Annotated in this window: 51 protein-coding genes and 2 tRNA genes (2 of these 53 running past the window's edge); 24 read left to right on the forward strand and 29 right to left on the reverse strand. The window is 35.9% G+C overall.

Annotated features, from left to right (window positions below; genetic code table 11):
* The 3 genes in view from coaD to VL047_RS05715 are tightly spaced (at most 3 nt apart) and all read right to left on the reverse strand, a layout consistent with a single transcriptional unit that may run on beyond the window.
* Window positions 1-134 carry the 5' portion of a pantetheine-phosphate adenylyltransferase gene (gene coaD, locus VL047_RS05705; protein WP_325359134.1) on the reverse strand. Its footprint begins 340 nt before the window's first position, so only the first 134 of its 474 coding nucleotides appear in the window; it begins with the start codon at window positions 132-134; its stop codon lies off the left edge, out of view.
* A gap of 3 nt (window positions 135-137) precedes the next feature.
* Window positions 138-674 (reverse strand): RsmD family RNA methyltransferase, encoded by a 537-nt coding sequence (locus VL047_RS05710; protein WP_325359135.1) that lies wholly within the window; start codon window positions 672-674, stop codon window positions 138-140.
* On the reverse strand, window positions 665-1,483 hold the full coding sequence (locus tag VL047_RS05715) for a DUF3822 family protein (protein ID WP_325359136.1): 819 nt from the start codon (window positions 1,481-1,483) through the stop codon (window positions 665-667). The genes VL047_RS05710 and VL047_RS05715 overlap by 10 nt, the downstream gene beginning before the upstream one ends.
* A 29-nt stretch (window positions 1,484-1,512) precedes the next feature.
* Here VL047_RS05715 and VL047_RS05720 point away from each other — a divergent pair, with 29 nt between their 5' ends.
* The 3 genes from VL047_RS05720 (at window position 1,513) to VL047_RS05730 (ending at window position 5,563) form a co-directional block, all read left to right on the forward strand.
* Window positions 1,513-2,961, forward strand: coding sequence for an ATP-dependent DNA helicase (locus VL047_RS05720; RefSeq protein ID WP_325359137.1), 1,449 nt, complete (start codon window positions 1,513-1,515; stop codon window positions 2,959-2,961).
* A gap of 87 nt (window positions 2,962-3,048) precedes the next feature.
* Complete coding sequence (locus VL047_RS05725; RefSeq protein WP_325359138.1) at window positions 3,049-4,293, forward strand: pitrilysin family protein; 1,245 nt, start codon at window positions 3,049-3,051, stop codon at window positions 4,291-4,293.
* Window positions 4,286-5,563 (forward strand): pitrilysin family protein, encoded by a 1,278-nt coding sequence (locus tag VL047_RS05730; protein WP_325359139.1) that lies wholly within the window; start codon window positions 4,286-4,288, stop codon window positions 5,561-5,563. Before VL047_RS05725 ends, VL047_RS05730 begins: the two co-directional genes overlap by 8 nt.
* 434 nt (window positions 5,564-5,997) lie before the next feature.
* Here the strand turns inward: VL047_RS05730 and VL047_RS05735 are convergent.
* From VL047_RS05735 to VL047_RS05745, 3 genes are all read right to left on the reverse strand, one after another.
* Window positions 5,998-6,080, reverse strand: a tRNA-Leu gene (locus tag VL047_RS05735).
* A gap of 74 nt (window positions 6,081-6,154) precedes the next feature.
* Window positions 6,155-7,498, reverse strand: a complete 1,344-nt coding sequence (gene purB / locus VL047_RS05740) for an adenylosuccinate lyase (RefSeq protein ID WP_325359140.1) — start codon at window positions 7,496-7,498, stop codon at window positions 6,155-6,157.
* A gap of 152 nt (window positions 7,499-7,650) precedes the next feature.
* The gene (locus VL047_RS05745; RefSeq protein WP_325359141.1) at window positions 7,651-7,842 is read right to left on the reverse strand and encodes a hypothetical protein; all 192 of its coding nucleotides are present in this window, start codon (window positions 7,840-7,842) and stop codon (window positions 7,651-7,653) included.
* Window positions 7,843-8,028: 186 nt separating this feature from the next.
* Here VL047_RS05745 and VL047_RS05750 point away from each other — a divergent pair, with 186 nt between their 5' ends.
* From VL047_RS05750 to VL047_RS05765, 4 genes are all read left to right on the forward strand, one after another.
* Window positions 8,029-8,592, forward strand: coding sequence for a sigma-70 family RNA polymerase sigma factor (locus tag VL047_RS05750; RefSeq protein WP_325359142.1), 564 nt, complete (start codon window positions 8,029-8,031; stop codon window positions 8,590-8,592).
* A 13-nt stretch (window positions 8,593-8,605) separates the two neighbouring features.
* Window positions 8,606-9,703 (forward strand): S1C family serine protease, encoded by a 1,098-nt coding sequence (locus VL047_RS05755; RefSeq protein ID WP_325359143.1) that lies wholly within the window; start codon window positions 8,606-8,608, stop codon window positions 9,701-9,703.
* A 100-nt stretch (window positions 9,704-9,803) separates the two neighbouring features.
* Window positions 9,804-10,352 carry a cob(I)yrinic acid a,c-diamide adenosyltransferase gene (locus VL047_RS05760; RefSeq protein WP_325359144.1) on the forward strand — a complete coding sequence of 183 codons (549 nt, stop codon included), beginning with the start codon at window positions 9,804-9,806 and terminating at the stop codon, window positions 10,350-10,352.
* Between the two features lie 80 nt (window positions 10,353-10,432).
* The gene (locus VL047_RS05765; RefSeq protein ID WP_132221110.1) at window positions 10,433-10,654 is read left to right on the forward strand and encodes a DUF2795 domain-containing protein; all 222 of its coding nucleotides are present in this window, start codon (window positions 10,433-10,435) and stop codon (window positions 10,652-10,654) included.
* Between the two features lie 74 nt (window positions 10,655-10,728).
* On the opposite strand, the gene yidC is transcribed toward VL047_RS05765, so the two are convergent.
* Window positions 10,729-12,573: a membrane protein insertase YidC gene (gene yidC, locus VL047_RS05770; protein WP_325359145.1), complete on the reverse strand. Its 1,845-nt coding sequence runs from the start codon at window positions 12,571-12,573 to the stop codon at window positions 10,729-10,731.
* Between the two features lie 23 nt (window positions 12,574-12,596).
* Window positions 12,597-14,234, reverse strand: coding sequence for a CTP synthase (locus tag VL047_RS05775; RefSeq protein ID WP_325359146.1), 1,638 nt, complete (start codon window positions 14,232-14,234; stop codon window positions 12,597-12,599).
* 204 nt (window positions 14,235-14,438) lie between these two features.
* Here VL047_RS05775 and VL047_RS05780 point away from each other — a divergent pair, with 204 nt between their 5' ends.
* Together VL047_RS05780 and VL047_RS05785 are read left to right on the forward strand one after the other, a co-directional pair.
* Window positions 14,439-15,689: a DEAD/DEAH box helicase gene (locus VL047_RS05780; RefSeq protein WP_325359147.1), complete on the forward strand. Its 1,251-nt coding sequence runs from the start codon at window positions 14,439-14,441 to the stop codon at window positions 15,687-15,689.
* A 99-nt stretch (window positions 15,690-15,788) separates the two neighbouring features.
* Window positions 15,789-15,862 (forward strand) — tRNA-Arg (locus VL047_RS05785).
* 2 nt (window positions 15,863-15,864) lie between these two features.
* Here the strand turns inward: VL047_RS05785 and VL047_RS05790 are convergent.
* From VL047_RS05790 to VL047_RS05810, 5 genes are all read right to left on the reverse strand, one after another.
* Window positions 15,865-17,217, reverse strand: coding sequence for a HAMP domain-containing sensor histidine kinase (locus VL047_RS05790; protein WP_325359148.1), 1,353 nt, complete (start codon window positions 17,215-17,217; stop codon window positions 15,865-15,867).
* A 25-nt stretch (window positions 17,218-17,242) separates the two neighbouring features.
* Complete coding sequence (locus VL047_RS05795) at window positions 17,243-17,557, reverse strand: pyrimidine/purine nucleoside phosphorylase (RefSeq protein WP_325359149.1); 315 nt, start codon at window positions 17,555-17,557, stop codon at window positions 17,243-17,245.
* A gap of 160 nt (window positions 17,558-17,717) precedes the next feature.
* Window positions 17,718-18,557, reverse strand: coding sequence for a VOC family protein (locus VL047_RS05800; protein ID WP_325359150.1), 840 nt, complete (start codon window positions 18,555-18,557; stop codon window positions 17,718-17,720).
* A gap of 126 nt (window positions 18,558-18,683) precedes the next feature.
* Entirely contained in the window at window positions 18,684-19,265 is a 582-nt protein-coding gene (locus VL047_RS05805; RefSeq protein WP_325359151.1) for a hypothetical protein, read from the reverse strand.
* Window positions 19,266-19,274: 9 nt separating this feature from the next.
* Window positions 19,275-19,418: a hypothetical protein gene (locus tag VL047_RS05810; protein WP_325359152.1), complete on the reverse strand. Its 144-nt coding sequence runs from the start codon at window positions 19,416-19,418 to the stop codon at window positions 19,275-19,277.
* Window positions 19,419-19,593: 175 nt separating this feature from the next.
* On the opposite strand from VL047_RS05810, the gene VL047_RS05815 reads away from it, so the two are divergent.
* Window positions 19,594-20,310, forward strand: coding sequence for an SDR family oxidoreductase (locus VL047_RS05815; RefSeq protein WP_325359153.1), 717 nt, complete (start codon window positions 19,594-19,596; stop codon window positions 20,308-20,310).
* A 1-nt stretch (window position 20,311) separates the two neighbouring features.
* Here VL047_RS05815 and VL047_RS05820 read toward each other — a convergent pair whose 3' ends face one another.
* Genes VL047_RS05820 through VL047_RS05835 form a run of 4 tightly spaced genes read right to left on the reverse strand, consistent with a single transcriptional unit; the run spans window position 20,312 to window position 24,439 of the window.
* A complete protein-coding gene (locus VL047_RS05820) occupies window positions 20,312-21,643 on the reverse strand; it encodes a TolC family protein (protein ID WP_325359154.1) in 1,332 nt (443 codons plus the stop codon).
* 14 nt (window positions 21,644-21,657) lie between these two features.
* Entirely contained in the window at window positions 21,658-22,791 is a 1,134-nt protein-coding gene (locus VL047_RS05825) for an ABC transporter permease (RefSeq protein ID WP_325359155.1), read from the reverse strand.
* Window positions 22,792-22,800: 9 nt separating this feature from the next.
* Window positions 22,801-23,751, reverse strand: a complete 951-nt coding sequence (locus VL047_RS05830) for an HlyD family secretion protein (protein ID WP_325359156.1) — start codon at window positions 23,749-23,751, stop codon at window positions 22,801-22,803.
* Window positions 23,732-24,439, reverse strand: a complete 708-nt coding sequence (locus VL047_RS05835) for an ABC transporter ATP-binding protein (RefSeq protein WP_325359157.1) — start codon at window positions 24,437-24,439, stop codon at window positions 23,732-23,734. The genes VL047_RS05830 and VL047_RS05835 overlap by 20 nt, the downstream gene beginning before the upstream one ends.
* Before the next feature lie 243 nt (window positions 24,440-24,682).
* Between VL047_RS05835 and VL047_RS05840 the strand changes: the two genes are divergently transcribed.
* Window positions 24,683-26,590, forward strand: a complete 1,908-nt coding sequence (locus tag VL047_RS05840; RefSeq protein WP_325359158.1) for a nucleoside-diphosphate sugar epimerase/dehydratase — start codon at window positions 24,683-24,685, stop codon at window positions 26,588-26,590.
* Window positions 26,591-26,675: 85 nt separating this feature from the next.
* Window positions 26,676-27,161 carry a YMGG-like glycine zipper-containing protein gene (locus tag VL047_RS05845; RefSeq protein ID WP_325359159.1) on the forward strand — a complete coding sequence of 162 codons (486 nt, stop codon included), beginning with the start codon at window positions 26,676-26,678 and terminating at the stop codon, window positions 27,159-27,161.
* 25 nt (window positions 27,162-27,186) lie between these two features.
* On the opposite strand, the gene VL047_RS05850 is transcribed toward VL047_RS05845, so the two are convergent.
* Window positions 27,187-28,224 carry an MBL fold metallo-hydrolase gene (locus VL047_RS05850; RefSeq protein ID WP_325359160.1) on the reverse strand — a complete coding sequence of 346 codons (1,038 nt, stop codon included), beginning with the start codon at window positions 28,222-28,224 and terminating at the stop codon, window positions 27,187-27,189.
* Window positions 28,225-28,557: 333 nt separating this feature from the next.
* Between VL047_RS05850 and VL047_RS05855 the strand changes: the two genes are divergently transcribed.
* From VL047_RS05855 to VL047_RS05870, 4 genes are all read left to right on the forward strand, one after another.
* Window positions 28,558-29,982, forward strand: a complete 1,425-nt coding sequence (locus VL047_RS05855; protein ID WP_325359161.1) for a DUF1080 domain-containing protein — start codon at window positions 28,558-28,560, stop codon at window positions 29,980-29,982.
* Between the two features lie 221 nt (window positions 29,983-30,203).
* Complete coding sequence (proB, locus tag VL047_RS05860) at window positions 30,204-31,253, forward strand: glutamate 5-kinase (RefSeq protein WP_325359162.1); 1,050 nt, start codon at window positions 30,204-30,206, stop codon at window positions 31,251-31,253.
* 20 nt (window positions 31,254-31,273) lie between these two features.
* Window positions 31,274-32,521: a glutamate-5-semialdehyde dehydrogenase gene (locus VL047_RS05865; protein WP_325359163.1), complete on the forward strand. Its 1,248-nt coding sequence runs from the start codon at window positions 31,274-31,276 to the stop codon at window positions 32,519-32,521.
* Window positions 32,522-32,625: 104 nt separating this feature from the next.
* A complete protein-coding gene (locus VL047_RS05870; RefSeq protein ID WP_325359164.1) occupies window positions 32,626-34,011 on the forward strand; it encodes a DASS family sodium-coupled anion symporter in 1,386 nt (461 codons plus the stop codon).
* 1 nt (window position 34,012) lies between these two features.
* Here VL047_RS05870 and VL047_RS05875 read toward each other — a convergent pair whose 3' ends face one another.
* The 10 genes from VL047_RS05875 to VL047_RS05920 form a co-directional block, all read right to left on the reverse strand.
* Window positions 34,013-34,984 carry a hypothetical protein gene (locus VL047_RS05875; RefSeq protein ID WP_325359165.1) on the reverse strand — a complete coding sequence of 324 codons (972 nt, stop codon included), beginning with the start codon at window positions 34,982-34,984 and terminating at the stop codon, window positions 34,013-34,015.
* Between the two features lie 50 nt (window positions 34,985-35,034).
* Entirely contained in the window at window positions 35,035-35,823 is a 789-nt protein-coding gene (locus tag VL047_RS05880) for a hypothetical protein (RefSeq protein ID WP_325359166.1), read from the reverse strand.
* 2 nt (window positions 35,824-35,825) lie between these two features.
* Window positions 35,826-38,582, reverse strand: a complete 2,757-nt coding sequence (locus VL047_RS05885) for a hypothetical protein (protein ID WP_325359167.1) — start codon at window positions 38,580-38,582, stop codon at window positions 35,826-35,828.
* Window positions 38,583-38,636: 54 nt separating this feature from the next.
* The gene (locus VL047_RS05890) at window positions 38,637-39,470 is read right to left on the reverse strand and encodes a hypothetical protein (protein ID WP_325359168.1); all 834 of its coding nucleotides are present in this window, start codon (window positions 39,468-39,470) and stop codon (window positions 38,637-38,639) included.
* 76 nt (window positions 39,471-39,546) lie between these two features.
* The gene (locus tag VL047_RS05895) at window positions 39,547-40,098 is read right to left on the reverse strand and encodes a hypothetical protein (protein ID WP_325359169.1); all 552 of its coding nucleotides are present in this window, start codon (window positions 40,096-40,098) and stop codon (window positions 39,547-39,549) included.
* 50 nt (window positions 40,099-40,148) lie between these two features.
* Window positions 40,149-40,751 carry a hypothetical protein gene (locus VL047_RS05900; RefSeq protein WP_325359170.1) on the reverse strand — a complete coding sequence of 201 codons (603 nt, stop codon included), beginning with the start codon at window positions 40,749-40,751 and terminating at the stop codon, window positions 40,149-40,151.
* A gap of 121 nt (window positions 40,752-40,872) precedes the next feature.
* On the reverse strand, window positions 40,873-41,421 hold the full coding sequence (locus tag VL047_RS05905) for a hypothetical protein (protein WP_325359171.1): 549 nt from the start codon (window positions 41,419-41,421) through the stop codon (window positions 40,873-40,875).
* A gap of 112 nt (window positions 41,422-41,533) precedes the next feature.
* On the reverse strand, window positions 41,534-42,178 hold the full coding sequence (locus VL047_RS05910; RefSeq protein WP_325359172.1) for a response regulator transcription factor: 645 nt from the start codon (window positions 42,176-42,178) through the stop codon (window positions 41,534-41,536).
* Between the two features lie 15 nt (window positions 42,179-42,193).
* Window positions 42,194-42,943 (reverse strand): HAMP domain-containing sensor histidine kinase, encoded by a 750-nt coding sequence (locus tag VL047_RS05915; protein ID WP_325359173.1) that lies wholly within the window; start codon window positions 42,941-42,943, stop codon window positions 42,194-42,196.
* Between the two features lie 2 nt (window positions 42,944-42,945).
* Window positions 42,946-46,086 carry a PAS domain-containing hybrid sensor histidine kinase/response regulator gene (locus VL047_RS05920; RefSeq protein ID WP_325359174.1) on the reverse strand — a complete coding sequence of 1,047 codons (3,141 nt, stop codon included), beginning with the start codon at window positions 46,084-46,086 and terminating at the stop codon, window positions 42,946-42,948.
* Window positions 46,087-46,336: 250 nt separating this feature from the next.
* Between VL047_RS05920 and VL047_RS05925 the strand changes: the two genes are divergently transcribed.
* Window positions 46,337-47,830, forward strand: coding sequence for a gliding motility protein RemB (locus VL047_RS05925; RefSeq protein WP_325359175.1), 1,494 nt, complete (start codon window positions 46,337-46,339; stop codon window positions 47,828-47,830).
* A 3-nt stretch (window positions 47,831-47,833) separates the two neighbouring features.
* Here VL047_RS05925 and VL047_RS05930 read toward each other — a convergent pair whose 3' ends face one another.
* Complete coding sequence (locus VL047_RS05930) at window positions 47,834-49,456, reverse strand: gliding motility protein RemB (protein WP_325359176.1); 1,623 nt, start codon at window positions 49,454-49,456, stop codon at window positions 47,834-47,836.
* A gap of 160 nt (window positions 49,457-49,616) precedes the next feature.
* On the opposite strand from VL047_RS05930, the gene VL047_RS05935 reads away from it, so the two are divergent.
* The 7 genes from VL047_RS05935 to recC all read left to right on the forward strand — a co-directional run.
* Window positions 49,617-50,570, forward strand: coding sequence for a lipid A deacylase LpxR family protein (locus tag VL047_RS05935; protein WP_325359547.1), 954 nt, complete (start codon window positions 49,617-49,619; stop codon window positions 50,568-50,570).
* Between the two features lie 94 nt (window positions 50,571-50,664).
* Window positions 50,665-52,410: a GMC family oxidoreductase gene (locus VL047_RS05940; protein WP_325359177.1), complete on the forward strand. Its 1,746-nt coding sequence runs from the start codon at window positions 50,665-50,667 to the stop codon at window positions 52,408-52,410.
* A complete protein-coding gene (locus tag VL047_RS05945) occupies window positions 52,410-53,021 on the forward strand; it encodes a gluconate 2-dehydrogenase subunit 3 family protein (protein WP_325359178.1) in 612 nt (203 codons plus the stop codon). The genes VL047_RS05940 and VL047_RS05945 overlap by 1 nt, the downstream gene beginning before the upstream one ends.
* A 114-nt stretch (window positions 53,022-53,135) precedes the next feature.
* Entirely contained in the window at window positions 53,136-54,485 is a 1,350-nt protein-coding gene (locus VL047_RS05950; protein WP_325359179.1) for a M23 family metallopeptidase, read from the forward strand.
* A gap of 48 nt (window positions 54,486-54,533) precedes the next feature.
* Window positions 54,534-55,004, forward strand: a complete 471-nt coding sequence (locus tag VL047_RS05955) for an OsmC family protein (RefSeq protein WP_325359180.1) — start codon at window positions 54,534-54,536, stop codon at window positions 55,002-55,004.
* Between the two features lie 57 nt (window positions 55,005-55,061).
* Window positions 55,062-56,834, forward strand: a complete 1,773-nt coding sequence (gene recD / locus VL047_RS05960) for an exodeoxyribonuclease V subunit alpha (protein ID WP_325359181.1) — start codon at window positions 55,062-55,064, stop codon at window positions 56,832-56,834.
* Window positions 56,831-57,671: the 5' end (the start) of an exodeoxyribonuclease V subunit gamma gene (gene recC / locus VL047_RS05965; RefSeq protein ID WP_325359182.1), read on the forward strand. 2,348 nt of this gene lie beyond the right edge of the window; the window shows 841 of its 3,189 coding nt (coding positions 1-841); it begins with the start codon at window positions 56,831-56,833; the stop codon falls past the right edge of the window. The genes recD and recC overlap by 4 nt, the downstream gene beginning before the upstream one ends.

Below are 57,671 nucleotides of genomic sequence, written 5' to 3' on the forward strand. Positions count from 1 at the left end.
ATAAAGGGTTGCTTTGCACTGTTCACTCCAATAGCAATGTGAATTTTGTCAAATAAAGGCATTGCCCGCTGAATAATGTCAATATGAGCATTTGTTATCGGGTCAAATGATCCTGGAAAGACAGCTGTTTTCATATCTTAGGTTTGAGTGAAAAAACTAAAAGAGGTTTGTCCGTATTTTCGTTTCTCAGTAAAGTTTGCATGATTAGAGAAGTTTTGATAGCTAGGATGTTCAAGTATCAATGATCCATTGGCTTTCAAAAGCTTAGTATTAAAGATTCTATTAGGTATTTCAGATAGTTCAGCTAAGTCATACGGTGGGTCTGCAAAAATCAAATCAAAAGGTTCATGTGTTCTCTCAATAAATTTAAATACTCTATCCCTTACAACTTTCACTCCCGGTAATTTAAATTCATCTACCATAGAACTTAGAAAAGCACAGCATTTAAAGTTCTGATCTACTGAGACTAAATCTGTAACACCTCTCGAGGCAAACTCTAATGTTATGTTTCCTGTTCCGCTAAACAAATCTAAGACCCTGATGTCCTCAAAATTCAGTCTATTACTTAGTACATTAAATAATGCCTCTTTAGACATATCAGTTGTTGGCCTGACCGGCAATCCTTTTGGAGGATCAATTTTTCTACCTCTTAAATCTCCAGAAATTATACGCATCCGATGCCTCCAATTAGAAAGTTGAGGTTAGAATACTCCTTTTGACCAATTAAATTCAAATTTCCATGACTAGGGAACGAAAGATTGTGACTGTATTTCGATAAACGTTGATAGTAATCATCTCCTTCAACAATGTTTCCCCATAAGTAGAACTGTGTTAATGCTGGAGTTAACTCTAATTTCTCAAACAGTGTTAATAAAAAGAAATTGAATTCATCTGCAGTAGAACAATTAAACTGGCTATAGAATTTAAGTTTATTGTCTTCTATCAAAACTACTTCATAAAAATCAGCAAAGAAATTTAACCCTAAAACGGTTTTATATTGCACTTTCATATCGGTTAAATAATTAACCATTATTTTAGTGGTGGGGATTAATTCTACACCTCTTAGAATAGATAGCCAAAACCTTTGATCTTTACGAGGTGAATAGCTTATGATACATTCCTGTTTACCAATTAGTGACTTGAACTGGTGCAGTATGGCTTCTTCTTCCAATAATTGGTAAGGAAGAGTCAATAACTGTAAAGGAACATTAGCATCGTCATCATAAAGATCCAGAGGTATTAATGATACCGATTCTGGAGCAACTATTAAATAAGTTTTAAGAAAGCGTAGATTTAGAATTCCTGCTTTACCTTTAAAAAAGTCTTCCGTGGGTTTTTCCTGTATTAACCGTATGTTGTTATGTTCATCTATAATAGCAATCTGTGAAAGGTCTGCTTTTGGATGAATAAACAATTTGCAATTCAAGCTATTTTCCTGAATAAACTTTTCTTCTGCTTTTAATAATTCTGATTGAGTTTCCATTCTTAACAAAAATAGCTTTTACAATCGATTTGGCAAACCTTTTCATAACTTTGGATGTGATTAAAGCAGAACTTTTTAAACAATACTTTCCAAATAAACCCACTAAGCACCAACAAGATGCATTTGAACTCCTTGCAGTCTTTTTAAATTCGCCTGAAAACCTATCTTGTTTTGTATTAAAAGGTTATGCCGGAACAGGGAAAACTAGCATTATAAGCGCGCTCGTAAAAGCATTGCCTCAAATAAAGATGCGCTTTGTTCTTTTAGCACCAACTGGGCGTGCTGCTAAGGTAATCACCTCTTATTCCAATAAAAACGCATTAACAATTCATAAAAAGATCTATCGGAAAAAAGTAGCAGGTACGCCTGATATGGATTTTGCCTTATCAGAAAATAAACATACAGATACCATGTTTATTGTAGATGAGGCTTCCATGATTTCTAATGAGCGGACTGGCTTTTCTCGACAAAGCTTATTGGAGGACTTAATAGAGTACGTTTATAATGGAGAGAACTGTAGACTAATATTGGTAGGTGATACAGCCCAGCTTCCTCCTGTAGGCTTATTAGAGAGCCCTGCATTGTCGTCAAAAACTTTAAAGGCATTATTTAGCCTAAATGTGTTTGAAATTGAATTAACAGAGGTTGTAAGGCAAGAGAAAGCTTCCGGCATTCTCTATAATGCGACGATGATCCGTAACCTGATACTTAATAATTCGAATGAGCAAAAAACATATCCATATCCTCAGTTCTATGTAAAGCCATTTAAAGACATCTATAGGATGACCGGAGAGCGATTAATTGAAGGTCTGGAATATGCCTACAATAAATATGGTCTGGAAAATACACTGGTTATCTGCCGGTCGAACAAGAATGCTAACCTGTATAATCTTAATATTCGAAATAGGATACTTTATCGCGAGGAGGAATTAACCGGTGGAGATTATATTATGGTTGTTCGGAATAACTATTTCTGGGTTGATGATAATCAAAGCCAAAGCTTTATTGCTAATGGCGATATGGCCAAAGTAACAAGAGTAAGTAATATTCATACCCAATTTGGATTTCATTTTGCAGATGTAAGTCTAGAATTTGTAGATTCAGATAGTGAGGCATTAAGCTGCCGCGTTCTGCTGGAAACACTCTATGCAGATAGTCCAAATCTTCCTGCAGCAGATCAACAGAGATTGTTTGAAGCAATCATGGAGGATTATATGCACCTGCCGACAAAAAGAGATAGGATTCAGGCATTAAAGCAGGATCCGTACTATAATGCACTGCAAATAAAATTTGCAATGGCAGTTACTTGCCATAAAGCGCAAGGGGGGCAGTGGGAAGCTGTATTTATAGACCAGGGCTTTCTTACAGAAGAAATGCTGAATACTGAATTCATGCGTTGGTTATATACAGCCTGCACACGTGCAACTAAAGAGTTATTTCTTTTAAATTTCGGAGATGCCTTTTTTGTTGAAATGTAATAAATTGTCTTAATCAACCATATTGTCCTTAATCTTTCCTTATTTAAGTAAATTTGCTGGATTCAATGTTAAATAGAAATACAAATCATGGTAAAATATAATCGATTCATATTAAAAAACGGCCTCAGAGTTTTGGTTCATGAAGATCCCTCAACTCCGATGGCCGTTATGAATATTCTTTATGATGTCGGAGCACGCGACGAAGATGAAGATCAGACAGGCTTCGCACATTTATTTGAACATCTTATGTTTGGTGGATCGGTGAATATTCCACAATATGATAAACCATTACAATTGGTTGGTGGTGAGAATAACGCGTTTACAAGTAACGATATAACTAACTATTACATTACATTGCCAGTCGTAAACCTAGAAACTGCGTTTTGGTTGGAAAGCGATAGGATGTTAAGTTTAGCTTTTAGTGAAAGAAGTTTAGAAGTTCAACGAAATGTAGTCTGCGAAGAGTTTAAACAACGTTACCTGAATCAGCCCTATGGTGATGTTTGGTTGAAATTACGGCCATTAGCCTATAAGAAGCATCCTTACAGATGGGCTACCATTGGAAAAGAACTTTCTCATATAGAAAATGCAAAAATTGAAGATGTGAAAGCTTTTTTTAAGAAGCATTATAATCCACAGAATGCTATTTTGGTAGTAGCCGGGAATGTTAAAACCGATGAAATAAAAAAATTAGCTGAACACTGGTTTGAAACCATTCCTCAAGGAATAAAATATGAAAGAGATCTACCTGCAGAGCCTAAACAATCGGAGGAGAGAAGGGAAGTTATACATTCTGATGTTCCTGCAAATAGCATCTATATTGCTTTTCATATGGCATCAAGAACGCAAAGAGAATATTATATTGCTGATTTAATTTCGGATCTTTTATCACAAGGGCAGTCTTCCCGCTTATATCGTCGTCTATTGAAAGAGCAAGAGATTTTTAGTGATATTCATGCTTATATTACCGGGAGCATAGATGCTGGGTTATTTATTATAGAAGGAAAGCCTTTGCCTGGTGTATCTATAGAAACTGCAGAAGCTGCCATTTGGGATGAACTAGAAAAGATGAAATCCGAATTCGTTTTGGACTATGAACTCGAGAAAGTGAAGAATAAGATGGAATCCACAATGGTTTTTTCAGAAATGTCAATTCTAAACAAAGCCATGAATCTTTCTTATTTTGAATTATTGGGTGATGCAGAAGGAATTAATAAAGAGACAGAGAAATATTTAGCTGTTTCTGTTGAAGATATTCGAAACACAAGTAATGAAATCTTTAAGAAAGATAATTCGTCAACTTTAATTTACTTAGCTCCAGACCATGCTTAATAGAATCAATCCACCCACTTTTCATCCAATTGAAAGTGTCAATATAATTTCTCCGGAATCATTGAAACTATCCAATGGTTCTAATCTTTTTATGTTTAATGCCGGCGATCAGGAACTTGTTCGCATTCAATGGGTATTCGAAAATGCCGATTTTCAGGCCAATACACCCAATATAAATTCTGCACTTAGTGCGATGTTGTTGGAGGGAACCTCTAAATATTCCAGTGCACAGATTGCTGAAAAGGTTGACTTTTATGGAGCCTATCTTTTTCCTGAATACAACTATGATCAAACAACCTTAAATCTGGTTACTTTAACGAAGTATTTAGATAATCTATTACCTATTGCTCTTGAAATATTAAATGATGCAATATTTCCTCAGCAGGAATTAGATACCTATAAACGCAACTCAAAGCAGTCTTTGAAAATAGCTTTAGAGAAAAACGACTATTTAGCCAGACGCCAGTTTAATAACACTCTTTTTGGAAATAGTAATTACGGTTATATTCAAAAAGAGAGCGATTTTGATCAATTAAATCGTGCTGATTTGATAACGCTTTTTAAACGACAAATAATTCCTGCTAACTGTACAATATTTGTTTCAGGAAAGATCTCAAATGAAACAATAAATTACATTAGCAATACCATTGATAATAATTGGAGAAAAACCGCAGAAGTACCATCCTTGTCTATGCCAGTATTTAATGCAGTACCCGCGCAGAAGGTTGTGATGGAAAGGGAGAGGGGCGTACAATCTGCTATTCGTATCGGACAATTAAGTATTCAGCGATCTCATCCAGACTTCCCAGCTTTACAAGTATTAAACACAACTTTGGGAGGCTATTTTGGTTCACGTTTGATGATGAATATCCGCGAAGATAAAGGTTATACGTATGGGATCGGATCGGGCTTAGGTTCTTTGAAGCATACAGCATTCTTTACAATATCGTCTGAAGTTGGAACTGAAGTTTGTGCCAACACGTTGAAAGAAATCGAATTTGAGATTAACCGGTTAAGAACTGAGGAAATTTCTGAGGAAGAGTTAACCCTGGTTAAGAATTATCTGTTAGGATCCATGTTAGGAAGCCTGGAGGATGTTTTTTCACATACGGATAAGTTTAAACAAGCTTACTTCTCAGGTCTTACACTCGATTATTTTGATTACTATACTCAGCAAGTAACGGATATTACACCAGAAGCTTTATTGAATCTCGCTACTGAATATTTAGACTTTAATAAAATGATTCAAGTAGTTGTAGGAAAGATTTAAGAAAATAGCAATAATAGTTTAATATAAATGCGGATTACATACCTAAATGTAAGTATATCTATATATTTTGTCGTTTAAATTCTCTTTTTATAAATTAATTATATACTTTCGGATGTTTTTGTTAGAAATTTTAGCCCTGATGTACAATTGAGTGCATTTGGGGCTAAATATTTCTTTTCTCATCTCTTCCTCTTGTCTTTCTTGCAATTCTTCTCATATAAAAGTTCAAACCAGTATTCTTATGATCTCGTTTTCCAGATAACAGATAATTTTCCTTTAAAATTGAATCCTTAACAGAATAAGACACTGAATATAATTTTATTCGATCTCAAAAAGTGATAATGGGACTGTTCAAACCTTATTCATGCTGAAGGATAGTTTGAATAGTATTAGAATGAAAAGTGAATTGTAAATAATGGATAGAAGGAGTAATGTACCCGGGAGCAGATTCGAACTGCCACGCCCTTTGGGCGCCACCCCCTCAAGATGGTGCGTCTACCAATTTCGCCACCCGGGCATTAAACATTTAACTGCAAATATATCATTATAATATATTGATATATTATAGTTGCGGAAAAAATTTATATGAAATTATATGCCTGTATAGTTCCAGGGTGTAATCGATTTAATTTCTTTCTTTATAGAATCAGAAACATTCAGATTCTCAACGAAGTCAGCAATAACCTGCTCATTGACCTTTGTATTTGTACGAGTTAAATCCTTTAAAGCTTCATATGGTTTTGGATAACCTTCTCTCCGAAGAATAGTTTGTATCCCTTCTGCTACAACGGCCCAATTGTTTTCTAAATCAGCACGTATTGCCGTTTCATTAATGATCAACTTATTTAACCCGCGCATTAATGATTTTAGAGCAATCATTGTATGTGCTACCGGAACACCAATATTCCGTAAAACGGTTGAGTCGGTTAAATCACGTTGAAGTCTTGAAATAGGTAGTTTAGCTGCTAAGTGTTCAAAAAGAGCATTAGCGATACCTAAGTTTCCTTCAGCATTTTCAAAATCTATTGGATTAACTTTATGAGGCATAGCTGAAGATCCAATCTGTCCGGCTACGATTTCTTGCTTGAAATAATCCATGGATACATAAGTCCATATATCTCGGCTTAAATCGATAAATATATTATTAATACGTTTCATCGCATCGCAATGTGCGGCGAAGTTATCATAGTGTTCAATCTGAGTTGTATATTGCGAACGTGATAATCCAAGTTGTTCATTAACGAAATTATTCCCGAATTCAGCCCAGTCAATAGCAGGATATGCAAGATGGTGTGCATTGAAATTACCAGTTGCTCCTCCAAATTTTGCAGAAAATGGGATTTGATGTATTTGCTTGATCTGATTTTCTAAACGTTCACAAAAAACTAGGATCTCTTTTCCCAAACGGGTTGGTGAGGCAGGCTGACCATGCGTCCTGGCAAGTAGAGCAATGTCTTTCCAATTTGAAGCCAGCTTGTGAAGCTTGTTAGTTATTAAGCTTAACTCTGGTAAATAAACTTCTGTAAGTGCTTTTTTCCAAGAGTAAGGAATGGCTGTATTATTAATATCTTGTGATGTTAGGCCAAAATGGATAAATTCCTTGTATTCTTGTAGTCCTAGTAAATCGAATCTATCCTTAATAAAATATTCAACTGCTTTAACATCGTGATTGGTTGTTTTCTCAATTTCCTTTATTTCTTCTGCATCCTTTTCTGTGAATTCATTAGCCAACTTCAATAGTTGTGCCCTTACTTCAGTACTGAGTTTCGGTAGTTGCGGGATTTCGCAATCACATAAAGCGATGAAATACTCAATTTCGATATAAACGCGAAAATGGATAAGCGCAAACTCAGAGAAATAGTTAGATAGATTACTTGTTGATTTATGATAACGCCCGTCTATGGGAGAAATAGTGGTAAGGGGAGAGAAATTCATTTATATATTCTTTAAGGTCGGTAAATGTACAAAAAAGGAAAGAAGCTAAAAAATTCCGAAGAGCTGGAATTATATATAAATAACTCAATAAAAAAAAGAATAAAAAAAACCTGTACGTTTTCGTACAGGTTTTTTTATCGAAATAACTAAAATTAGTTTACAACGTTAGTATCGATAGCAGCAGTGTCAATAACAGTTGTATCGATGTCGTTGATTACAGTTGTATCTTCGTTAACAATTACGTCAACATCATCTGCTTCAGTTGCAGCTGGTTGAGTGTTACAAGCTGATACAGCAAGAGTTAAAGCTAATCCTAAGAAACCAAATTTGAATAAATTTTTCATTTTTTAATTGTTTTGTTGTTTTTTAAATAACATGTTATTTTACACTTAATACACTTAGATGAAAAAGGTAACCCAACTATTTAAAAATTTAAGAATAATATTAATTGTGTATTGAATCAGTTGAATGTAAATTTGTTTCCTTTATAGTGAGAAAATTGGGTTACTTTTATTCGTTTTAAGTATTAAATGGTGAGCAACATAAAAAGTCAGGAACTGAGTGATCAAGAAGTTATTGAAGGTATAGCAAAGGGCTCTACGATTGAATTGGAATATTTATATACTTCTTACTTTCCAATGGTTTTTCAGCTAATAACTAAAAACAATGGAAGTGAGGACGATGCAAAAGATATCTTTCAAGAAGCTGTGATTGTTTTATATGATCGAGTAAATAGTGGAGATTTTGTTTTAAGCAGTAAATTAAAAACATTCTTATATTCCGTATGCAGACGATTATGGCTTAAAAGATTGAGCAAAAATGATAGGATGAGCTTCAACGTGCAGGAACATGAAGAAATAGTTGCAGTAGAAAGTGATTTGCTCGAATATCAATTAAAGGAAGATCAGTTTTTACTAATGGAGCAATCGCTTCATTTACTTGGAGAACCGTGTCAGACTATAATAAGTGATTTTTATTTGCGGAATCTGTCCATGCAAGAGATTTGCGAGAAATTTGGTTATACAAATGCAGATAACGCTAAAACACAGAAGTACAAATGTTTACAACGCCTGAAAAAGTTATTTTTCGGCTAAATATAAGGATGAAATGAAAAAGGGTATTGATTTTATTGAACAGGCAGATAGCTATGTTCGTGGAAGCATGAATGACGAGGAGAGAAGATTGTTTGAGGATTATTGTAAAGAAAATCCAACTGAAGCATCAAAATACCGTGAACACGTTCTGTTATTAGAAAAGTTAAACGAATATCAAAATAGAATTGATTTCAGATCGAAATTAGAAAGTATTCAATCGAAGCTTGAAATTCCGAAAGTCTATAAGAAATCCAACTCGAGTGGTATTATTAAACTTTGGAAGAATTATGGTTATAGTGCTTTAATTGCTGCGTCTGTAGCTTTATTAATTGTCTTCTCTACTTTATGGATGTCTGGTTTTTACAGTGATGTAAAGGACAACTCGAGTAAATACAGTGCCTTAAAGCGCGATATGAATCGCATCGTTAATAATGTCAACGCTCAGAATAAGGTTATTAGCAATATAAGTTCTAATAGTGAAAAAGCAGTTGCTCCAAGTACCTTTGGTGGTACCGGTTTTGCATTAACCTCCAATGGTTATATTGCTACAAATTACCATGTTATTAATGGTGCAGACTCTATTTATGTTCAGAATACCAAGGGTGCTTCTTTTAAAACTGAAGTTGTTTATATCGATCCTACTTATGATATTGCCATTCTGGAAATTGTAGACCCGACCTTTAAAGAACCTGCACCTTTGCCTTATACATTTAAAAAGACAGAATCTGACTTAGGACAAGATGTATATACCATCGGGTTTCCTCGAGAAGAAGCTGTATATGGTCGTGGATACTTAAGCTCTAATACAGGTTTCGGTGGAGATACGATTGCCTATCAGGTATCAATCCCTGTTAACCCGGGAAATAGTGGTGGACCCGTTTTAGATGATAGCGGTAATGTGATTGGAGTAATTAACGGTAAACAAAAAGAAGCAGACGGCGCAGCCTTTGCTATAAAAACAAGCTATCTGCTTAAGTCCATAGAGGCGATATCCAAAGATGACTTAAATCGTAAAATGCAGATTAATAAAACTAATTTGTTAAAAGGTCTTTCAAGGACTGCACAGATCAAGAAAATTCAAGACTTCGTATACATAGTTAAAGTATACTAAATAAGAATTTTTGTTTTAAAAGGCACTTTATCCTGAAATAGGTAAAGTGCCTTTTTTATTGCTATTAATTATTTATATTGAACGTATTAAAAATATAAATATGAAAATCTACACCAAAAGAGGAGATAAAGGAGAGACCTCATTAATTGGAGGAACAAGGGTTTCCAAGCATCATTTGAGAATCGAAAGCTACGGTACGATAGATGAACTCAATTCATATATTGGATTGATCAGAAGTCATGAGATAGATGAAGCACAAAAATTAGTTTTAAAGGAAATTCAAGATCGCTTATTTACCATTGGCTCTTCCTTAGCTTCTGACCCGGAAAGATCTAAAATGAAAATACCTGATCTTTATGAATCAGATATTACCCTTTTGGAGGAAGAGATTGATAAGATGAATGAGGTCTTACCTCCTTTAAAGCATTTTATTTTACCAGGCGGTGACTTACCAGTTGCCAGCTGTCACTTAGCGAGATGTGTATGCCGCCGGGCAGAGCGCATAACGGTACATTTATCAGGTGAAAGCTTTGTAGATGAGAAGGTTTTGAGTTACTTAAACCGACTAAGTGATTACCTTTTTGTGCTCGGTAGAAAGATATCTTATGATGATAAAATTGAAGAGAATATTTGGGTTCCGCGTTTATAAACGATTGTTTTTAAATAAATTTGATTATATCAATAATTATTATATTTTTGCGGAAAATTGAACGCTAAATACAACGAATTATGTACTGGACATTAGAGCTTGCATCACACTTAGAAGATGCGCCTTGGCCGGCAACTAAAGATGAATTAATAGATTATGGAATCCGTTCGGGTGCTCCTGTTGAAGTTATAGAAAACTTACAAGCCCTGGAGGATGACGGAGAGCCCTATGAAAATATCGAAGAGATTTGGCCGGACTACCCTACGAAAGAAGATTTCTTTTTTAACGAAGATGAGTACTAGAAAGTAGGAAAATTAAGACAATAAAAAAGGCGTTCAATTTTTGAACGCCTTTTTTATTGTCTTAATATATTGTCTTATTTCTTTTTAGGAGTAGTTTGAGCTGCAGGAGCTTGTTGACGCATGTAATCTTCCATACGTTTCTGGAAGCCTGATTTCTTTTTCTTAGATTCAGGTTTCTTTTTGTGCTCTTGAAGTTTTGCATGGATTTTCTCGTCATTAATCATCTGACGAATGGCAAACTGCTGTCCGAATGTAAATAAGGTTGAAAGGAAATAGTAATAAGTTAATCCGGATGGATAGCTATTCAAAACGAATAAGAATATTAACGGCATAAAGTAACCGATATATTTCATTTGGCCCGTTACGCCTGATACTGAATTGTTATACCAGGTTGAAAGCAATGTTGCCAAAGTCATCAATATTACCATTAAACTAATGTGTCCAACGCCGAAGATCGGTTTAAAGGTTACAATAGCATCATAGGTCGATAAATCATTCATCCATAGGAAGCTTTCTCCTCTCAATTCAAAGAGGTTAGGGAAGAAGAAGAAGAAGGCAATGGTGAAAGGCATTTGTAATATCATTGGAATACAACCACCCATTGGGTTTACACCAGCTTGTTTATAGAGCTTGAGGTATTCCTGCTGTAAAAGAGTAGGGTTATCCTCACCAACCTTTTTCTTAATTTCATCCATTTCAGGTTTTAATACCCGCATTTTGGCCATAGAAACGTATGACTTGTAGCTCAATGGTGATAAAACTAATTTAAGGAGAATCGTAAGAATAAGGATGATTATACCATATCCCAGGTTAAATCCTTCAAGAACATTAAAAACTGGTAATGTAATGAATCTGTTGATCCATGTCATTGGTCCCCATCCTAAATCAATTTGTTTTTCGAAGTCATATCCTTGATCCTTCAGTATAGAATACTTATTAGGACCAAAGAAGAATTTCATCGGGTAGGTATTAATATCTTGTCTCGAGAAATCGAGGTTTAAATCTGCTTCAAAAGATTTAACAACATTTGCTGCTGTGGTAGTATTAACGGCTAAAGTTCCACCAGCGAAATCCTGATCCGCTATTAAAGAGTTTGAGAAGAAATGCTGTTTAAATGTTACCCAATTGGTTTTGCCAATATCCTCTTGATCATCTTTTCCTGTGCTCAAGCTTTCAACATCTCCTTCAGCTGTTCTAAAGTATGCAGTAGAATAGCGTTGCTCATTGGCAATGTCTTTTTCCTTTTGAGAAAGGGATGAATTCCAGTTTAAGATTAATTGCTTTTGGCTAGGAGCAACCACATTCTGCATGCCTTTTGTAACTACTGTGAAACCAACCTGGTAGCTGTTGCCTGTTAAAGAGTAGATATAATCTATATACTTGCCCTCAGCATAATTTAAACGTAAAGTTAAAGCAGATGAATCACTATCACTTACTGAAAATCCTTGATCCGGACCGGCAAAATACAAGTTGTTAGTATTGATGTTTTCTCCAGCAGTTGAAAATTGTAAGCCGAAAGTATTATCATCACCATCAAACATGATTAAAGGGTTTCCCTGATAATCCACTTCGTTCTTCAACTCAACAGACTTAATTCTACCTCCTCTATTTGAAATATTTACTTTTAGAAGCTCATTTTCTAATGTGATAAGTTTTTCAGTTCCTTTTTTAGAGCTACCAAAAGGACCGGTAGCAATTATTGAGTCTGGTTCTGAAGTAGCAATTAGACTACTATCAACGGCACTAATAGCTGTTGTATCGTTCGTAACCGCATTTGCACCTTTGGTCTTTGCAAGTGCAATAGAGTCTTGTAAAAGCTGCTCTCTTTTAATCTCTTCCTCAGATGGTCTCATCAGGAATACCGAACCAACGATAATAATTAACATTAAAAAGAGGCCGGTAAACGTATTTCTATCCATACTTATATATTATTCTTTGATTTTTATTTAGCAGTTACTTTTCGTTCTTCATTAATTTTCCTAGCATGCTGTAAAGAAGCGGCTACAAAGTTAACAAAAAGTGGATGCGGATGAACAACTGTCGATTTTAATTCAGGATGAAACTGAGAACCTATAAAAAATGGATGGTTTTTAAGCTCTACAATCTCTACCAATCCATTATCAGGATTTATTCCAGAAGCAATCATTCCCTCTTTTTCGAATTGATCAAGGTATTTATTGTTAAACTCATAGCGATGACGATGACGCTCAGTTATTTTCGTTTTACTATATATAGTAGAAGCTTTTGATCCTTTTTTAAGATCGCAAGGATAGGAGCCAAGTCGCATCGTTCCACCTTTATTTTTTATTTTCTTTTGCTCTTCCATCAAGTTTATTACCGGATGTTTCGTTTTAGAGTTCATCTCGAAGCTATTTGCATCCTTTATGCCTAAAACGTTTCTTGCAAATTCAATAACGGCACATTGCATCCCTAAACATATTCCGAAAAAAGGTATCTGATTTTCGCGAACGTATTGAATCGAAGCTATTTTGCCTTCCAATCCTCTTTCTCCAAAACCGGGTGCTACTAAAATACCGCTTAAGCCTTTTAACTTTTCAGCAACATTAGCTTCTGTAATACTTTCAGATGAAAGATATTTTACAATTACTTTGCATTCATTTACCGCACCTGCATGGATAAATGCCTCGTTGATAGATTTATATGCATCGGGTAATTCAACATATTTTCCTACCAATCCTATCTTAATCTCTGAAGTTGGGTTTTTAACTTTACCAAGAAAGTCTTTCCATAAAGAAAGTTCAGGTTCAGAACGAGTTGGAAGCTTTAATTTTGCTAAAACAGTTTTATCAAGTTGTTCTCTTAGCATCAATAAAGGAACATCATAGATTGATGGTGCATCAATTGATTCAACAACTGCATTCAGATTAACATTACAGAACAGGGCTATCTTTTTTCGGAGTTCTGAATTTAAATGATGCTCGGTACGGCAAACCAAAATATCAGGCTGTATACCGTATTCTAAAAGCATTTTAACCGAGTGTTGCGTTGGTTTAGTTTTTAGTTCACCTGCGGCTGCTAAAAATGGCACCAAGGTTAAATGTATAACAAGGGAGTCGTTGCTTCCTAGTTCCCAACGAAGTTGACGAACTGCTTCAATGAAAGGAAGAGATTCAATATCACCGACCGTACCACCAAGTTCAGTGATAACAATATCATAATCGCCGCTCTCACCCAACAAACGCATATTCCGTTTAATCTCATCTGTAATATGTGGAACAACCTGAACTGTCTTTCCTAAATAATCACCAGCCCGTTCTTTTTGAATTACATTTTGATAAATTCTTCCGGTGGTGATATTATTTGCTTGTGAGGTAGGGGTATCCAAAAATCGTTCGTAGTGACCTAAGTCCAAATCAGTTTCTGCGCCATCTTCTGTTACATAGCACTCTCCATGCTCATAAGGGTTTAAAGTTCCCGGATCTATATTAATATATGGATCGAATTTTTGAATGGTAACTTTATAGCCACGCGCCTGAAGAAGTTTAGCTAGAGATGCTGAAATAATGCCTTTACCTAACGAGGAGGTAACACCGCCCGTAACGAAAATGTATTTTGTCATAGTAATCTGTTGGATATTCTTATAGAAAATGATCGTTTCTAACCTTTTTCTAATCTTTTTGTACGGGATACAAAATTAGAAATTATTTTTGGGTATTTTGACCTATTAAATATTTAGTACATTTTTGTTTGTTTAAAACCTTCGATAAAAGGTTGACTTTCACTTATTTTTAATACTTTTACACTTTCTAATAATTATACAATATTGATATTTACTGATTTTAATTTTGATGAACGTCTTTTAGACGGTCTTAATAGTATGGGTTATAAAAGCCCTACTCCAATACAAGCCCAAGCAATTCCTCTTATTCAATCCAATCACGACTTAATTGCGTGTGCCCAGACAGGTACGGGGAAAACAGCTTCTTATTTACTTCCTGTAATGGATGGTATTTGTAAATTGGAAAAGAAACCTGCCATAAGTGCCTTAGTATTAGCTCCTACACGTGAGCTGGCATTGCAAATCGACCAACAGATTGAAGGGCTTGCTTATTTTACAGGAATTAGTTCCATTGCTATTTATGGGGGAGGAAACGGTGCAGATTATGAACAGCAGCGTAAATCTTTAAGGGAAGGTGTAGATATTGTTATAGCTACACCGGGTAGATTAATTGCTCATTTGAATTCTGGAGGAGTCCTTTTTAATGATATCAAATTTCTGGTTCTAGATGAGGCAGACAGGATGTTGGATATGGGTTTCCAAGAGGATCTATTGCATATTATCCGGAAACTACCCAGTCAACGTCAAACATTGCTTTTTTCTGCAACCATGCCTTCAAAGATCAGGCAATTTGCTCAGAAACTACTTAAAAATCCGCAGCACATAAATATTGCAACATCAAGTCCGGCAGAAGGTATTCTTCAGCAATGCTATCGTGTTTATGATGAGAATAAAAATGCTCTGCTGGTAGATATTTTGAAAAACGGAGCATATAAGAGTGTAATAGTCTTTGCTTCGACGAAAGAAAAAGTAAAACGCTTAGACCTAGACCTGAAGAAGACCGGCTTACAAGTGAAAGCTTTCCACTCTGATTTGAAGCAGGATGAAAGGCAACAGATACTGCTTGATTTTAAAAATAGAAAGCTGAATGTCTTAGTGGGTACTGATGTCCTTTCAAGAGGAATTGATGTTGATGGAATTGATCTGGTAGTCAACTTTGATGTACCCGGCGATCCGGAAGATTATATTCATAGAATTGGCCGTACTGCCCGAGCAGAAAGCACAGGTACTGCAATAACTTTCGTAAATAATAAAGATTACGGTAAATTTAAGTCTATCGAAGAATTAATGGATCGGAAAGTTGATCGAATTCCATTAGCAAGCACCTATGGTGAAGAACCAAAAGAGCCAATAAAATCAAATGGCCGTCCGACAAATAAAAAATCCAATAACGGTAAACGTAAGATATTCAACAAGAAACGTGCTGTAGAAACAAATGATGCTCCAAAGAGTTAATTAAGCATTATTAAATAAGATTTGAAATGCAGATATTGTTACTTTAATTTTGCTCAAATGTTAAAGATTTTATTATTTTTGCATTCGTTTTAACAACGAGCCTCCATAGCTCAGCTGGATAGAGCAACGGTTTTCTAAACCGTCGGTCACAAGTTCGAATCTTGTTGGGGGTACTTTACCGGAGTTTAAGTTCCAAAGACTTATCTCCGGTTTTTTTTATGCTTAACTTATTATCGCTGGCAAGCTCAGCAAACTCCAAAGTAAACTTTGTTCCATTGCCTGGCAGGCTGCTGAAACTGATTTGTATATTCTGCAATTCTGTATACTCTTTGCACAGGATTAAACCCAGTCCGACACCCTTTTCATTATTAGTGCCATAGGTAGATGTTGCATGAAGTGTAAAGAGATTAGCCTGCCTCTCCTTTGGGATGCCAATGCCATTGTCGGTGATATTCAATCTCAATCTGCCTCGATCACAATTGCTGTTAATCTGGATCTCACCACCTGCAGGTGTGAATTTAATTGCATTGTTCACCAGATTCTGGATTACTAGTTTAAGCATATCCGTATCAGCATATAACTCAAGAGATGGATCAACGTCAGCATAAATCGCCACAGATTTTATTTTCGCGGCTGTTTGTTGAATAAGAAGACAGTCTGCTACCATTTCAGATAAGTTTAATCTAACCAAATTTACACTCGTACCACCATCCATTTGCGATTTTGTCCAGCTCAGTAAATTGTGCAACATTACCTGCATGTTTTTTGTTTCATTAAGCAGGTTCTTTTCGAGGAATTGGCGCTCCTCTGCTGATAACTCATATCCATTGAGTGTCTCTAGGTAAGTTGTGATAGAATTAAGCGGAGATCGGAGATCATGAGATAAAATGGATAGTAAGCGTGTCTTTGAATTATTGGCTACTTCTAATGCTTGGGAAGCTTTCAGCGCATTGTCCTTTTCGCGTTCGTAATTTTTAATTAAATAAGAAAGCACCGTACCAATGCATATTACTACACAAATATAAGTTGTAGAGGTATCAAGAAACAAATCGCTGCGCTTGACATAGGTGATTTTAACAAAATCAGTGTTATAATATTCAATTAGTAAGAGTGTTCCAACAATACTCACATTGCCAAGCATCCAGTACAAAAACTGCTTGGTCGGCATTACAGATAATGTAAAAACCAGCGAAAGCAAGTACAGAATTAAGGTAGGACCTTGTATGCCAGAATTAATAAAGTAATTGAAGGCCATGAGTATGCTCGTACCGGCACTGAATAAAATAAGGCTCGATTGCAATCTGCCAAAATACCGTGAATTGATATACATTGCAGCAATCACGATCCAAGTCACGAATAATGCTGCGTTGACCAGGGGCACTTTGATCATAATATTTACCAGCAAGGCCAAAGGAAGACCGATAAGGGCAATTATACTGACTTTGTGAAATATTCTGGCCTGAAGTGATGTGTCTCCAGCATTGCCAACTAATTTGTCATGCAGTCGTTTAAAGGTTTCAATAATCAAAACACAAATGGTTTAGGGATAAAAGCTATCCATAATAACAGATATATGCAACATCAGTATCACACATAACTTCAAAAGTTGTATTAGCTTCTACATTAAATTCATCGTGTTCCATGTATTTCTCCCAGCTAACATTCGGTAATTTAACATCCATAATGCCAGAAACTACAACCATTTTTTCTGGTGATGAAGTAGAAAATTCATACGTTCCTTTTTTCATTACACCTAGTGTGGCTTTGCCTTGCTCTGTTTCTAATCCCAGACTTTGAACCTTGCCATCAAAATATACATTGTGAGATATTTCCCTACTGATTGGAGAGGAGTTTGTTGAATCGCTCATAAATTATTGTTTTTATAAATAAAGTTAAGCAAATATATCGTCTGTATCTTTAAGATATGGAAAGTATAAAATCTATTTCTTCAAATTATATACTAATATATTTTAATTGTTAGTTAGATTATTAATCTCAAATTGTTTAATCTATTTAAATATTAATAAATCAAGCGTCAATCATGGTTTGAATATCTAGTTTTTTCATCTTTATAACGGCTTGCATTACACGCTCGAATTTCGTGGGGTCAGACATTAATTCATCTAAAATAGCCGGAACAATCTGCCATGAAACGCCATATTTATCTTCTAGCCAACCGCATTGACTTTCTCTTCCATTTTCTAATAGCTTATTCCAATAATAATCTATCTCATCCTGTGTTTTACAGGTCACCACGATAGAAATTCCTTCATTGAATGAGAATTCATGCTCTGCAGAACTGTCCATTGCCATAAATACTTGATCATTAAGTTTGAACTGCGCATGTTTCACATAACCTTCAACATCAGCATCTTCAGCAGTATACTTCGAAATGCCATTGATACTTGAGTTTTCAAAGATTGAGGTATAAAAATTAACAGCCTCTTCTGCTTTACCAGATTGCTCTTTTACAAACATGAATGAAGGTGTAAACTTTTGTCCTACATCTTTCATTTGCCCCAGGTAAAGTTGCCAACTAACGCCAAAACGATCTTGAACCCATCCATACCGTTCGCTCCAAGGATATTTGTCAATAGGCATAAGTATGGATCCGCCATCTTTAAGTTTATCCCAGGTTTCATTTGTTTCTTCTATGGATTCACATAATACAAAAAAAGAAATGGAGGGGTTCTTTTTAAACATGGGGCCTCCATTTAAGCCCATAAACCTCTGTCCATATAAATTAAAGCTTACAACTAGAGAGCTTTTTAATTTTATTTCTGAATCTTTAAAAACAGAACAATAGAAGTTTGCAGCAGCCTCGGCCTCATTATTAAACCATAGGCATGGATAAATTGAATTTTTCATAATATATTAACTGGTTGATATATACAAATATAACGCATAGATAAATCAGAAATGTATATTTGATGCGACAATTATAGGGGTGATTGCGACAAGTAAAGAATAGAAGATAAAGTACTAAGTAGTATTTTAGTATAAAGTATTATCATAAATGGCAAGAACTACATCCATAGTCTCTACTGTATTTTCATGGTCAAGGACAGTTGAATTATAGAATAGTTCAATATGTGCCAAATTCCTTCCGTCTTTTGCAGAGAAAAGAGTGCTTTCGCGATGGAAGTTTGAACTCAATGGAGACTTTTCTATGTGAAATGATACTCTTTGTAAGAGGTCATATAAAGTATTAAATGCTCTGAGGTCGGTCTGATTGTTTACTATAATTCTCCTTTCAAAGATCTGATCATTTTGGAATAAGAGTTCAAGACTTACCAATCCGGAACCATTATCACCCTTATAGGAATCAATATTGAGAAAAGGATGACTAATAAATGTAGCCATCACCGAATTATCTGTTACAGCTATATTACCAACCCTATTAGATTGTTTTAATAAAGAAAGTGAGTTGCTTAAGTTAGATTTTATTGGAATACCAAAGAATAATTCTCTCGCTAATTCCATCATGTACTCATCTTCCACATCCTGACCAAAAGACGGATTAACTGAGTGCGTAAGAACTACAAGACAAATAACTCTAAACAAAAACTTTCTCACTCTTTAAAATTACTTCTTCCTGCTATCCAGGTCTGATGATTTGCTTTTCTTACCAGCCTGATAGTCTGAAACTACCTTTGAAGCAGCTGCAGTTGCATCTTTGGGAGCTTTTTTCTGATTCTTATTCGAGGTTTTATTATCATTTCTTCCCATGGTTGTTATATTTAGTATGCGTTATTGCATTTATAAATATACGGAAACTGAAAGCAACTTGACGATTCTATTATTAATAAATAAAATTTTACAGTCTGGAAATATTGTTCTCATATATTTCCTGTAGTTTAGTGCTAATATATTTAAATTATTATAATACTATTAAATTAAGACTATGACACAAATTGATAAAGTGGCAATAATCACAGGCGGAAGTTCAGGTATTGGATATGGAATTGCCGAATCCCTATTAAAGGAAGGTTATAACGTTGCAATTACATCAAGATCAGAAGCAAGGGCCTTAGAAGCTGTTAAAAAACTAAAAGGAATTGGAGTTGGAGCAGTAATTGGTTTAGAGGTAGATGTCCGTTCTTTCGATGATCAGGTTACAGCTGTAAAAGAGGTAGTAGAGAAGTGGGGAAGGGTAGATGTATTTGTAGCTAATGCCGGCGTTGGACACTTCGCTTCAGTTGCCGATTTGTCTGTTGAAGAATGGCACGAAACGATTGATACCAACTTAACTGGTCCTTTTTATAGTATTAAAGCTTCCTTAGAAGCATTAAAAGCTAGCAAAGGTTATTTTATTACGATATCAAGTTTAGCAGGAACCAACTTCTTTGAAGGAGCTTCTGCGTATAACGCAAGTAAATTCGGTCTCACCGGTTTTACTCAGGCAGTTATGCTTGACATACGTAAGTTTGGGATTCGCGTAACTACCATTATGCCGGGTTCTGTTGCTACTGCATTTAATGGACATGAAGTAAATGACCAAGATGCCTGGAAGATCCAAAAGGAGGATATTGGAGAATTAGTAGCAGATATACTAAAGATGAATTCACGCTCTCTTCCTAGTAAAATAGAGATAAGGCCTTCATTGCCTCCACAAAAATAAGTTAATCCATGCTTGCTTTTTCTAAGCTAAGCTTTGAAACGAACAGCTTATAAAGACTTTCTAAATAAGCTGTTCGTTCTTTTTGAAATGTATAAACGCCGTTATAATAGTCACTAATTAATATTCTCCCTTTTTCATATTGCTGCGTTGCCAACTTTAAATTCTCCTCTGCCATTGCAATGTTTTCTTTCTTTCTCTTAAATTCCTGTTCATAATAATCTACGTCATCACGTGCTGTATTGATGTCTAATTGCTGTTTATTTCTCTGAGAACGGATAGATTCTGCTATAATCTGCTGTTGTATTTTTAATTGAGAAATCTTCTTTATCCGGTCTATCCCTTCTGTAATTGGCACTCGAAGCCCGATATTAATAAAGCTATTTCCAAACCAATTACCTCCTTTAAATAGCTGGAAGGAATTGTCATAAAAACGAGATCCGTAATAACCGTTTAAACTAAGGGTGGGTAAGAATCCATTTTTGGCAGTATTTAGCTGTATCTCTGCAAGTTTACTTTGTTGTTGCAGCTTTCTAAGGTTTAAACTTAAGTGCTCCTCGCTACTTGAAGTTTCTGTATCTGAAAGCATTTCTCCTAATTCCTTTTGAAAAGAAATTTTAACAGGATCTGTAGGGGAGTAGCCTAGCAAAACAAGCAGTTTTTCTTTGGAGTTTTTAAAAATCTTTGATGCTTCCTGAAAGTTAGAGCGACTATTATTCTGAGCTAGCTTAACTTCGTTTAAAACAGGTAAGGTAGCACGTCCGGCATCAAATTGTTTTTGAGTCATTTCTACTACTTTAAATTTGCTCAAACTATCCACTTCTGCTAATCTAACTTGCTCTAATGCAACTAGACAAGCGTAATAAGCGTCCCCTACATCAAACAATAATTGGTTTTTGGCTAATAGATGATCGGTTTCTTTGATTTCACTTTCAATAGCGGCTTCTTTTACTGCTCCCTGAAGGCTGGGGTTAAATAAGTCATACGATGCATTTACACCAATATTAGAAGTCCATTTGGTTGTAAAACGTAGAAGCATTAATTCGTCATCTCCAGCATTCGGATCAAAAGCTTTTGCAGGTACAGGTGTACTTGGGATGATCAGGTTCTGCTGTAAATTAAAGTCACCATAAATTTGAGGAATTCGCTTTAACGCAGCCTGTTTTTGTGTTTCTTTTGCAATGTCTACTTCCAGTGCATTTATATTAAAATCCGGATTGTTTTCAACAGCTATCCTTCTCGCTTCCTCCAACGATAATTCTAACTTAACTTCCTGAGCGAAGCTGATAAAAGCTGACATGATCAGAAAGAATGATAAGAAGCTAGCGATCTTCATTTTATACATTTTAATTAAAATACAGATGCAGGTTCTAGTTTGCGAATCTTACGAACTGCAAAGAGAGATCCCCCAACCGAAATGAAAAGTGTTATACCTAGTAAAGTTAAAATAAGCTCTGCTGATAGGTTGATTATTAGTCCTGCATTTTCCACTCCATTTTTAAACAGTATCAATAATATAAGAGCAAACACGAATCCTATCATTGCATATAGGAAAGCCTGTGTTAAAATCAATCGGCTTACATAGCCACTTGTTGCTCCCATAGCTTTTAGGGTTCCGTAATCCTGCATTCTATCCAAAGCAGATGAATAGAGTGTTAAGCCGATAATAAAGAAACCGCTAATACTGGCAAATACGATTAACGAGCCAAAGCTAATCCCCATGTTGGAGGTTAGCAGAATCTCTTCTATGCTTGAGCTCTTCAAATCTTCTTTATCCCAGGCTTTTACCCCGTTAAAGCTTGAGTTGATTCGATTAACAACCGATTCGACATTCGCACCTTCCACCAATTTAACTCCCACCGCACTTACTTTGGAATTAGGGAAGTCTGCATAAAAACGTACATTATCAATGGAAGAGTACATATACTCTCCACCAAAACCCTGTATGTTTTTGGTCATTACCTTTATAACCGCTGTTTTTCCATTGAGTTCGAATGTCTGATTCAAGTCCAATGAGACATTCAAGCTTTTTGAGGAGAAAAATTCCGCACTGACAGCATCCGATTGATTTAAGTCTTGTAAATCCCCTTCTGTAATTTTTGAAATTAAAGGTCCGGCAGGGAAGAGCGGACCGTTGCTACCCACTAAAGTAACAGATGCTGTTCTTCCATTATCGAAGGTTGCGGTAGCAGGAGTTGTGATCATGCCTTCGGTATAAGCAACTCCTTGTATGCTGGCAATTTCCTGAACAAAACGTTGATCAATAGGAGTAAGTACATTCACATTATTGGTCGTATTATCAATTACCCATATTTCTGTACTCTGTGCATTTGAGTTTTCAATAATTCCACCCATTAATCTCATTAAGAAATTCAGCGTTCCCAATTGCTGGCCTATCAAAAAAACACTGATAACGATACCCACCAAAACACCAACGCTTTTTGGAATATCGAACTTCATAAATTTAAAGGCAGTCTGGATCATAAAAAGAACTTATAACTCAATAACACATGCTACCTTTTTATTAATTAACAGCGAAGCTTCTTCATCTATGGACGCCTTAAATCGTCTAACTCGCCGATCGTTTCTCTCACCGGGTTCATCATAAAAAAGTGATTTATCCTGGAGAATAGGAGAGAGTGAAATGATCTCTCCACTTGCGATTTTCTCATTGTTCCCAATCAGATGAATACTAACAGTTTGTCCGACTTTTATTTTATCAGAAAACAATTCATCTACTTCTCCATGGATGATGAGGGGTTCATCAGCAGCAAACTGTCCGATGGAAACAAAGGCCTCTACTGCCTTACCAATCTCAGCATTCAAAGATAATAGCACACCGTTGTCCGGCGCTGTAATAAGTTTATCCGCTCTGGATGATTCTGTTTGCTCAATCTCATTTTCTAACTCCTGAATAATTAAGCGATTCGTTGCCGTGCTTTTCTGAGCTGCTTCTAAGTTAGCCTTCAATACATCTCGTTCTTTGCGAAGTGTTTCTACCTGTTGCCGGGTTTCAGCTCCTGATTGTGCTAATTCTTCACTAACTTTTAAATCAGCAGACTTTTCACGTAAAGCTATCTCGTATTGTTTCTCATTAGCCCGATCTTGTTCTACACGTTGCTTTTGAGTAGCAATCTGGATTTTCAGATTCTGCAATTGTATAGCCTCCTTCTTTGAATCAAAAGACAAAATGATTTCTCCTTTCTTTAATGAATCTCCTTCCTTCTTATTAATTGACTCAATAATCCCTCCTTCATCACTTGCCAGATCTACTAATCCACTCAAAGGTTCTACTTTTCCAATACCTGTAACTTTTTCTATGTCATTGCGTTGACTTAAGCTATCTATAGCTGTACTTTGATTACCAGCTGACTTATTTCCGCAAGATGCCAATCCCGTTGATATCACTATCAGCAAAAGTATATTATTTATAATCTTCCTCATTTTTTAAATTATCTGAAAGTTTTCCTTCTTCAACATACATGATTCGATCTGCATATTTTCTCAATCGTAAATCGTGTGTTACCACCACAACGGCTTTACCTTCATTGGCTAGTAATCTTAATTCTTCCATAACAAAGGAAGCACTTTTGGAATCTAAGGAGGCGGTAGGTTCATCACATAATAAAATAGGAGGGTCAGTTACTAAAGCCCTTGCAATTGCTACACGCTGTTTTTGGCCACCACTTAATTTTCTTGGTAAAGTATGCATCTTGTCTGCTATATTCACCTTCTCCAGAGTGCTTTTAGCTAACTTACTGGCATTAACACGATCCATTTTAGATAATATCAAAGGTTGTAAAACATTTTCCAATGCAGTAAGTGGTTGAAGTAAATTAAATTGTTGAAATACAAAACCTATTTTTTGTAGGCGGATAGCTGCTAATTTGTTTTCAGAATATGCGCTTATATTTTCATTGTTTATCAGTACTTCACCTGAACTTGGATAAACTACCGAGCCCAAGATGGATAATAAAGTTGTCTTTCCTGAACCGGATGGACCCATAATAAGTGTAAGTTCATGTGAGTATATATCTACTGTCGTATTATCTAATGCTATAATTGTGGTATCTCCGGTTTTATAAACCTTACTCACATCTTTTAGAGAAGCTACAATTTTTTTATTATTCATTCTATATCTTATACAGCTTTGCATGTATTTAAGTTAGAACAAAATAACTAAATCTTAGGCTATTCATTAAATATAAAATCAATAATAGTGTTTCGTGTTGAACATTTATTGATTATTTTTGAAAATTGTTGGTTAGTGAATAAGATTAACAATTAAATTTTTTATCAATCAAAAACTTTTTTGCGAAACTGGGCCCATTAAATGATGATTCAGAATGAATTTATTTTCAGGATAAAGGAGAAAATGAAACGGTTCCTCGTAGAAGGAAAAACTGTATCGAGATGGACTATCCTAATTCTTGATTTGCTTATAGTTTTGTGGTCATTTTCATTCTCTTTTTTCTTGGTTAAGGGTTTTGAATTTACATTAATAAATCCGGTACGTTTTTCAATCTATATCATCTCATTCTCCTTTATTGCTATCACTACGCTTTATGTTGGCCGTATGCACACCGGTTTACTGCGTTACTCCAACAGCGTAGATTTATTTCGTATATTTTCTGCAGCAATAACGTTTAATGTTATCTTTTTAAGCGCGATGCTGCTGTTTGCGCAATCCATTATTGATAACGAGTACCAAAACCTTTTCTTAATTGTACTGATCAATTTCTTTATCAGTACATCTCTTTTGGTTATGCTTCGGGTAGCTGGTCGTAATATATATCAGTTTTTAACACGGCGTTTTGCAGGTAAAGATTTTGTGAATGTGCTAATCTATGGTTCTGATAAAAACGCAGTATTGGTAAAACAAGCTTTGGAGAGCAATCAGGAAGTAAACTATGTCGTTGTTGGTTTTATCGATATTAATCGTAATAGATTATACAGCTATATGGAGCAGAAAAAGGTTTATCACTTTAAAGAGCTGCCTGAGCTTAAAAAATACAAGAAAATACAAGAACTGATAATTGTTCATGAAAATTTGGACGAGCGTTCTAAAAAAGTTGTTATTGAACGAAGCATTCGTTTAGGGATTAAAGTCGTTACCGTTCCTCCTTCCAGTAAGTGGCTTTCTGGAACCCTGAATCGAAAGCAGATGCATGAGCTTCGAATCGAGGATCTTTTGCAAAGAAAACCAATTGTAATTGATCCAAGCCGTGTAAAAAAAGATATATGTGGTAAACGTGTTTTAATAACAGGTGCTGCAGGCTCTATTGGTTCTGAAATTGTACGACAGGTTTTGGATTACGAACCGGCATTGTTAATCCTTTGCGACCATGCAGAATCGCCCTTGCATGCTATTCAGTTAGAATTGGAGGATAATTTTCCTTCTGCTCACATTGAGATGGTTATAGCGGATGTGCGTGATATCAATCGGATGGAATCTATCTTTAAGACATACAGCGTTCAGGTAATTTACCATGCTGCAGCTTATAAGCATGTGCCTTTAATGGAGCATAATCCTTTTGAGGCTGTTGATGTAAATGTGGGTGGAACTAAACATATTGCAGATTTAGCAGTGAAATATCAAGCCGAAAAATTTGTAATGGTCTCTACAGACAAAGCGGTAAATCCTACCAATGTAATGGGAGCGTCTAAGCGCATTGCAGAAATTTATATACAGGCATTAAATTCACCTGATGTAAAAACTCGTTTCATAACTACTCGTTTTGGTAATGTACTGGGTTCTAATGGTTCAGTAATACCACGTTTTCGCGCACAGATTGAAAGAGGAGGTCCGGTTACAGTTACGCACCCTGAGATTACACGTTATTTCATGACGATATCTGAAGCCGTACAGTTGGTTTTAGAAGCAGGAACGATGGGGCATGGGGGAGAGATCTTCGTCTTTGATATGGGCAAGCCGGTCAAAATAGTTGATTTGGCAAAGAAGATGATCCAACTTGCTGGTTATGTTGAAGGGATAGATATTAAAATTGTATATACAGGATTAAGACCCGGCGAAAAGCTATACGAAGAACTCCTTGCTTCTTCTGAGCTTACCCTCCCTACTCATCATGAGAAAATAAATATAGCTAAAGTAAGAAATCATTCTTATGAAGAAGCCAATGCTGCTATTATTGAATTATTGAATATTAATGAAAAGCAAGATAGCCAATCAATAGTTCGTAAAATGAAAATTATTGTGCCTGAATTCTTAAGTAATAACTCCATTTACGAGGATTTAGACAGTGCTTATTTCGATTCCATTTAAGTAAAATATATACTTTGGCATAGTTATTTCTTATACAAATCGTGGATGATTTCACATCCTGATATATTTATAAATAAAAACTAATATGAAAAATAATACAATAACTCTTGTCATGTTGTTTGCCATGTCAATTGGTATTTTGACAGCATGCAATAATGCATCCGGCACAAAAGAAGATACTTTAGCCAAAGAAATGGCTGATAAACGAATAAGTGATAGCTTAAAGTTGGATAGTTTTAAAACAGCAGAAGCTGCAAAAGCCGCATTAGCAGAGCAAGAAGAAAGTAAAAGTTATTCTAAAAAAGAATCGAATGTTATACCAACATCAAATACCAGCACTGTAATTCATGCTTCACCTGAAGCTACTCAGCAACAAGAGAAGAAAGGTTGGAGCGATGCTGCTAAAGGCACAGCCATTGGCGCTGGTGTTGGAGCAATTGGCGGAGCTTTAATAGATAAAGACAAACCTGTTAGAGGTGCAGCCATTGGAGCAGCTATTGGTGGTGGTAGTGGTTATGCTATTGGTAGAAAGAGCGACCGTGAAAGTGGTAGAGTTGAGAAAAAAGACTAATTAATTTATCTTGAGGCACCCATTATTATAGGTCAAAGTTCCACCATTCTTTTTGCAGATTACTTTCGGACTCCGTCAGTTCTTTGCTAAGTAGGTTCTTTCTTATAGTAATGGGTTCTCCTATCATCGGACTTAGCATTTTTACCTCTTTCTGTTTAGCACTTTCTTTGACGCGCTGGATAGGCTCATTCCAGGGATGATTAGCCAAAGCAAACTTTCCCCAGTGTACAGGAAGCAGTATTTCTGCATTTAAATCTATACAAGCCTCTACAGTTTCTTCAGGCATCATATGTATAAAAGGCCATGATTTATTGTATTGGCCGCATTCCAATATTGCTATATCAAAGGGTCCAAAAGTATCACCAATTAATTTGAAGTGGGTATCATAACCTGAATCACCACCGATAAAGATTCTATAGTCATCGATCTCCAACACAAAAGAAGCCCATAAACTTCCACCTCTTTTTATACCCCTGCCAGAGAAGTGCCTAGCCGGTGTGGCTGTTAGCACAAAGTGATTCTCGTATTCTTTCTTTTCCCACCAGTCCAGATCTGTTATTTTTTGAGCATCAATACCCATCTTTTCTAAAGACTGCTTAACACCAATTGCTGTTAAATAATTTTTCACCTTCCCTTTCAATTTATCAATGGTTTGAACGTCCATGTGATCATAATGATTATGAGTTAAAACCAATAGCTCAATTTCAGGCATATCATCGGCTGTATAAACATTTGATCCATCAAAAGCCCTAACCATATAAGAAAATGGAGATGCATGGCCGCTAAAAACGGGATCTACTAAGATATTTCTTCCATCGCAGTGGATAAGGTAGGATGAATGTCCGAACCAAACAATTACGGGCTCTTTTGATGAAATTGACCTTAAGTCTGTTTTAATTGATGGGATAATTTGCTGAGGGCGAACACTCTTTGGCCTTCTTAACATATCCTTTAATATTTGAAAATAAGAAACATCCGGAGCCATAGTCGGAGTATGAGAAAGATTTTGAAATGATCCTTTTTTATAATTCTTGGAATGAATGATCCGATCGTCTTTTTTCATAATTTAAAATAATAAGGATGCAATTTAGTAATTCTCCTTCGAACCTTGCTCGTAACTTCTACGTACCATGTTTAATATACCAGTGTTGTTACTGTGCTATTATTGCGTTATGTCTACGCTATTTTAATTAAAATAGCGTAGACATAACGTAGGAATCACTCATTAAGCTTACTGCTATGTTATACGAGGTACGTACATGTTAGGTATCAGGTTCTTTTAAATTCGAAGTAGGTTATCCCGAAATTTTATTTAATTTCGTTTTAGATCAATCGATATCAGACTCGATATCTTGCTTAATGAAACCAATTATATATTGATTTAAATCTTAAAAAAATGACAACAAAAACTTTAAAAACAATGATGCAGAAACAAGGTACAATCCCCACGTTATTTTCCTTTTTATTTATTCTTATTTCTTTTCAATCCTGTACACAATCGGGAAACGCTGCTTCAGCGTCAGCTGAAAGTGAGCCTATCTTTGATGGAAAAACGTTAGATGGCTGGAAAGCAGTTGCTGGTACAGCGCCATTTGAAGTAATTGATGGTGAAATTGTCGGTACTACGGTGGAGAATACAGGCAATACTTTCTTGATCACCGAAAAGGAGTATACTGACTATATTTTTGAGGTAGATGTGAAGATTGAAGGTGCTGGTAATAATTCAGGAGTTATGGTTCGCGGCCAGTATGATCCTGCAGGAAGAGACGGAGCTGGTTTGGTATTTGGCAGACAGGTGGAAATAGATCCCTCTGATCGGAAATGGACAGGTGGAATTTACGATGAGGCCCGTAGAATGTGGCTTTATCCGTTGGATCTGAATCCTTCTGCAAAAGAAGTTTTTAAGGTAGGTGAATACAATCATCTTAGAATTGAAAGCATTGGCAATAAAACAAAAACCTGGATTAACGATGTTCCAGTTGCTTACTTGGTTGACACGTTGGATGCCAATGGATTTATCGGTTTGCAAGTGCATGCTGTTTATGGTGATGGAAAAGCAGGGGAAAAAGTATACTTCAAGAACCTAAACTTACAAACGCAAAATTTGAAACCAAAAGAATTTTCAACTGGAGTGTATGTTGTTAACCTTTTAACCAATAACCTGTCTGAGCAGGAGAAAAAGGATGGTTATAAATTACTTTTTGATGGAGAAACAAGTGACGGCTGGGTAGGGGCTCATAAAGATACTTTTCCTGAAAAAGGATGGAAAATATCTGACGGTGTATTATCGGTTTTATCATCAGACGGAGCAGAATCTGCTAATGGAGGTGATATTGTAACCAAAGATGAATACTCTGCCTTTGATCTTTCCTTTGAATTTAAATTAACTACCGGTGCTAATAGCGGAGTGAAATATTTTGTTACACTTGCAGAGCAAAGTGCAGGTTCTGCCATTGGTTTGGAATATCAGATTTTGGATGATGATGTGCATCCGGATGCTAAATTAGGGAAAGATGGTAATCGTACTCTTGCATCTCTTTACGATTTAATTACAGCCAATAAACAACCTCGTTTTATGAAGCCTATAGGAGAATGGAATAGAGGAAGAGTTGTTGCTTATCCTGATAAAAGAGTTGAGCATTATTTGAATGGGGTAGTTGTTTTATCTTATGTACGCGGCTCAGAAGAGTATCGTGCGTTAGTTGCGGGTAGTAAATATAAGGATTGGGTGAACTTTGGTGAAGCTGAAAAAGGCCATATTTTACTGCAAGACCATGGTGATAATGTAAGTTTTAAAAATATTAAAATAAAATCTTTATAAACTTGCATTAGTGTATGATGTACACTATATTTGTATCATCATAATTTAGGTTTATAATTGGTTAGTAAAGGTTCCCATTCTCCCCGCTTGGGAACCTTTCATTTTTACCCTTTTTATAATAATCCAAAGAAAATATATTCTATCTATTTTACCGTTCTATTTCGAAATTCATAAATAAATTCTCTATTTTGTTCCTTAATTTAAATACCAAGGCAATTATTTTGAAAAAGTCAATTCTTAAGAAACCGATACTAGTCATAAAATTTGGAACAGCATCAATCACTACCAATAACGGAGAACTGGATGAGCAGGTAATTGCTGATATAGCTCAACAAGTTGCACAAATTCATTCCCAATATCACATTGTTTTAGTTTCTTCGGGAGCGGTTGCCGCGGGTAAATCATTTATACAGAATTATAAGAAAGGTCTGAGCGAAAGAAAGGCTGCTGCTGCTATTGGAAATACTTTATTGCTTAATAAATACTCGCAGTATTTTACACCTTATGGTATCCACATTGCACAAAGCCTAAGTGAGCGTACTCATTTTTCTAACCGTAAGCAGTTTCTTCAGTTAAAGAAGACCTACGAAAAGCTTTGGGAGAATAATATTATTCCAATAGCGAATGAAAACGACGTTGTCAGCAATTTAGAGCTTAAGTTTTCTGACAATGATGAGCTGGCAACTTTGATTGCTGTGGGTTTTAATGCATCTTTGTTATTATTCAGTACTTCGGTTCCTGGCGTATTGGATGCTAAAGGAGAGGTGATTACAGCACTGGATACCAGCGATAAGTCGGTTTTACAGTTAGCGAATAAGGAGAAGTCAGCATCTGGATTAGGAGGAATGACTTCCAAATTGACTTATACACGTTTGGCAAATCAAATGGGTATTAAGGCCGTAATTTTTGGAATAAGGACTGAAGATGGTATCTTGAAAGCTATTAAAGGTGAGACAGGAACGGTTTGTAAGGCTCAGCCATGTTCCATGTCGGCGAGAAATCGTTGGCTTGCAAGCGGAAGCCTGATAAAAGGCAAGGTAAAGGTTGATTTAGGAGCAACAGCTGCTTTAAATAAAAGATTTAGCTTGCTGGCTGTAGGAGTAAAGGAGGTGATTGGAGATTTTGAGCATGGGGAGGTGATTGAGATTCTGGATGAAGATAACCATGCGATTGCAGTAGCAAAAACCAGAATTTCATCGGGAGAACTGATAAAGAATTTAAAAACGCAGAATTTTGAAGTGGCAAATGCCAATGATATTGTATTTATATAAACCTTACGATTCATAGACAAATGGAGAATATTCAAGACATCCTTAAAAGTGCAGCGAAAGCAACTACGGTGGTTCAAGCTCTTTCTGAAGAAGTTAAAGTGTCTTTGCTGAAAGAGCTTTCAGCACGGCTAAAAAACTCTAAGAAAGAAATCCTTGCTAGTAATTTGTTGGATTTAAATAAAATGGATGATGCTGACCCCAAGAAAGATCGTTTGGTTTTGACGGACGCTCGTATTGATGACTTATCATCCAGTTTAGATGAGATTGCTGCCTTGCCAGATCCGGCCAATCAAGTGATTGTTGAAAGAACATTGGATAATGGATTGCAGGTTATAAAGAAAACCGTGCCTTTGGGAGTGGTAGGAGTGATCTATGAGTCGAGGCCAAATGTAACGATTGACGTAGCCGCTTTGTGCATACGTTCAGGGAACGTTTGTTTGCTTCGTGGAGGTAGCGATGCTTTTCATACAAATACGATCTTGGTAGAGCTTATTCATCAATGTCTGGATAGGTTTAATATTGATCGGGCTATTGTTCAGCTTTTACCGGTTGATCGCCGTTTTGTGGATGAACTATTGAATGCTTCAAAATACGTAGATATCATTATTCCTCGTGGTTCTGATCAACTGATTCAGTTTGTGAGAAATAACTCGAAAGTTCCGGTAATAGAAACAGGTGCCGGCGTATGCCATACCTATGTGGAAGCGAGCGCAGATTTGCAGAAAGCAGTCGATATTGTTGTGAATGCTAAAGTTACCCGGCCATCGGTATGCAATGCATTGGATACGGTTATTGTAGACCGTGCTATTGCTGAACCTTTTCTTGACTTGTTGGCTCCTAAACTGTCTGATTATCAAGTAGAAATATTTGCTGATAAAGAATCATTTGATATTTTATCTCATGCTGATTATAAGGATTTAAAGCATGCTGATAATGAAGATTTCGGTCGTGAGTTTTTAGATATGAAATGCTCTGTTAAGGTATTGGACAATATAGATGAAGCTTTAGATCATATTTCCAACTTCTCATCCAAACATTCGGAAGCCATTGTTTCAAAGGATGCCGATAAGCAGTTGCGCTTTTTAAATGAAGTAGACGCTGCAGCCGTTTATGTGAATGCTTCTACGCGTTTTACCGATGGTGGTGTATTTGGTTTGGGTGCAGAAATTGGTATCTCTACTCAGAAACTGCATGCCCGCGGACCCTTCGCATTGGAGAAATTGGTTACTGAAAAGTGGTTGATTAGGGGTGACGGACAAGTCAGGTAGTCTTTTTAAGGTTTAGTTTATTTATTTATATTAGCGTAAGGAATTTTTAGGTCCACGCTCGAAATCCGCTATAAACTAATTTCTTACAACATGATTAATGTTTTATGACTTGGAAAAACTTCTTCCTGCTGGCCGGTCCTTTATCTTTTTTAATTATCAAGTATATCCATTTTGAAGGCTTGTCGCCTGAAGGGCAGGCCGTTTTGGCTTGTACTTGCTGGGTAGCGATTTGGTGGATCAGTGAGGCTGCAGAACTTCCAGTTACTTCCATATTACCATTAGCCATAATACCACTGGCTGGCGGCTTAACAATCGATCAGACTGCAACTTCTTATGCCAATCCTTTAATTTTTCTCTTTATGGGTGGCTTTATAATTGGCCTTGCCATTGAGAAATGGGGCTTGCACCAACGAATTGCTTATAAAATTATTGATTTTGTAGGGAAGGGAGAGAAGCGGATGATTTTGGGTTTTATGCTGGCGACTGGCTTCTTATCTATGTGGCTATCCAATACCGCTACAACTATTATGATGCTACCGATTGGCTTATCGGTTATAAAGCATATGGGTGAGCGACAACCATTTTCTCGTAGTTTAATGTTGGGTATTGCCTATGCAGCATCTATTGGTGGGATGGCTACTTTAATTGGTACTCCGCCCAACTTAATACTTGCCGGAGTAGTTCGAGAAGCTTTTCAGATTGAGATTTCCTTTCTTCAATGGATGATGTTTGCATTTCCTCTTAGTCTTTTATTATTATTTGTCACCTGGTTCTATCTTACACGCTATAAAGTAAGGGAGGACGATCGTGCTGAAGATTTAGCCTTATTAGAATTGGGAAAAATGTCTCTTCAGGAGAAAAGGGTTTTGGCTATATTTTCGTTGGTTGCCTTTTTGTGGATTACCCGTTCATTTATCTGGAATACAGTTATTCCTGGTTTGGACGATACTATTATAGCAATTGTTGGGGCATTACTTATGTTTTTGGTTCCTGCGGGTGAAGGAAAAGGGATGTTAATGAATTGGAATTCAGCTAAGAAGCTTCCTTGGGATGTATTATTGATTTTCGGTGCCGGTTTGGCGATTGCAAAAGGTTTCTCTCAAACTGATTTGGCAAGTTGGCTTGCTATGCAATTTATGGCTGCAAATTTCCTTCCTGCTATGCTGATATCGTTACTTGTTATTGCGGGAATTAATTTCTTAACTGAAGTAACGTCTAATACAGCTACTGCAAGTATGATTTTACCTTTATTGATAACCTTGACAGCTGCTTTGGGTATTCCTCCAATACCTTTGTTGGCGGGGGCTGCTATAGCGGCTTCCTGTGCTTTTATGCTTCCGGTTGCTACACCACCCAATGCGATTGTTTTTAGTTCGGGCAAAATAAGGATAGGAGAGATGGCAAGGATTGGTTTATGGCTTAACCTGACATCAATATTCTTTATATTTTTGTTTATTTATTACTGGTGGCCAATGGTATGGGTAATGTAGGTTATTTGGGTTCCATGGTAAAAGTTAAGGTGGTGGAGTAGATACCTGATCGTGCATTTTTAAAACTATTCTCATTTGCTGTAGTAAAATATTTTAAGTTATAGTATACCGGATTTGGATCTGTATAAGAATTCTTTGATAACAAGGTTGTAGTCGACTTGTTTAAACTGATAGTATTATGGGTAACATCAATAGGAGCGGGGATTCCATTGCTGCTCATAAGTTTTACTGCGGCTAGAGGAATAACGCTGGGTCCGCTCGAAGAGAAGTTATCTGCACTGCCATTTACCTTAATGTGATAAGGTGCAGCCGATTGAACCCTTAGCCCATTGTTTATTGTTATTGCAGTTCCGTTATTATAGTCTTCTCCATTGTTAAAATTAAGTGAAGGATTTTGTGCGCCGTTAACTAAAGTTAAGCTGGTAATCGGAGTGCTTCCACCACCACCCGTACCGTTAAAATATTTACCAAAATTATAAACTGCGGTAGAAGTAGATTTTAATTGATTGTTTTTATCATACAATCGAAAAGTAAGTTGACATCGATACTCACCATTTTGTAATTCTACCAATTGCGGTCCTCCGGCAATTTTAAGATCATAACGAATAAAAGTACTGTAATAAGGAGGAGCTATTAAAGGGGTAGAAGATGATTGAATTAATGTTACTTCATTATAGTTTAAAGCAATGTAATTGGTAGGAGCTTTAATGGCATTTGCAAATACCGGTATTTCTGCAATTGAAGGATTATGCTTTAAAGACACATATTGTGGAGCCAGTGTGGTACCGTTTACAAAAGTAATAGGGGCCGTAACCTGTACGGTTATTTTAAAATTGGGTAGGCTGCTATTGTGTCCGATCGAGAGTTGCAGTTGCACGTTACCAATGGAAGTCCCGCCATTATCCAAATCGCTTTGATTTAAAAACTGTATCCAGACACCATTTCCTTGTGAAGCACTGATAGACTGTGCCATCAGATTTACACTTGATAGTAGCAATAAACAAAAGATTATACTTTTAGCTTTCAATTTGTAAAGATTAATTCAACGTTATTAATACCATTATTTGTAATGGGTTCTACCAGAGCATAGGCTTTGTAGCTTCCATTTTTCAGGTTAGGCGGTAAATTTATACTCACCTGTTGTTTATCAGCAGGTAAAGTAAAGAATTCCGTATTTCCTAATCTAATCATTTCCCGAGTATCAAGATTTAATAATTCATATTTAATGACCCCTTCTAACCAAATATTACCACTATTATGAATGGAGAGCATCAAGCTTTGGTTGTTCTCCCGATCCTTCTTCACCAATTTAAAGTTAGAAAGTTGTAGTTCAGAGTTAGTGTGTTCCTTATTTTTATAATAAATTTTCACACCTACTTGTACAACCATATTAATCGCTAAGGATGTTGTATTGATATTGGGTTTCTCAATTTGTGTTAGATATAGCATAGCGGTATGGACTGTTACTCCATCATTAGGTATAGCATTGATAGTGACCCGTATTGTATCAACTGCATCTGGCGCTAAGGTAATATAATCGCCGGAATCAATTGTTAAATAATTGGCGAGTGAGGTAGCAAGTTCACCAGCAGGATATACTTTGTTATTTCCAAATAAGTCGTAATTCCAGTCATGAACAGATATTCTAATATTTAGTGTGTCATTGCTATTCAGATTTTTGATAATGAAGGACTGTTCCTTACTCCCTTCCTCTGCAAAGTATAGCCGAGATGCAGAAATTGCTATCGCACTCTGTGCAAAGCAGTCATACTGTAGAAATAAAAAGGTGATGACTGTTAGGATTGCTTTCATTCTTAGAATTTTTTAACTTTGATTTCAGTACCTTTTTTCTTGAATTCAAATATTAATTTCTTACTTGTCTCTCCTTTGATCGCCTGAGCGCTTTGTGAAGGGTTTAAAAACTCGTAGCGAGTATTTTCAAAGTATACCGTATAATTTCCTTCTATGAGATAAAAATCAAAACCTCCTTGTGGATTTACAAATGTATTGAATATTTCTCCTTTTTCATTTTTTGCATAAACATTGATTCCTGTAATATCAGCTTCTTTTGTGTCGTATTGTTGACGTATTTCCTTTAATTCTCCTGATATGCGGATATTTTGGATCATGGGTAAAAGTAAAGTACGGTTCCGGTTTACCAAAACAGAATCGACTCCTTTTAGTTGTAATCCTTCTTGATTATTGATACTTAGCCGATAGGTTCCTGGCATTACATTTTGATAATTTACTTCGCCGTCTTTATTGGTTAAAGCAACTGAGTTATTGAGTCGTATTATTTTGCCTGATATCGCTTTTTCCTTTGCATCCATAATGCCGTTATAATTATCGTCTTGGAAGAGCTTTAATTTTACATTGTGATTGCCTACACTGGTTGCTTGTCTAAAATATTTTTTAATACCGAATCTGTATTGTGAATTATTGCTCGAGAAAGTTTCAGATTTAAACCCACTGTAACTGCCAGAACCTGTCAATGACCAGGTATTTGCCAATTTATATTCAATATTTGCATTTAAATTTTTATTAAAATTCCCATAAGTATTTGAATAGTTTATTCCTCCCGAAAGGTTTGTTTTTAATTTCTGATTGAAGGCAGTAAAAGAGTAAGAAGAGTAAAGCGAGTAATTATTAACTTTGTTTTTTGACTCTGTGGATTGAATAACTTCATAGATATTTTGAGGGTTAAAACTAGCTAAAGCATTTAAACTGATTTTGTTATATCGATAAGATAATAATAAACGCAGATTTTTATACCAATTTTTTCCATCATCGATGCTCGAAGAACCATATTCAGTAGAGAAATTCAGACTATGGGTACCTAGATGAGTGCTTATATCCATTTTCAAGCTATAGGAAAGTAATTTCTGGTTCAGATTATTTGTGTTATTTTTTTGTTCCGTAATCTGAGGAGAGACAGAGAAGTCGAAACTTGGATGATTAAGTGAAAATCCGGTTCCAAATATTTGGCTTCTTCCATAATAATGAATTTCAGGAAGAGAATTTCCGTTTGTGTCAAAAAAGGTAGTTAAATATCGTGGCTGATTGATAGTATTAGTATAGCGTAAAAAGATCTGTTTGTTTTGGCTAACGCGATAAGAAAAACTTTGATTGATGTTCAATGACCCTCTTCTCTGTCCGGCATATTTCGGAGTGCTGTAGGAATTATTGGAGTTGATCTGTAACTTTTTGCCACTCAAACCATAATAGACACCTGCTGAATAACCAATTGCACTCAGATTTGCTGATATGTTCTCTTGATTGCTAACACCTCCGTCAAATCGTAGGTTCTGAATGGAATCTATCGCTATTGCTGAAGAAAGTGTCAATAAATTAGTATTGATAGAAGTATTGGGGTCAGTGTTATAGACATAAGCAATCCCAGCTTTTTTGTTCCCATTGTTCATAAATTGGTAACGGGTAGCAAATGTACGTGCTAGCTCTCGTGAGTTTTTTATTGAATTGTAAAGGCTGTAATCGTTTTCTGAAGCTAATGCTTCAAAGCTGTGGTGATCATTCGGCTGATAGGTCAGTTTAGCACCTTTACCACTAATGCTATAATCATAGTCTTCTCCGTATATATTGCCGAGTCGCAGTGTCATTGCGTCACTTCCTAGTTCGAACCAGCTATTGTAAATATTAAGGTTTTGTTGCTGTGCGTAATAATCAACGTTAGTACTAAAGCCGGCTTGAAGTCTGCCTAGAGCAAACAGGCCGTTTGCTCTTAGCTGATCGTAGGTTGATCCACGGTTCAATTGAGCATGTGTTAACTCTATGGAATTGTCAGACATATCAGAGCCTGAAGCATTCATTTGTCTTGAGTTACTTAATATAATCACCCGGATATTCGTACTTCCTATTATTTTATTCAATGCCATATCTTCTGCATTAATTAGGAGCTGGTAATCAGGATTAAAGCTGTTGCTAGAGCGTGTACTTACCTGTAGATCTATAAGCCTTTTCTCTTTGGCTTCCAAACTGATGATTTCCTCTTTTCGACTGATTTGTAGCCCTTCTGGCTGAACTCGATAGCTTAGTTTGATCTGTCGGGCCGAATAGCTTCTGTTCTCAATAAAAAAAGAAACCTTACTCTCCGGGAGGTTTGGATCTAAATAGTTTTCGGTAGCGAAAGGATAAATGCTTACGCTGTTATCTTCTTTCCGATCAATATAAAAGCTGGTAGTTTGTATCCGGTCATTACCATTAATAACATAATTGATACTATAGTGAACAGATTTGTCTGGTATCTTTAAGAATTCCTGATTGGCTAAAAATTTAACCGGAAAGCGCTTGCCTTCGCCGGTAGATAAGGTAAAGGCAGCTGAAGATGGTTTAAGTAGAGTGCCCGGATAAGATGTCTGAGCAGCAATTTTTGTTATTTCTATTGGACGATTGCTTTCATTTTTTATAAGCAAGAAGTTGAGCAAAGTACTTCCAGGTTCCGCCAAGATCGTATCCTGTTCAAACGAGAAAAGAAGAGAATCTTTTTTCGGCTGTGCAATAGCAGTGCTTAGCGCCCCTAAAAGGCACGTAATAAAAACAATGATTCGTTTCATCTGTTAAAGACAGTGACATAGCTCTAACCTCGTATCAGAGACTTTATTTTGTTATTAATTGAATTCAAAATCTTTTTCTGCCACTCGGATATCTGTGGTTCCACCCATTTTTATAAAGGATACACCCGCGTAAGAGCCTTTCGTCTCTGCTGGAATATCAAAGTAAACCAATTGTTCTGCTTCAGGAAGCATAGAAATATTAACTGGAGTTAATTTGATTTCTTCACCACTGTTTTTATTGGTTAATTCTAGTTCAACACTAGAATCACTGATAGTATTTCCAACATTCTTTATTTTTATACCAACCCTCCGGTAAGGATTGTCACCTTTATTAATGATCCCCAAATCATCAACCGCAGTAAATTCCAGATCCTGTGTTTGATTGGTCGGTGGTGTATTGTAAACATGTAAGCCGAACTCGAACAAAACCTGTAAACCAATCCCCATTCCGCTTTGATAGTTATCATCTTGTCGTCCTATTTGAGTAAAAAAGAGCATGCTATTGGTAACATCACTGACAGGAATATTTTCAGGAATATGCATAGTAACAGGAATGGTCAGTGTTGAACCGGCATCTACCGTAAATAGCTCTTCGGGAATGGATATCCAACTGCTATTTGATTTAGATAATGTATTTGGATCCATGTATAATTTTTCTCCTATGCTATCACGATACCAGTCATTTATCCTAGTATTGAACGTGATAGAATTTGCCGAGCCATTGGTAAAGATTACATTTTCTGTCAAAGTTTCTCCAGGATTTCCGCTGAAGAATAAGCGAGTTGGCGACATGGAAATACCTTGTGCCTTGACACTAATTATTCCTGTAAAGAACGCTAATATAAACATCATCTTTAAGATGATGTTTTGGGTTGTTTTGTGATTCATTATTAAATTCATAATAGAAAAGTTTCCTAAATTAAATACAAAGATCGGATATTAGGAAACTTTCCCATAATTAAATTTAATGGTTGACTACTGAATAAGTTACAGTCTGCTTGTAATCACCAGCTGCTTTTCCTAGGATATCATCTGATGAAGACCTCTCTTTAGGAATAAAATAATCAATGTCAACAAGTTTGAGACTCCCAAGTGGAGCATTGGTAATGAGAGTTTGGGGTTCAGTTGCTCCAGTTAATACAACCTCTGAAGCTGTTCCTCCAACATCACTACTTCCATTCACTTTAATTGTTAAAACACTAATAGGGATAGTTTTACCTGTCGCATCTCCAGACGTACCTATAAAATTTTCTCCACCAGCTTTAACTTTTACGTCAAAAGCTTTAGTTGAAGTGATGATTAAGTGATCGTTTTGCGATACTGTTTGATCTGCTCTATAGGCCGCTTCATTTGGATAAGAGAAGCCAATGTTAGCTCCTGCCGCTGTACTGCTGGGATCAATAGATATTACGTCACTTAAATTGATAGTTACGTTAGCTGTTTGTGCTTTTACAGATGTGTTTGCAAGCAGGATGGCTACAAAAGATAATGCGCCGATAAGTAATTGCTTTTTCATGTTATTGGTTCTTAATTTTTTTAAATTCTTGTTAATTTTATTTGTTTGTTTTAGAGTGTGCTAAGTGTATATATGATCGTATTGGTATAGATGCCAGGATTAATACCTAATATTTTATCTATAGCATTTTTGGACGAAATGGTATATTCAACATTCAGATACTTCTTGATCGCTGGCGCTGCGTTTGAAATTAATGTTTGATCATTGATTTCTAAACCTCGGATATTTTGGAGGTTTAGTTCAGTGCCCAATAAATCGGTATTTTTTACTTGTATATCTAATACATTTGACGGAAAATATGAGTAGCCTGTCGATGTAAAGTTTTTATTGGCAGCTCTTGCTAAAAGACTGAATTTATTATTGGTTGATACAACAATATGATTAGGCATAGTCAAAGAAATCCCCTTCTTATAATCGTCTTCATTTTTTAATCTTAAATTTACCTGTAAGCCCCCCACACCAATATCAGAACTTAGACTAATGAAATCATCAACCTCTACAGCAACTGGTATCGGTACATGAGATAGTGTAGAACCAGATTCTGCTAATGAAGCACTTTGTGCATATGATGTTGAAATAAGCATTGAAAAAGCTATAGCCAACACCATTTTGGTTTTTATATTTATTTTAAAGTTGTTAATACTGGTGTTCATTTTATCGCTATTAATTTTCTCAAACAAAGGTGCGAAGAATGGTTTTTGTGATTTGTAATATATGTTAATAAGTTTTAGTAGTAAGTTTACTACAAGAGAATACTTATAATAAATTAATACCTTAATGGGCAATAACTGAATAGGTTAGTTTTTGTATGTAATTTCCGCTAGGTTTCCCTAAAATATCAGGCGATTGTGATTTTGCCTGAGGGATAATGTATTTAATGGTGAGCTGTTGTTCGTTTCCTTTTTCCGCACCAGTGACAATGTTTTGATCTTCGGTACTTAAGTTAATGACAGATATAACAGCGCCGGGCAGATCCGAAGTATTATCGCTAGCATCTACGGTGAGAACGTTAACTGGAATAGTACTGCCAGCAGCTGTTCCTTCACCAATGAAATTAGGGCCGTCGGCTTTTACTTTGATATCATAAGATTGGGTAGCTGTAACGATCAGATAGCTGTTTCTGACGATGGTTTGGCTTTTGTTGTAATCGCCTTCATTTTTGTATTGGAATCTTACAGGATCGGCGTGAATACTACTATTGGGGTCTACTGAAATAACATCTGTTAAATTGATACTGACATTGGTACTTACTTGGGCTTGTACTGAAAAAGTTATAAGAAACAGGATGCTGATAAATGTACCGGTTATATAATTCCTTTTCATTTTTATGGTATTTCACTTTAATTACAAAGATTGTTACCGCAAAGCTACGAGTTGAAGTATTACATTTTTGTAGTATAGTTATAGCATGCCGAGTAATAACTTTACTACTTATCTATGAAAGCGAAATGTCATAAAGTCTGAATATTTCTATTAATTCAGGAACCGTTTGTACGTCTAGTTTTTTAAATAAGCGCGTTTTGTATGTACTTACAGATGCTATATGGATATTCAGATCGTTTGAAATGTCTTTTAAGCTAAGGCCTTTGATAAGTTTTTCTGCAATCTCCATTTCGCGATTAGAGAGAACTTCAATAGGGTTTTGAGATGGTACATGTTTATTTAATGAGTTAAAAACCATGGTGTCTTTAACTTCATTGCTGATGTAGCTTCCTTTATCAAACATTTTCTCAAGTGCTTTGCTAATTTCTTCTTCGGTTGCTAGCTTATGCAGAAAGCCATCGGCTCCCATTTTTAAATATCGAACTGCAAAAAGCTGTTCATCTTGTGCGGAGAATATAAGTACTTTAATATTTGGATGTTTAATTTTAATAATTTCTAAGGTTTCCTGGAAATTACCATCCGGCATTTTAATATCGAGTACAATTAAATCAAATTCCTTTTTATTAAGTATATCTAATAAGCTTCGGTAGTTACTAACTTCGTCTATAATAACGGAAGGTCTCAATTTCTTAATCATTAAAGACAAACCTAATCTAACTACGCCATGGTCATCTGCAATAAGTATTTTTTCGGTCATTGTATGTGGTTCCAACTAAAAAGTTTGCGGCAGATTTATTCTTATTTTTGTGCCACTATCTTCTCTCGACGTAACTTCAATAGAAGCGTTTATTAATTTTGCTATATCCTTGATAATGGCCAGGCTGATACCGGCACCTTTTTCATTAAGGGTTCCGGTATGAGTTACTTCGTTGATATTAAATATACCTTCGAGAACCCGATCACTCATTCCTGCCCCAAAATCTTCTATGGTAAATTTAATGCTTTCATTGTTAATTATCATACAGTGAAAGATTATATTTCCACTAACATAAGAATACTTAATAGCATTTTCAATGATCTTTCGTAAAATGAATCTAATTAATACCTCGTCGTTGATAAATGTAGCATCTTGATCTCCTTCAAATGAAAGTTGTATACTCTTTTTCTTTAATTCGTTGCTAAGGGATTGTTGAATAGATTGAAACAAATTAAAACCACTTATTTTATCCTTTTGGGGGACGAAAGAATCATGCTGAGCATATACCCAAGCAAGGGTTGATTCAATGGTATGTTGGTTGATGATTGCACTTGATTTTAATTCAGGGAGTAACTCTGAAAGAATCTCTGGTGTGATTTCTTTATTTTGTAACGCATCTAAAACCCAAAGAAGATTTCTGGATACTCCAATAAAGTCATGAGCGATAAGAGATATCCATTGTTTTTTAGATTGAATATCCTGCTCCAGTTCTTTGATAATAGATTCCTGTTCTCTGATTTTTTCTATTTGCTGAGTACTGTCCATTATTAAATCGTTTGTTCTTCTTTTAACAGGTTTAAGATAATTTTGATTTCTTCTAATGTTTTTTCTAACAATTCTTTGATATAGATAGATTCAAATTCTGTTAATAATTCGAACGCAATCGCAAGCTTGCTTAATTCAGTTAATCCTGCAGTTAAACTGGTGCCTTTTAATTTGTGTCCGGTTTTTTTCAGTGCTTCCAAATCCCTTGTTTCAACTTGTTGTGTGAGATATTTACCACTTTCACAAAGTTCAAATACCAAAAGTTTAATGAATTCAGCTTTAAATGTTGGATCTAATGATGTGTATTCATTAAACCATGCTCGGTCAATGTGATTTATCGATTGATAGTTTGTCGGACTTTCGTACATAGAAGGGCTGTCATGTGCAGCATCTGATCCTAACCATTTGATAAACATATCAGCTATGTCTTGTTTTACAATAGGTTTGGTCATAAAGTCATCCATCCCTGCTTTCAAGCATCTTTTCCTTTCATCATTCATTGCGCCTGCTGTTAAAGCAAGAATTGGCACATGGAAACTTTTTTCCAGTTTGCGGATGGCAAGCGTTGCTTCAATGCCATTTAGATTAGGCATTTGTACATCCATTAAAATAATATCCGGCTCTTCAGATTTATATTGATTGACAGCTTGTTCTCCATCTTTGGCTTCAAAGATGGATGCATCAGGAGCAATTTGTTGAATAATAGATTTGGTGAGGAACATATTAACTTCATTGTCTTCTGCAATTAAGACTTTTATTCCTTTCGTAAATTTGAACTTCTCTTCTTGTTTTATTTTTTTGCGTATGCTATCTTTTTTTAATTGAGATAGAACCTGATACATTTCACGCATTTTAATAGGTTTCACCAAACGTGATTCTACTTTAAGTTCATCACATGCTTCCTGAAGATAGTCGTTATCTGAGGAGCTGTAAAGCATAATTATAGGCTGATTCTGTGAATGGATGACACTTTTTATTTTTCTTATTGTTTCAATCCCATCCATGGTAGGCATGTGGTAATCCATGATAATAACATCATATTTTTTGCCATTTTTAAGATGAAGCAGTGCTTGTAAGCCACTTTCGACATCATCAACCTCAATTGTCTTTAATTCAAGCATGTGCTTGAGAATGCGCCTATTATTGGCATTGTCGTCAACGACAAGTACTGATTTGATATCTTTTAAAGAAAGGTCTTCTCGTTCATCTTTTTCGGTTTTTAACGCAACGTCAAAATAGAAACAGCTACCCATTCCTACATCGCTTATTAAATGAAGCTTGCTATTTGCAAGTTTTAATAAGCTGTTAGAAATAGTAAGACCCAAGCCTGTACCACCATGTTTTTTGGTTATGGAGCCATCTTCTTGAGCGAAAGCTTCAAAGATTTCTTTCTGTTTTTCTTTTTTTATGCCAATACCGGTATCTCTTACCTCAAAACGGATAAGACTTGTTCCATCATTTAATTCTTGGATAATTGCAATTTTAAGTTCTACTTCTCCTTCCTCTGTGAATTTGATAGCATTGCTTAATAAGTTTACCAATATTTGTTTTAAGCGTGTTTCATCTGCCCAAATATAACGGGGTACATTTTCAGATATATTTAGTAAAAGTTCTATACCCTTTTGTTCTATTCCGTAGGTAACAATGCTGCAGGCCTGTGCTGCTACATCCTGTATATCAACTTTTTCTCTATTGAGGATTAGTTTTCCAGCTTCTATTTTAGAGAAATCAAGAATATCATTGATAATTCCCATTAATGTGCTGCCAGACTGATTGATGATGTTTATATATTGCTGTTGAGTGTCGTCTAGCTTTGTTTTTAACATTAAATCAGTGAAGCCAATAATTCCGTTTAATGGAGTGCGGATTTCATGGCTCATGTTGGCAAGAAACTCTGATTTTGCATTGCTCGCTTGGTCGGCGTTGAGTTTTGCTTCTTTTAACTGCTTTTCTAATTCAAAACGCTCAGTTAGATCAACAGCACTACCTATAATATATTCTTTTTCCTGATCATCGCGTTGCAATACATTATTAAATAACCAGGTTCTAATATCTCCTCTTTTTGTTATAACCTTCATTATTCCTTCAGCGCGACCTTTGATCTTTATGGCTTCAAGATATTCTTTAAGGAGTTGGTGATTGCTTTTCGGAATAATATCGAAGAGGGATAGCTTTTCTACATCTCGAATTGTATGACCAACCATATCTGCACCGGTTCTATTAACGGATATGAAATCGCCGTTTAAACTATGCATGCAGAACAGAATTTGTGAGTTTTCAAAGAAAGCTCGAAAACGTTTTTCACTTCTGGATAAAAGTATTTTCTGTTCTTGCAGGCTGGTAATATCCCTGCCGATTGAATAAATTAATTTAGTTTTTTCGTCGATAACCCCTGCCCACTGAATGTGATGTATTTTTCCGCTTTTTGAAACAAGGCGGTTGGTTAGCTTTTTCGAGATGGAACCTTGGCTATTGTTTTTTATAATTTCCTCAAAGCTATGAACATCATCCGGGTGAAAATAGTGAGTTAGTTCACTGTTTAATATTTCCTCCTGACTATAGCCTAATAGTTTTACAACACCAGGATTTATATGTAATATTTTTTCGCGGTTAGAAACAACGATTAAATCATCGGTAGATTCGAAAAGTATCTCTATTAGAGAAGATACTTGCTGATTTCTCCTGTCGATTGTGATTTGAGAAGCCCGTCGGGTAGCCTTTAAAATATATTCCTTTTGTTCTGCGTTCAGCGTTCTGGGATTATAATCGAAGAGGTTTATGCTCCCTAATAACACACCATTTGAATCGGAGAATGGGTAGGTTGCATAAAAACGAATTTTATTATCGATAAAACCGGGATGTTCTCGATAGACAGGATCTTTTTCAATGTCTTCGATCTCAAGAGGATCGTGCCTAATTAGATGCTCATAGGAAGATTTAGAAAGTCTGGAATATTTTAATATTGAACCATAGTTAGCTATAAGTTCTATTTCATTTCCTTGATATAGAATGATGGTGCTTAACGGTACCTTAGCAATCAAAGCAATTGATTCATTTAAAAGATCAAAGATGTTTTCATTTTTAATCTTAACGTTAAGCTGGCTGTATTTTCTAAGAGCTTTAAGAAGACGTTTTCCCTTCATGAAATAGATAGTGGATTGATTCAATAGTTTACAATAATACGAATTTAAATCATGCCTAATATCTCAAATTTATATTGAAAAGCATTTAAAGAATAAGTAAATTTTATTTTGTATTTATTAAATAAACTGAGGTTTTTGTGAAAATCTCGGTATGTTTGGAAAGCAATTTGTTTGGCTTGATTTTAGCTGTAAGGGATTGGATTTATTCATTTACGAATAATGATGAAATTTTAAACGAATATTTTGTCGCATGTATATAAAACTACGCTCTCCTAATATTTTTACATTCCTGTTTTTTCTTTTTGTACCTATATTAACTCAGGCACAGGCAACGTATCAGCCATATTCTTATCATTTTTATCAAAAGTTTAATAAAGTTCAATATAGCTGGGAAACGAATCGGCATACAGCTGTGAAACCCATGATTATTGATTCGGTAATGACACCTGTTTATGATTCATTGATGAATATCGGTGTTAGAGAGCGGTTGACTTGGGTAGGTCGTAAATTGTGGAATGAACATTTAATAGATGTAAAAGGTGAGAACTATACTTTTTATGGAGATTTTATACCCGATTTTCAGATAGGTAGAGATTTTGGAGGGGCTGGTAAAAATACATGGTTAAATACAAGAGGATTTCAATTAGGAGGGACTATCAGTGATAAGTTTTTCTTCTATACGAGTGCTTATGAGAACCAGGGAGTGTTCCCAACCTACGTGAATGATTTTATTTTGGAGAATGAGGTGGTGCCGGGACAGATGTATGGAAAATTAGGTACAGATCAGCAGGATTGGGCCTACGCTTCGGCTATTGTGTCTTATTCTCCAGTACAAAATTTGAATTTTACCATAGCTTATGATAAAAACTTTATAGGTGATGGTTATCGATCTATGTTGTTGTCGGATGTGTCTTCTAACAGTACCTTTTTTAAATTTAACGGTTTGTTCGGAGATGTACAGGTTACTAGTATTGTCTCTTATATGCTGGATCCGAGAGAGAGCATTCATGATAAAAGCAGAAGTAGAAGCCTCCGGAAATGGGGTGCCTTTCAATACGCTGACTGGAATATTAGTAACCGTTTCTCAATGGGGTTATTCCATTCTTTAATATGGGCTAGTAGAGATGACACTGGAGTAGGTGATATGATGCAGGTTGGGTTGAATACTAAGTATAAGGCCTTTAAAAAGGCATCTTTCTACGGACAGCTTTTGTTGAGTAAAAAATTATCCGGACAACTTGGTGTTCGTGGTTTTGATGCGTTGGGTGTAAAGGACCTGAATTTTCTAGCTGAGTATAATTTTGCAAAACCTTATAGCTATGCAGATAATGATCCGTTAACAAGTTATAGTAACTATTCTCAATCATTAGCTCACCCATTAGGAGCTAACTTTCGTGAATTTGTAGGGATAGCTAATTACTCCTATAAGAAGTTTGATTTCTCTTTGCAGGGCAATTATGGACTTTATGGCTTAGATGTAGCTGAGAGCGATAATTATGGAAAGGATTTGTTTAAACCATACGATGCTGATTTAATACATAAAGGTTCGATTGGACAAGGATTAAAGACCAATATGGTATATGCTGATGCGAAAATCGCTTATGTCGTAAATCCCAAATATAACCTTCGATTAGAAGCAGGAGCAGGTTTGCGTCGCGAAAGTAATTCTGAATGGACCAATACAAGTACTTTAATTACTTTGGGATTGCGTGCATCTTTCCGTAATTTATATTATGACTTTTAGTTATTAAAAGTCGTAATATAAGTTTCTAAAGGAAGAGCGTAATCCCACTGTAATTACTCCTGAAGTTTCTCTTCCGAATTCATTTCTCTCTTGGCGAAGAGTAGCACCTAATTCAAAACGTAAGTTGTATTTTGGATTTAGTAAATAAGAAACCCGGGTATCTACAAAAGTTAAATTGGTTTTGAGTCCTTGACCAACGTAATTCCCATATAAGTTTTCATAGTCATTGTATGATTTGAAAATATTTTTACCGTAATTGCTTTGATCATCGGGATCCAAGCCGTAAGTGGAAAAGTTGCCTTGTAAAGAGAAGTCAAAACGATTGATTGAATAGTTTGCTATCCCTACAAATTCGCGAAAGTTCGCTCCTAATGGATGGGCCAAAGGCTGTGAAAAATGACCATAATTACTAACCGGGTCAAAATGCGTATAGGTATAAGGACGGGCGGTATTAAACTCGCCAAGTAAATTAAGGCTTTTAACTCCAAAGCTATCAAAGCTTCGGAAACCAAGTTGAGCACCCCATTTATTATGAAGATAACCGTTGCCGGAAAAAAATTCTTTTGCAGTAAATTCACCTAATAAGAATTGACCATAAACGGAAAGATTATTTAGGATTTTGTATTTAGTATTTAAACCCAAATGCATTTTGTCGGGAGAACCGGGATCGGATGATTCAAGAGGCCGGAGAAAGATAATAGGATTTAAATAAGCTGGCTCAAAACCTCGAAGGCCGTCAAGCTCTGAACGATTTGCCCATATAATTGATTGAAAAAAACCTAATGATAAACGGTTATTTACATTCCAGTCTAAGTATTGAAAGGTTCCCCATTTCCCTCTGGTTTTATTAACTAATTCAGGAGCTAGTGGGTCAATCATATAGGACCACATACTCATATATTGTACGTTACCAAGTTTGCCTGTTAATTTTAGAGAGGTATAGTTCGACGCATTGTCTGATAAAAGCATAGACCGATAACCATCACCTATAAAGTTTTTGTCATAAGCTAAACTGATATTCAGGTATTTGCTAGGTGTATAAGAAGTTACAGCAGTGAAATAATTCCAATTCTGAACATTTTCTCCGACATCTCCATAGGTTTGGCCGGGCACGACCTCTGATTGGTCAATGAAAGCATTTATGTAATTGGGAAAGATGCTTCTGTTATTATAAGCACTTACGTAGTAATAGAATTTGTCATTAATATCTCCACCAACCTGAACTCCAAAACTTCTTAAGAAGGTATTTTTACCACCTCCTGCAAAGTCACGCCCCAAAGTGAGGTCCGGTAGAATATCAGCATAGAAATGTGAGTTGTCTGTATTGCTCTCAATAAGATGTTCGTTATATATCTTTCTTCCTAGCCAGCTATCGCGGGTTTGAACATTGAGATTCATTAAGGAATCGTAATGTGGGAGCATTATAGAATCGATAAGGAATGGTTTTAAAGCTGTATGCTGACGAGTTTCGGTACTATATTGTGTTGAATTTAGCTTTTGATAGAATTGATAAGAATAAGGTTGATAAACTGCTTGCGCTTTTGTATTAAGCGGACTTAATATTAAAAGGAGAAGAAAGAAGACAGCTGATTTTATGAGGTTGTTTTTAAGAGAGCACTTTGTCATATGCATAAAATAATCATGTATGGTTATCTGTAATAAAAATAGTCAGCTAAAATCAAGCCAGAAGCGAAATTAGAGATTTAAATGGAAATAGAATTACTTATTGATGGCTTTGATAAAAAATCTGATAAATTTGAATTGTTATAAACCAAATGTTGCTGATATGCATCGATTCTGTGCTTTTGTTTTCTGTTTGTTATGCGCGATTTTTTTCAATTGTGCATATGGTCAACAAAGGAATCACAATGAATTAGGATTCAGAAATGATAATGATGTATATCTCATGAGATCTAAGGATGAATACTATACAAATGGCATAGGTTTGTTTTATAAGAGAGCGATTGATTCGGATAGATTCTCTCAAGATAAATGGGAGAATAAGCTTTGGTCCGTTGGGGTAGGGCATAAGATTTACAATGCATATACCGGAGATATTGAATCTGAAGAAGACATCGATAGGCCAATAACAGGCTATTTGTATGTGAATGGTGAAATGAGTTGGTATTCAAAAAGGGAAGAAGCGGTAAGTATGGGTGTGGAGCTGGCTGTTATTGGGAAAAAAGCTTTTGGGGAAGATATTCAACGAAGCTTTCATCAGCTTTTTGGTTTTTATGAAATAAACGGATGGCAATATCAGTTGAATAATGCGCTTGGTATTGATGCCCGTGCAAATTACAGCCGTCTGCTGTTTCGGAATAACGGAAAACGCATGGATATCTTTATGAATACTGCTGTTTCTATCGGACTAAATAATACGCGCCTAACTGTTGGTCCGAATATACGCTTTGGAAAGATTAACTCCTTATTTGAGTCGGCTGCTATGGGGAGCAGGGTGCAATCGGGGAATAGGAAACCCGACAAAGAGCTCTATTTATTTTATCGTCCGTTATTGAGTTGGATTGTTTACAACTCAACGATACAGGGAGGAATGTTAGCTGCCGATCAAAGACCGATGGCGTTTGATATTAAACCTTTTGTTTTTTCTCAGATTATAGGAGTACAAATGGCAATGGATCGCATTGGTTTAAATATCAATTATATACATACCACACGCGAAGTTAAAAATCAGCTAAGAGCACATGAATATGGATCACTCAGCGTAACTTGCTATTTTTAATTGGGTTTTAATATTTTCTATTTATAAAAATTAAATTTATATTGACCTATCTTATTAGATCAATATAAATTATAAACCTTAAACCGATCCGTTGATGAAGGATTTTCAAATAAAAAAATCAACAACAAAGTATGATGCTGTTATTGTAGGTTCGGGTGCTGGCGGAGGAATGGCTGGCTATGTTCTTGCAAATGCGGGCTTAAATGTTCTGATGCTTGAGGCCGGACCTTTCTTTGACCCGGTAATTGACTCGCATCAATTGAAATGGCCGTGGGAGTCGCCGCGTCGTGGTGCTTCAACAGTCAGACCTTTTGGAGATTTTGATGCTGCTTATGGAGGATGGCAATTAGATGGTGAGCCTTATACAAAAAATAATAATACAGAGTTTGAGTGGTTTCGATCAAGAATGCTGGGAGGGAGAACAAATCACTGGGGGAGGATTTCCTTACGTATGGGGCCGCTTGACTTTAAAGGAAAATCTTACGATGGACTTACCGATGACTGGCCAATAAGCTATGATGATGTTAGACCATATTATGATAAAGTAGATCGGTTAATTGGTGTATATGGTACAAAGGAAGGGATGGAGAATGAACCTGATGGGATCTTTTTAACACCCCCTAAGCCAAGGCTTACTGAACTTTTTATTATGGAAGGAGCGAGGAAGACAGGCGTTAAAGTAATTCCGGGTAGGGGTTCTGTTCTTACCGAACAGCTGCCTGGGAATAAAGATCGGGGTGTTTGTTTTAACTGCGGACAATGTTCGAGAAGTTGTAAGGTTTATGCAGATTTCTCTTCATCATCTTGTTTAGTTATTCCTGCTATTAGAACTGGTAATCTGAAGGTTATTCCAAATGCGATGGTTCGTGAGGTTATTACGGATAAAGATGGAAAAGCTACAGGAGTTTCTTATATCAGTAAAGAGGATTCTCAGGAATACCAGGTTCAGGGAGCTATGGTAATATTGGCTGCCAGTGCTTGCGAGTCGGCAAGAATCTTGTTAAATTCTAAATCAAATAACCACCCTAATGGCTTAGCTAACAGCAGTGATATTGTTGGTAAATATTTGCATGATTCAACCGGGGTGTCAATGTCAGGTTTTCTTCCTCAGTTAATGGATCGAAAACGTTATAACGATGATGGCGTTGGAAGCGTTCACATTTATTCTCCATGGTGGCTCGATAACAAGAATCTGGATTTTCCGAGAGGCTATCATATAGAGTATGGTGGAGGCTTTGGTATGCCTTCTTATGGTTTTGGTGGAAACACGCCGGTATTAAACGGTTTGGTTCCTGATCGGAATGGTAATATGAAAGACGCTGGTGGCTATGGTAAATCTTTGAAAGATGATTATCGCCGCTTTTATGGTACACAAGTGGGAATGGCAGGTAGAGGAATGGCAATAGCCAGAAAGGAGAATTATTGTGAGATAGACCCGAATGTGGTTGATAAGTTTGGTATTCCGGTTTTAAGATTTAATTATACTTGGAGCGATGCTGAACTTAAACAGGCAAAACATATGCAAGAAACCTTTGAGGAGATGTTAAATGCAATGGGTGCTATGAATATATCCAAACCGAAAGGTCCGGAAAACGATTATGGTTTATTGAAACCAGGAGAGATTATCCATGAAGTTGGAACTGTGCGAATGGGAGATGATCGTGCAACTTCAGCTTTAAATAAATGGGGACAGGCGCACGATTGTGATAATGTTTTTGTTGTGGATGGTGCTCCTTTTGTACAGCAAGGAGATAAAAATCCTACCTGGACTATTTTGGCCTTGTCAATGAGAACTGCTGAGTATATATTAGAACAAAGAAAAAAACAAAACCTATCCTGATGAATAGAAGAGATACGTTAAAAGCTTTAGGGTTAACAGCTATAGGCACAACAGCTTTGCTAAAATCCTGTACAACAGATGATAATACTAAAACAGCTAAAGGAGAAGTTGAGGCTGTTCCTGGTCGTGAAAAGTTTGAAACTGAACACATCAATGAATTGAATGAAGGGAAGTTCTTTGGTGAGCATGAAATGGCTACAATTACGGTTTTGGTAGATATTATTATTCCTAAAGATGAAGTTTCAGGGAGTGCTACAGATGCTGGCGTACCTGATTTTATTGAGTTCATTGTAAAAGATATGCCGCAGCATCAGCTACCTATGCGTGGAGGGTTAAAGTGGTTGGATATGCAATGCTTTACTCGATTTGATTCTGTTTTTATAGAATGTAATAATGAGCAGCAGATAGAGTTAATAGATGAGATTGCGTACCCAGACAAAGCTGCTCCTGAAATGCAACAAGGGGTTGCCTTTTTTAGTCGGTTGAGGCAACTTACAGCCTCCGGATTCTATACAACTAAAATTGGAATTGAGGATATTGGTTACAAAGGAAATGTTCCGAATAAATGGGAAGGTGTTCCTCAAGATGAAATAATTAAGTATAATTTATAATAAATCTCTTCTTTTCTTGTTATTGTAAGTAGAATTAATGAAATTAGACGTTTCGTTTGAATAACCAATTAGACGGAATACTATTTTTATTCAAAAACCTGCAATAAGTAATAGATGAAAATTAAAATAAATGCACTAAGCATATTGGTGTTACTATCCATAAGTCTGTTAACCAGTTTCTTGACTTTCTCTGCATTTGATTCCAATACATCGGATAAACCAAATTTACCAGCTGAACATACTGCTGTAATCGACGAAGTGATTTCTGAACGATTATTCGGATTAACGGTTGATGATTATCGCATTGAAAATTCAACGATTAAGAGGAATGAATTTCTATCAACAATATTAGATCGCTACCAAATTGATAAAGTAACGATCGCTAAATTGGTAAAGGCATCAAAACCTGTGTTTGATGTACGTAATATGGCTGCCAATAAACCTTATACTGTCTTTCTGAATGATTCTGATAAAGCTGAATTTTTCGTTTATCAGCCGAATGCAGTTGATTACATTGTGTATGACTTGAGAGATTCTATACGGGTATATAAAGAGATGAAACCCACTCGTACAATAGCAGAAACTATTGGAGGAACGATTACAAATTCATTGTATGAAGCTTTACAGGAGAATGGTGGTGATCCGGATATGGCGGTATATCTATCTAATATTTTTGGAGGGGTTATTGATTTTTATTCCATTCAAAAAGGTGATTGGTTTAAAATTGAATATGACAGACAATATGTTGAAGATGAAGCGGTAGGTGCTATTAATGTAAAATCTGCTGTGTTCTCTCAAAATGGTAAAGAGTATCAGGCTCATTACTTCAAACCCGAAGGTTCTTCAGAAGGTCATTATTATGATGAGAATGGAAATAGCTTACAGCGTTTCTTCTTAAAGGCACCTTTAAAGTTTAGTAGAATAACCTCCAGGTTCAGCAAAAGCCGTTTGCACCCTATTCAGAAAGTATGGAAAGCTCATTTGGGAACCGATTATGCTGCCCCTAAAGGAACGCCAATTATCGCAACTGGCGATGGCGTAGTTGTAGATTCTCGCTTTACAAGTGCAAATGGTAATTTTGTTAAGATTAAACATAATGGAACCTATTCAACTCAATATCTTCATATGACCAAGACTGCTGTTAAAAGAGGGCAGCGAGTTAAACAAGGTCAGGTAATAGGTTATGTAGGAAGTACCGGCTTAGCTACTGGTCCACATGTATGTTATCGTTTCTGGAAGAATGGTGTACAGGTAGACCCATTAAAACAGAATTTTCAACGCACCGAGCCAGTTCCTCAAGAATTTATGGCTGCATTCTATCAAGAAATTCAGCGTAATCAGAATGCTCTTGCAGCTATAGATACTGAAAACGGTATTAAAGAAACTCGTTATTTAGCTTTTGAGTCAAGGCCGGAAAGTTTATTTAAATATTTTAATAGCGAAGGCTCTCAAAATAGCCTTTAAGAGTGCTTAATTTTTTCTATATTTATAGATATACGAAAAGACTAAGCAATGAATAAAATCCATACTTACGATTTGACGGTGAAATGGACTGGTAACAAAGGGCACGGAACTTTTGATTCACGTTTATATGGTCGTGATCATAAAATTAGCGGTAAAAATAAACCTGATATATTGGGTTCTTCAGATTCGTCATTTAGAGGTGATAAGAGCAAATACAACCCAGAAGAACTTTTGTTAGCAGCCCTATCGAGCTGTCATATGCTTTGGTATCTTGATCTATGCGCAGATGCAGGCGTTGTTGTTGTCGATTATTCAGATAATGCCTCAGGTGTAATGGAGGAAAAATTGGATCGTAGCGGACAGTTTACAGAGGTTACCTTAAAGCCAATAGTTACTGTAAGTGAAGCATCAATGGTAGAGAAAGCAAACAAATTGCACGCCAGGGCAAGAGAGCTTTGTTTTATTGCTAATTCCGTAAATTTCCAGGTTAAGCATAACCCTACTTGTATTGTACTTTAAGCAGTTCCCTAACTCTGTTTTAGTAATAAAATTGTTTACGTTTAGATGTAATAGGATATGCAAACCCTAAATAACGTTCACGAACAATTTGCTGAATTTTTTAAAGCCGAGACATTAAAGCCTTTTGCCAGTTTAGTTTTAAAAAAATTGAGTGAAGGGCATATCTGCTTGGACTTGAATGAAGTTCTGGATGATAATATCGAATTTCCTTTATTATATCACAGTCTGTCAGATATAGAAGATGATTTAAAGAAAGAACATTTAGTAAGTACTTCCTTTGATGAGAAGCAGCCTTTTGTGTTGTATAAATCAAAATTATATCTTCAGCGATATTTCGTTTATGAAACCATTATTTTAAAGCGAATACAGGCTCTGATTGAAAGTGAATCTGAAGATCTGGCCAATCGGATTGATTTAATAAATAAGCATAGAGAGTTAATATCCAATCTTTTTCCTAACGGAACTTCATTAGAAGGTTTATCTCCTGATGAGGCAGTAGATTGGCAATTGGTAGCGACCATTTTTGGTTTATTAAACAATTTTACGATTGTTACAGGTGGCCCTGGTACTGGTAAAACCACAACAGTTTCTAAAATTTTGGAATTGTTGAAGACTATAAATCCGGATATAAGAATTGGCTTAGCCGCTCCTACAGGAAAGGCTGCTATGCGTTTATCAGAATCACTTCAGGGTGCTCAACCCACAACCATCCATCGAATGCTTAAAACGGTTTATGGGTCAATTCATTTTAAACACAATCAACAGAACCCCTTAAAATATGATATCGTTATTATAGATGAGGCTTCTATGATTGATGTTGCTTTGTTTGCTAAATTATTAGATGCCATCGGAACAAATACTCGTTTGATATTATTAGGTGATAAAGACCAATTATCATCTGTTGAGGCAGGAAGTTTATTTAGAGATTTATGTCAGACACAAGAAAAGGTAAATTTAATGTCTGCCAATAAGATTGAATTAATTAACTCTTTTATAGTTAATAATGAAAGTAAATTAACTGAAAAGTTTATATCAAAAGAGCCTTTACATCCACTTGAAAGTCATATAATTGAGTTGAAGAGGAGTCGGCGTTTTGATAGCAGAAAGGGAGTTGGTAAATTCAGCAAAGCGATAATTACAAATAACCTATCTCAGATAAAGGAATTTCTTAACATAGGCTATGATGAGCAGGTTTATATAGATACAAGCTATAACTCCGATGTATTTGGAAATTTTGTTAGGGCTTATAAAGCTTATATTGATGAGGAAAACATTCTTTCAGCTTTGCATAAGTTTAATAATCTGCGGGTACTTTGTGCAGTCCGAGAGGGGAAATCTGGCTTGTATAACATCAATACAGAAATAGAGTCTTTCTTAAAGACGGAAGGGCTAATTGACAATCAGTCAGAGTTCTATATGAATAGACCCATTATTATAACCAAAAACTACTATGACTTAGGATTATATAATGGTGATATAGGTATTATCAGACCCGATTCAAATAATAATATGATGGCGTGGTTTGAAGATAGTGAAAAGCAACTAAAAGCTGTATCTCCTCAGCTTATTGTTGAATCTGAAACCGTTTATGCTATGACCATCCATAAAAGTCAAGGTTCGGAATATGAAGAAGTACTAGTAGTTTTACCTGACCGTGAAGATACCCATATTTTAACACGCGAATTGTTATATACAGCAGTAACGAGAGCCAAATCTAGCGTGATTATTCAAAGTTCAGAGAGTGTAATACTCTCAACGACAGGCAGAACTGTCAAAAGAGCTTCAGGAATTAAAGATCGATTTAATGATTCTATAAAAAATGATCGATGAGCTTACAATTAAATGTTTCCAATTCCTTATTTAAATTAGTTGAACAGCTTGCTAATAATTTGCAGAAGCCCTTGCCAACTGTTTTTCATCCGCATTTTATTGTAACCCAAACATTGGGGATGAATAATTGGTTGAAAATACAATTGGCTGAAAAGCTAGGAATTACAGCAAATTGTCAATTCTTAAAACCTAATGACATCATTAATCAGGTCTATTTTTTATTAGACGGTCCGCAAGAACGAATCCTTTCAGTAGATAACCTTCAATGGCTTATTTTTGGATTATTAGACGATCAGACATTTAAAGCAAGATTTCCGTTTATCTCGCAATATTATAGTCAGGGAGAAGATACCAAACGAATGGCTTTGGCAGAAAAGGTCGCCGATTTATTTGATCAATACCAAATCTATCGACCGGAGATGATTAATGAATGGAATGGCATGCAGATTCCGGATTTAAGCGATAATAATTGGCAGAAATATCTTTGGATTACTCTTAAGATTAAAATTGGGGATAAAATGCCCGATAAAACAAGAGTAGGAAAATATATTATTGACAACCTTCAAAACCCTTCTCAACAGGAGAATCTAAAAAGAAGAGTTCCCCGAATTGAGTTCTTTGGAATATCGATCATTACAGCGTATCATTTGGAAATATTCCATGAATTAGCCAAACATATTGACATTTCTTTTAATCTCTTGAATCCAGCACCTTCGACCTATTGGTTTGATGATAAGAGTCCTCAACAAATTGCAAGGTGGAAGAGCAGAGCAAGACAAAATGCATCTCTTTACGAGGTTCCTATTGAAGGAAACGCACTCTTGACCAACTGGGGGC

The sequence above is a fragment of the Albibacterium sp. genome, assembly GCF_035514885.1.
In the GTDB taxonomy this organism is placed as follows: domain Bacteria; phylum Bacteroidota; class Bacteroidia; order Sphingobacteriales; family Sphingobacteriaceae; genus Albibacterium.

Excerpts from the sequence above, each read along its gene's own strand:
- VL047_RS05710 (WP_325359135.1), bottom strand. The coding sequence starts at position 674 with ATGCGTATAATTTCTGGAGATTTAAGAGGTAGAAAAATTGATCCTCCA.
- VL047_RS05715 (WP_325359136.1), bottom strand. The coding sequence starts at position 1,483 with ATGGAAACTCAATCAGAATTATTAAAAGCAGAAGAAAAGTTTATTCAG.
- VL047_RS05725 (WP_325359138.1), top strand. The coding sequence starts at position 3,049 with ATGGTAAAATATAATCGATTCATATTAAAAAACGGCCTCAGAGTTTTG.
- VL047_RS05730 (WP_325359139.1), top strand. The coding sequence starts at position 4,286 with ATGCTTAATAGAATCAATCCACCCACTTTTCATCCAATTGAAAGTGTC.
- purB (WP_325359140.1), bottom strand. The coding sequence starts at position 7,498 with ATGAATTTCTCTCCCCTTACCACTATTTCTCCCATAGACGGGCGTTAT.
- VL047_RS05745 (WP_325359141.1), bottom strand. The coding sequence starts at position 7,842 with ATGAAAAATTTATTCAAATTTGGTTTCTTAGGATTAGCTTTAACTCTT.
- VL047_RS05750 (WP_325359142.1), top strand. The coding sequence starts at position 8,029 with ATGGTGAGCAACATAAAAAGTCAGGAACTGAGTGATCAAGAAGTTATT.
- VL047_RS05755 (WP_325359143.1), top strand. The coding sequence starts at position 8,606 with ATGAAAAAGGGTATTGATTTTATTGAACAGGCAGATAGCTATGTTCGT.
- VL047_RS05760 (WP_325359144.1), top strand. The coding sequence starts at position 9,804 with ATGAAAATCTACACCAAAAGAGGAGATAAAGGAGAGACCTCATTAATT.
- VL047_RS05765 (WP_132221110.1), top strand. The coding sequence starts at position 10,433 with ATGTACTGGACATTAGAGCTTGCATCACACTTAGAAGATGCGCCTTGG.
- yidC (WP_325359145.1), bottom strand. The coding sequence starts at position 12,573 with ATGGATAGAAATACGTTTACCGGCCTCTTTTTAATGTTAATTATTATC.
- VL047_RS05775 (WP_325359146.1), bottom strand. The coding sequence starts at position 14,234 with ATGACAAAATACATTTTCGTTACGGGCGGTGTTACCTCCTCGTTAGGT.
- VL047_RS05795 (WP_325359149.1), bottom strand. The coding sequence starts at position 17,557 with ATGAGCGATTCAACAAACTCCTCTCCAATCAGTAGGGAAATATCTCAC.
- VL047_RS05800 (WP_325359150.1), bottom strand. The coding sequence starts at position 18,557 with ATGAAAAATTCAATTTATCCATGCCTATGGTTTAATAATGAGGCCGAG.
- VL047_RS05810 (WP_325359152.1), bottom strand. The coding sequence starts at position 19,418 with ATGGGAAGAAATGATAATAAAACCTCGAATAAGAATCAGAAAAAAGCT.
- VL047_RS05815 (WP_325359153.1), top strand. The coding sequence starts at position 19,594 with ATGACACAAATTGATAAAGTGGCAATAATCACAGGCGGAAGTTCAGGT.
- VL047_RS05820 (WP_325359154.1), bottom strand. The coding sequence starts at position 21,643 with ATGAAGATCGCTAGCTTCTTATCATTCTTTCTGATCATGTCAGCTTTT.
- VL047_RS05825 (WP_325359155.1), bottom strand. The coding sequence starts at position 22,791 with ATGATCCAGACTGCCTTTAAATTTATGAAGTTCGATATTCCAAAAAGC.
- VL047_RS05830 (WP_325359156.1), bottom strand. The coding sequence starts at position 23,751 with ATGAGGAAGATTATAAATAATATACTTTTGCTGATAGTGATATCAACG.
- VL047_RS05835 (WP_325359157.1), bottom strand. The coding sequence starts at position 24,439 with ATGAATAATAAAAAAATTGTAGCTTCTCTAAAAGATGTGAGTAAGGTT.
- VL047_RS05840 (WP_325359158.1), top strand. The coding sequence starts at position 24,683 with ATGAAACGGTTCCTCGTAGAAGGAAAAACTGTATCGAGATGGACTATC.
- VL047_RS05845 (WP_325359159.1), top strand. The coding sequence starts at position 26,676 with ATGAAAAATAATACAATAACTCTTGTCATGTTGTTTGCCATGTCAATT.
- VL047_RS05850 (WP_325359160.1), bottom strand. The coding sequence starts at position 28,224 with ATGAAAAAAGACGATCGGATCATTCATTCCAAGAATTATAAAAAAGGA.
- VL047_RS05855 (WP_325359161.1), top strand. The coding sequence starts at position 28,558 with ATGACAACAAAAACTTTAAAAACAATGATGCAGAAACAAGGTACAATC.
- VL047_RS05865 (WP_325359163.1), top strand. The coding sequence starts at position 31,274 with ATGGAGAATATTCAAGACATCCTTAAAAGTGCAGCGAAAGCAACTACG.
- VL047_RS05870 (WP_325359164.1), top strand. The coding sequence starts at position 32,626 with ATGACTTGGAAAAACTTCTTCCTGCTGGCCGGTCCTTTATCTTTTTTA.
- VL047_RS05875 (WP_325359165.1), bottom strand. The coding sequence starts at position 34,984 with ATGGCACAGTCTATCAGTGCTTCACAAGGAAATGGTGTCTGGATACAG.
- VL047_RS05880 (WP_325359166.1), bottom strand. The coding sequence starts at position 35,823 with ATGAAAGCAATCCTAACAGTCATCACCTTTTTATTTCTACAGTATGAC.
- VL047_RS05885 (WP_325359167.1), bottom strand. The coding sequence starts at position 38,582 with ATGAAACGAATCATTGTTTTTATTACGTGCCTTTTAGGGGCGCTAAGC.
- VL047_RS05890 (WP_325359168.1), bottom strand. The coding sequence starts at position 39,470 with ATGAATCACAAAACAACCCAAAACATCATCTTAAAGATGATGTTTATA.
- VL047_RS05895 (WP_325359169.1), bottom strand. The coding sequence starts at position 40,098 with ATGAAAAAGCAATTACTTATCGGCGCATTATCTTTTGTAGCCATCCTG.
- VL047_RS05900 (WP_325359170.1), bottom strand. The coding sequence starts at position 40,751 with ATGAACACCAGTATTAACAACTTTAAAATAAATATAAAAACCAAAATG.
- VL047_RS05905 (WP_325359171.1), bottom strand. The coding sequence starts at position 41,421 with ATGAAAAGGAATTATATAACCGGTACATTTATCAGCATCCTGTTTCTT.
- VL047_RS05910 (WP_325359172.1), bottom strand. The coding sequence starts at position 42,178 with ATGACCGAAAAAATACTTATTGCAGATGACCATGGCGTAGTTAGATTA.
- VL047_RS05915 (WP_325359173.1), bottom strand. The coding sequence starts at position 42,943 with ATGGACAGTACTCAGCAAATAGAAAAAATCAGAGAACAGGAATCTATT.
- VL047_RS05920 (WP_325359174.1), bottom strand. The coding sequence starts at position 46,086 with ATGAAGGGAAAACGTCTTCTTAAAGCTCTTAGAAAATACAGCCAGCTT.
- VL047_RS05925 (WP_325359175.1), top strand. The coding sequence starts at position 46,337 with ATGTATATAAAACTACGCTCTCCTAATATTTTTACATTCCTGTTTTTT.
- VL047_RS05930 (WP_325359176.1), bottom strand. The coding sequence starts at position 49,456 with ATGACAAAGTGCTCTCTTAAAAACAACCTCATAAAATCAGCTGTCTTC.
- VL047_RS05935 (WP_325359547.1), top strand. The coding sequence starts at position 49,617 with ATGCATCGATTCTGTGCTTTTGTTTTCTGTTTGTTATGCGCGATTTTT.
- VL047_RS05940 (WP_325359177.1), top strand. The coding sequence starts at position 50,665 with ATGAAGGATTTTCAAATAAAAAAATCAACAACAAAGTATGATGCTGTT.
- VL047_RS05945 (WP_325359178.1), top strand. The coding sequence starts at position 52,410 with ATGAATAGAAGAGATACGTTAAAAGCTTTAGGGTTAACAGCTATAGGC.
- VL047_RS05950 (WP_325359179.1), top strand. The coding sequence starts at position 53,136 with ATGAAAATTAAAATAAATGCACTAAGCATATTGGTGTTACTATCCATA.
- VL047_RS05955 (WP_325359180.1), top strand. The coding sequence starts at position 54,534 with ATGAATAAAATCCATACTTACGATTTGACGGTGAAATGGACTGGTAAC.
- recD (WP_325359181.1), top strand. The coding sequence starts at position 55,062 with ATGCAAACCCTAAATAACGTTCACGAACAATTTGCTGAATTTTTTAAA.